The organism is Lysobacter sp. SCRH-1R (assembly GCF_057747855.1).
This window is the reverse complement of record NZ_CM173227.1, coordinates 2,380,741-2,437,830: the sequence shown is the minus strand read 5'-3', so window position 1 is coordinate 2,437,830 and position 57,090 is coordinate 2,380,741. Positions and strand designations below refer to the sequence as shown.

45 protein-coding genes, 4 tRNA genes and 3 pseudogenes (2 of these 52 cut by a window edge) are annotated in these 57,090 nt (G+C 68.5%); 36 read left to right on the top strand and 16 right to left on the bottom strand.

Going from position 1 to position 57,090, the window contains the following annotated elements:
- From lolD to AC3ANK_RS10910, 20 genes and pseudogenes are all read left to right on the top strand, one after another.
- Nucleotides 1-341, top strand: the 3' portion of a protein-coding gene (gene lolD, locus AC3ANK_RS11005; RefSeq protein WP_484171163.1) for a lipoprotein-releasing ABC transporter ATP-binding protein LolD. Its footprint begins 382 nt before the window's first position; the window shows 341 of its 723 coding nt (coding positions 383-723); the start codon falls outside the window, past its left edge; it ends in the stop codon at nucleotides 339-341.
- Between the two features lie 21 nt (nucleotides 342-362).
- Nucleotides 363-2,844: pseudogene (locus tag AC3ANK_RS11000) on the top strand (DNA internalization-related competence protein ComEC/Rec2); the annotation flags it as partial.
- On the top strand, nucleotides 2,738-3,373 hold the full coding sequence (locus tag AC3ANK_RS10995; protein WP_206860839.1) for a MotA/TolQ/ExbB proton channel family protein: 636 nt from the start codon (nucleotides 2,738-2,740) through the stop codon (nucleotides 3,371-3,373). The pseudogene AC3ANK_RS11000 and the gene AC3ANK_RS10995, both read left to right, overlap by 107 nt.
- A gap of 13 nt (nucleotides 3,374-3,386) precedes the next feature.
- Complete coding sequence (locus AC3ANK_RS10990) at nucleotides 3,387-3,830, top strand: ExbD/TolR family protein (RefSeq protein ID WP_206860838.1); 444 nt, start codon at nucleotides 3,387-3,389, stop codon at nucleotides 3,828-3,830.
- On the top strand, nucleotides 3,827-5,575 hold the full coding sequence (gene msbA, locus AC3ANK_RS10985; RefSeq protein WP_484171162.1) for a lipid A export permease/ATP-binding protein MsbA: 1,749 nt from the start codon (nucleotides 3,827-3,829) through the stop codon (nucleotides 5,573-5,575). Before AC3ANK_RS10990 ends, msbA begins: the two co-directional genes overlap by 4 nt.
- A gap of 52 nt (nucleotides 5,576-5,627) precedes the next feature.
- Complete coding sequence (gene lpxK / locus AC3ANK_RS10980) at nucleotides 5,628-6,665, top strand: tetraacyldisaccharide 4'-kinase (protein ID WP_484171161.1); 1,038 nt, start codon at nucleotides 5,628-5,630, stop codon at nucleotides 6,663-6,665.
- Nucleotides 6,662-7,435 carry a 3-deoxy-manno-octulosonate cytidylyltransferase gene (gene kdsB / locus AC3ANK_RS10975; protein WP_206860836.1) on the top strand — a complete coding sequence of 258 codons (774 nt, stop codon included), beginning with the start codon at nucleotides 6,662-6,664 and terminating at the stop codon, nucleotides 7,433-7,435. Before lpxK ends, kdsB begins: the two co-directional genes overlap by 4 nt.
- Entirely contained in the window at nucleotides 7,428-7,922 is a 495-nt protein-coding gene (locus AC3ANK_RS10970; RefSeq protein WP_206860835.1) for a low molecular weight protein-tyrosine-phosphatase, read from the top strand. Before kdsB ends, AC3ANK_RS10970 begins: the two co-directional genes overlap by 8 nt.
- Nucleotides 7,923-8,116: 194 nt before the next feature.
- Complete coding sequence (gene uvrC / locus AC3ANK_RS10965) at nucleotides 8,117-10,018, top strand: excinuclease ABC subunit UvrC (protein WP_484171160.1); 1,902 nt, start codon at nucleotides 8,117-8,119, stop codon at nucleotides 10,016-10,018.
- Nucleotides 10,015-10,581, top strand: a complete 567-nt coding sequence (gene pgsA, locus AC3ANK_RS10960) for a CDP-diacylglycerol--glycerol-3-phosphate 3-phosphatidyltransferase (protein WP_206860833.1) — start codon at nucleotides 10,015-10,017, stop codon at nucleotides 10,579-10,581. Before uvrC ends, pgsA begins: the two co-directional genes overlap by 4 nt.
- 153 nt (nucleotides 10,582-10,734) lie before the next feature.
- Nucleotides 10,735-10,810, top strand: a tRNA-Gly gene (locus AC3ANK_RS10955).
- Between the two features lie 101 nt (nucleotides 10,811-10,911).
- Nucleotides 10,912-10,985: transfer RNA gene (locus AC3ANK_RS10950), tRNA-Cys, on the top strand.
- Between the two features lie 93 nt (nucleotides 10,986-11,078).
- A tRNA-Leu gene (locus AC3ANK_RS10945) sits at nucleotides 11,079-11,165 on the top strand.
- A gap of 55 nt (nucleotides 11,166-11,220) precedes the next feature.
- Nucleotides 11,221-11,952, top strand: a complete 732-nt coding sequence (locus AC3ANK_RS10940; protein ID WP_484171159.1) for a hypothetical protein — start codon at nucleotides 11,221-11,223, stop codon at nucleotides 11,950-11,952.
- Nucleotides 11,953-12,049: 97 nt separating this feature from the next.
- Nucleotides 12,050-12,877 (top strand): tyrosine-protein phosphatase, encoded by an 828-nt coding sequence (locus tag AC3ANK_RS10935; RefSeq protein ID WP_484171158.1) that lies wholly within the window; start codon nucleotides 12,050-12,052, stop codon nucleotides 12,875-12,877.
- Nucleotides 12,878-12,984: 107 nt separating this feature from the next.
- Nucleotides 12,985-13,659 (top strand): polysaccharide biosynthesis/export family protein, encoded by a 675-nt coding sequence (locus tag AC3ANK_RS10930; RefSeq protein WP_484171157.1) that lies wholly within the window; start codon nucleotides 12,985-12,987, stop codon nucleotides 13,657-13,659.
- Nucleotides 13,641-15,032, top strand: a pseudogene (locus AC3ANK_RS10925) (GumC family protein); the annotation flags it as partial. The gene AC3ANK_RS10930 and the pseudogene AC3ANK_RS10925, both read left to right, overlap by 19 nt.
- Nucleotides 15,009-15,803, top strand: a complete 795-nt coding sequence (locus AC3ANK_RS10920; RefSeq protein WP_484172868.1) for a CpsD/CapB family tyrosine-protein kinase — start codon at nucleotides 15,009-15,011, stop codon at nucleotides 15,801-15,803. The pseudogene AC3ANK_RS10925 and the gene AC3ANK_RS10920, both read left to right, overlap by 24 nt.
- A 43-nt stretch (nucleotides 15,804-15,846) precedes the next feature.
- Nucleotides 15,847-16,992, top strand: coding sequence for a tetratricopeptide repeat protein (locus AC3ANK_RS10915; RefSeq protein ID WP_484171156.1), 1,146 nt, complete (start codon nucleotides 15,847-15,849; stop codon nucleotides 16,990-16,992).
- A gap of 305 nt (nucleotides 16,993-17,297) precedes the next feature.
- Nucleotides 17,298-18,572, top strand: a complete 1,275-nt coding sequence (locus tag AC3ANK_RS10910) for a nucleotide sugar dehydrogenase (protein ID WP_484171155.1) — start codon at nucleotides 17,298-17,300, stop codon at nucleotides 18,570-18,572.
- A 10-nt stretch (nucleotides 18,573-18,582) separates the two neighbouring features.
- On the opposite strand, the gene arsC is transcribed toward AC3ANK_RS10910, so the two are convergent.
- Both arsC and AC3ANK_RS10900 read right to left on the bottom strand, forming a co-directional pair.
- On the bottom strand, nucleotides 18,583-18,936 hold the full coding sequence (gene arsC / locus AC3ANK_RS10905) for an arsenate reductase (glutaredoxin) (protein WP_206860827.1): 354 nt from the start codon (nucleotides 18,934-18,936) through the stop codon (nucleotides 18,583-18,585).
- Nucleotides 18,937-19,015: 79 nt separating this feature from the next.
- Nucleotides 19,016-19,090 (bottom strand) — tRNA-Val (locus AC3ANK_RS10900).
- A gap of 128 nt (nucleotides 19,091-19,218) precedes the next feature.
- On the opposite strand from AC3ANK_RS10900, the gene AC3ANK_RS10895 reads away from it, so the two are divergent.
- Nucleotides 19,219-19,848: a response regulator gene (locus AC3ANK_RS10895; RefSeq protein WP_484171154.1), complete on the top strand. Its 630-nt coding sequence runs from the start codon at nucleotides 19,219-19,221 to the stop codon at nucleotides 19,846-19,848.
- Between the two features lie 15 nt (nucleotides 19,849-19,863).
- Here the strand turns inward: AC3ANK_RS10895 and AC3ANK_RS10890 are convergent, their stop codons facing one another.
- The 3 genes from AC3ANK_RS10890 to AC3ANK_RS10880 form a co-directional block, all read right to left on the bottom strand.
- Entirely contained in the window at nucleotides 19,864-20,718 is an 855-nt protein-coding gene (locus tag AC3ANK_RS10890; RefSeq protein WP_206860825.1) for a tetratricopeptide repeat protein, read from the bottom strand.
- Between the two features lie 122 nt (nucleotides 20,719-20,840).
- A complete protein-coding gene (locus AC3ANK_RS10885; protein WP_484171153.1) occupies nucleotides 20,841-21,467 on the bottom strand; it encodes a TetR/AcrR family transcriptional regulator in 627 nt (208 codons plus the stop codon).
- Between the two features lie 28 nt (nucleotides 21,468-21,495).
- Nucleotides 21,496-21,753: an acyl-CoA-binding protein gene (locus tag AC3ANK_RS10880; protein ID WP_206860823.1), complete on the bottom strand. Its 258-nt coding sequence runs from the start codon at nucleotides 21,751-21,753 to the stop codon at nucleotides 21,496-21,498.
- A 150-nt stretch (nucleotides 21,754-21,903) separates the two neighbouring features.
- On the opposite strand from AC3ANK_RS10880, the gene AC3ANK_RS10875 reads away from it, so the two are divergent.
- Entirely contained in the window at nucleotides 21,904-23,898 is a 1,995-nt protein-coding gene (locus tag AC3ANK_RS10875) for an SDR family oxidoreductase (protein ID WP_484171152.1), read from the top strand.
- 278 nt (nucleotides 23,899-24,176) lie between these two features.
- On the opposite strand, the gene AC3ANK_RS10870 is transcribed toward AC3ANK_RS10875, so the two are convergent.
- The 6 genes from AC3ANK_RS10870 to AC3ANK_RS10845 all read right to left on the bottom strand — a co-directional run bounded on the left by AC3ANK_RS10870 (nucleotide 24,177) and on the right by AC3ANK_RS10845 (nucleotide 31,661).
- Complete coding sequence (locus tag AC3ANK_RS10870) at nucleotides 24,177-25,142, bottom strand: restriction endonuclease (protein WP_484171151.1); 966 nt, start codon at nucleotides 25,140-25,142, stop codon at nucleotides 24,177-24,179.
- 203 nt (nucleotides 25,143-25,345) lie between these two features.
- The gene (locus AC3ANK_RS10865; protein ID WP_484171150.1) at nucleotides 25,346-25,942 is read right to left on the bottom strand and encodes a phasin family protein; all 597 of its coding nucleotides are present in this window, start codon (nucleotides 25,940-25,942) and stop codon (nucleotides 25,346-25,348) included.
- Between the two features lie 84 nt (nucleotides 25,943-26,026).
- Nucleotides 26,027-26,794, bottom strand: a complete 768-nt coding sequence (locus AC3ANK_RS10860) for a type 1 glutamine amidotransferase (protein ID WP_484171149.1) — start codon at nucleotides 26,792-26,794, stop codon at nucleotides 26,027-26,029.
- A gap of 50 nt (nucleotides 26,795-26,844) precedes the next feature.
- Entirely contained in the window at nucleotides 26,845-27,711 is an 867-nt protein-coding gene (locus tag AC3ANK_RS10855) for an EamA family transporter (RefSeq protein ID WP_484171148.1), read from the bottom strand.
- Nucleotides 27,712-27,977: 266 nt separating this feature from the next.
- Nucleotides 27,978-30,092, bottom strand: a complete 2,115-nt coding sequence (locus tag AC3ANK_RS10850) for a DEAD/DEAH box helicase (RefSeq protein WP_206860817.1) — start codon at nucleotides 30,090-30,092, stop codon at nucleotides 27,978-27,980.
- A 177-nt stretch (nucleotides 30,093-30,269) separates the two neighbouring features.
- Entirely contained in the window at nucleotides 30,270-31,661 is a 1,392-nt protein-coding gene (locus tag AC3ANK_RS10845; RefSeq protein WP_484171147.1) for a metal-dependent hydrolase family protein, read from the bottom strand.
- A gap of 190 nt (nucleotides 31,662-31,851) precedes the next feature.
- Between AC3ANK_RS10845 and AC3ANK_RS10840 the strand changes: the two genes are divergently transcribed.
- Together AC3ANK_RS10840 and AC3ANK_RS10835 are read left to right on the top strand one after the other, a co-directional pair.
- Nucleotides 31,852-33,417, top strand: a complete 1,566-nt coding sequence (locus tag AC3ANK_RS10840; RefSeq protein ID WP_425492528.1) for a protein adenylyltransferase SelO — start codon at nucleotides 31,852-31,854, stop codon at nucleotides 33,415-33,417.
- Nucleotides 33,418-33,472: 55 nt separating this feature from the next.
- Complete coding sequence (locus AC3ANK_RS10835; RefSeq protein ID WP_484171146.1) at nucleotides 33,473-34,087, top strand: hypothetical protein; 615 nt, start codon at nucleotides 33,473-33,475, stop codon at nucleotides 34,085-34,087.
- 1 nt (nucleotide 34,088) lies between these two features.
- Here AC3ANK_RS10835 and AC3ANK_RS10830 read toward each other — a convergent pair whose 3' ends face one another.
- Entirely contained in the window at nucleotides 34,089-34,997 is a 909-nt protein-coding gene (locus tag AC3ANK_RS10830; RefSeq protein WP_484171145.1) for an oxygenase MpaB family protein, read from the bottom strand.
- A 155-nt stretch (nucleotides 34,998-35,152) separates the two neighbouring features.
- Here AC3ANK_RS10830 and AC3ANK_RS10825 point away from each other — a divergent pair, with 155 nt between their 5' ends.
- Nucleotides 35,153-37,039, top strand: a complete 1,887-nt coding sequence (locus tag AC3ANK_RS10825; RefSeq protein WP_484171144.1) for an ATP-binding cassette domain-containing protein — start codon at nucleotides 35,153-35,155, stop codon at nucleotides 37,037-37,039.
- Nucleotides 37,040-37,230: 191 nt separating this feature from the next.
- Entirely contained in the window at nucleotides 37,231-37,863 is a 633-nt protein-coding gene (locus tag AC3ANK_RS10820) for an alpha-ketoglutarate-dependent dioxygenase AlkB family protein (protein WP_484171143.1), read from the top strand.
- Nucleotides 37,864-37,866: 3 nt separating this feature from the next.
- On the opposite strand, the gene AC3ANK_RS10815 is transcribed toward AC3ANK_RS10820, so the two are convergent.
- Entirely contained in the window at nucleotides 37,867-39,963 is a 2,097-nt protein-coding gene (locus AC3ANK_RS10815; RefSeq protein ID WP_484171142.1) for a gluconolaconase, read from the bottom strand.
- Nucleotides 39,964-40,081: 118 nt separating this feature from the next.
- On the opposite strand from AC3ANK_RS10815, the gene AC3ANK_RS10810 reads away from it, so the two are divergent.
- From AC3ANK_RS10810 to AC3ANK_RS10800, 3 genes are read left to right on the top strand one after another with little or no spacing between them, the layout of a single operon-like run.
- Complete coding sequence (locus tag AC3ANK_RS10810) at nucleotides 40,082-40,615, top strand: SRPBCC family protein (RefSeq protein ID WP_484171141.1); 534 nt, start codon at nucleotides 40,082-40,084, stop codon at nucleotides 40,613-40,615.
- 2 nt (nucleotides 40,616-40,617) lie between these two features.
- Nucleotides 40,618-41,190, top strand: coding sequence for an RNA 2',3'-cyclic phosphodiesterase (thpR, locus tag AC3ANK_RS10805; protein ID WP_484171140.1), 573 nt, complete (start codon nucleotides 40,618-40,620; stop codon nucleotides 41,188-41,190).
- Between the two features lie 42 nt (nucleotides 41,191-41,232).
- A complete protein-coding gene (locus tag AC3ANK_RS10800; protein WP_484171139.1) occupies nucleotides 41,233-41,832 on the top strand; it encodes a YdeI/OmpD-associated family protein in 600 nt (199 codons plus the stop codon).
- A gap of 83 nt (nucleotides 41,833-41,915) precedes the next feature.
- Here the strand turns inward: AC3ANK_RS10800 and AC3ANK_RS10795 are convergent, their stop codons facing one another.
- The 3 genes from AC3ANK_RS10795 to AC3ANK_RS10785 form a co-directional block, all read right to left on the bottom strand.
- A complete protein-coding gene (locus AC3ANK_RS10795) occupies nucleotides 41,916-42,296 on the bottom strand; it encodes a SpoIIAA family protein (RefSeq protein ID WP_206860806.1) in 381 nt (126 codons plus the stop codon).
- A gap of 109 nt (nucleotides 42,297-42,405) precedes the next feature.
- Nucleotides 42,406-43,449, bottom strand: coding sequence for a YbaY family lipoprotein (locus AC3ANK_RS10790; RefSeq protein ID WP_484171138.1), 1,044 nt, complete (start codon nucleotides 43,447-43,449; stop codon nucleotides 42,406-42,408).
- Nucleotides 43,450-43,502: 53 nt separating this feature from the next.
- Entirely contained in the window at nucleotides 43,503-45,272 is a 1,770-nt protein-coding gene (locus AC3ANK_RS10785) for a M14 family metallopeptidase (RefSeq protein WP_484171137.1), read from the bottom strand.
- A gap of 753 nt (nucleotides 45,273-46,025) precedes the next feature.
- On the opposite strand from AC3ANK_RS10785, the pseudogene AC3ANK_RS10780 reads away from it, so the two are divergent.
- The 7 genes and pseudogenes from AC3ANK_RS10780 to AC3ANK_RS10750 form a co-directional block, all read left to right on the top strand.
- A pseudogene (locus AC3ANK_RS10780) lies at nucleotides 46,026-46,670 on the top strand (contractile injection system protein, VgrG/Pvc8 family); the annotation flags it as partial.
- A gap of 127 nt (nucleotides 46,671-46,797) precedes the next feature.
- Complete coding sequence (locus AC3ANK_RS10775) at nucleotides 46,798-47,319, top strand: VRR-NUC domain-containing protein (protein WP_484171136.1); 522 nt, start codon at nucleotides 46,798-46,800, stop codon at nucleotides 47,317-47,319.
- Nucleotides 47,320-47,856: 537 nt separating this feature from the next.
- Nucleotides 47,857-49,170 carry a hypothetical protein gene (locus tag AC3ANK_RS10770; protein WP_484171135.1) on the top strand — a complete coding sequence of 438 codons (1,314 nt, stop codon included), beginning with the start codon at nucleotides 47,857-47,859 and terminating at the stop codon, nucleotides 49,168-49,170.
- A complete protein-coding gene (locus tag AC3ANK_RS10765; RefSeq protein ID WP_484171134.1) occupies nucleotides 49,170-50,162 on the top strand; it encodes a DUF6708 domain-containing protein in 993 nt (330 codons plus the stop codon). The genes AC3ANK_RS10770 and AC3ANK_RS10765 overlap by 1 nt, the downstream gene beginning before the upstream one ends.
- Nucleotides 50,159-50,953, top strand: coding sequence for a transposase (locus AC3ANK_RS10760; protein ID WP_484171133.1), 795 nt, complete (start codon nucleotides 50,159-50,161; stop codon nucleotides 50,951-50,953). Before AC3ANK_RS10765 ends, AC3ANK_RS10760 begins: the two co-directional genes overlap by 4 nt.
- 244 nt (nucleotides 50,954-51,197) lie before the next feature.
- Nucleotides 51,198-53,723, top strand: coding sequence for a winged helix-turn-helix domain-containing protein (locus AC3ANK_RS10755; RefSeq protein ID WP_484171132.1), 2,526 nt, complete (start codon nucleotides 51,198-51,200; stop codon nucleotides 53,721-53,723).
- Nucleotides 53,724-53,815: 92 nt separating this feature from the next.
- Nucleotides 53,816-57,090 carry the 5' portion of a YadA-like family protein gene (locus tag AC3ANK_RS10750; protein ID WP_484171131.1) on the top strand. The gene runs 817 nt beyond the window's last position, so 3,275 of the gene's 4,092 nt are visible here — the first part of the coding sequence; it begins with the start codon at nucleotides 53,816-53,818; the stop codon falls past the right edge of the window.

The window sequence follows — 57,090 nt, the reverse complement described above, 5'->3', positions numbered from 1 at the left end:
TTCCCGACGCGAACCGCCGGGCGAAGGCGCTGCTGGAGTCGGTCGGCCTCGGCCATCGTCTCGATCACAAGCCGGGTGAATTGTCGGGTGGCGAGCGCCAGCGCGCCGCGGTGGCGCGTGCGCTGGTCAACCGCCCCGCGTGCGTGCTCGGCGACGAGCCCACCGGTAACCTCGACGAGAAGACCGCCGAAACCGTGTTCGAACTGATGCTCGCGCTCAATCGCGAACAGCACACGGCGCTGGTGCTGGTGACGCATGATCGCCGCCTCGCGCGCCGCCTCGATCGCGTGCTCGAACTGCACGAAGGCAAGCTGCGCCAACTTGCACCGGACGAGGTCTAGTCCGTGGCGGCAGCGGCAGGGATGCCGCCTTTTGGAATCGCCGCCGCGCTCGGCCTGCTCGCCGGCGTATGCACCTGCCTGTGGTCGCCCTGGCTGTTGCCGTGGTGGGTGTCGGCGTTCCTGCTGGTGCTGGCCGCAGGGTGCTTGTGGCGTTCGATCAGGACGCCTTCGTCGCGCGCGTTGCTGTCCGGCTGGTGGCTGGCGGGCGTGGCGCTCGCCGGGTTGCACGCCGCACACGCGCTCTCGCTGCAACTTCCGTCCGAGCCCACGCGCCATGACGCGGTGGTCACCGGACGCATCCTTGACCTGCCCGAACACGAGCCGCGGCGCACGCGCTTCCTGTTCCGCGTCGACGATGACGTGAACGACGCACGCCTGCGCGGACGCGATCTGCGCCTGGCGTGGTACGAGGACGATCCCGCCCGACGCAGCACGCTGCGCGCCGGCCAGCACTGGCGTTTCGACGTGCGCCTGCGTGCGCCGCGTGGCCTGCGCAATCCCGGTGGCGCCGACGCGGAGAAGTACGCGATGGCGCAGCGGATCGCCGCCATGGGCTACGTGCGTTCGCCCGGAACCGCGAAGCTGCTCGCGCCGGCACACGGGATCGATGCGTGGCGCGATGGCATGTCCGAACGGATCGCGCACGGCGTGGATCGTCCATCGGCGCGCTTCATCCGCGCGCTCGCACTTGGAGATGTGCGTGGCCTGGACGACCCGGACTGGACGGTGCTGCGCGCGAATGGGTTGACGCACCTGATCGCGATTTCCGGCTTCCACGTCGGCCTCGTCGCGGGCTTCTTCGCGCTGCTTGTGCGGGCCGTCTGGTGGCTGTGGCCGACGTTGGCCCGGCGTGTGCCGGCGCCGATCGCCGCAGCGGCGGGCAGCGTCATCGGCGCCGGCCTGTACACCGCCGTCGCCGGCTTCGCGCTGCCGACGGTGCGGACCGCGCTGATGATCGCCATCGTCGCCGGTCTGCGCGGATTGCGACGGCGCATGTCGGGCGGCGAGTGCCTCGCGCTCGCGGCGTTCGCGATGTTGCTCATCGATTCACTGGCCGCACTGTCGGCGGGTTTCTGGCTGAGTTTCGCCGGCGTGGCGTGGCTGTTGTGGTGCCTGCCCGACAGCGGCGGACATGCCGTGCGCGATTTCCTGTCGGCGCAGGGCGTCGCGTCGGTCGGCCTGCTCCCGGTGGCCGCGATCCTGTTCGGCCAGGCTTCGCTCGCCGGCCCGCTGGCGAACCTCGTGGCGGTGCCGTGGTGGAGTCTCGCGGTCGTGCCGCTCGCGCTGTTCGGGCTGGGAATGGAGACGCTGCACGCCGGCGCGGGCGAATGGGCCTGGCAGCTCGCGGCGTGGTGTTTCGATCTCAGCTGGCCCCTGTTCGAATGGCTCGCCGCGAGCCCGCTGTCGGTGTGGTGGCTCCCCGAGCCGCGCTGGTTCGCCTTGCCGCTCGCGCTGCTCGGCGCGTTCTGGTTGCTGCTGCCGCGTGGCACGCCGGGGAAAGCGCTGGCCGCGCTGCTGTGGCTGCCCCTGTTGTGGCCGGACCGTCGCCTGCCCGCCACCGGCGAGGCCGAACTCGTGATGATCGACGTCGGGCAAGGCCAGTCGGTCCTGGTGCGCACGGCGCGCCATGCGCTGCTGGTGGACATGGGGCCGGCGGTGCCGGACGGCTTCGATGCCGGGGAGCGGGCGGTCGTTCCCGTGCTGCATGCGCTCGGGGTGTCGCGGCTGGATGCGGCCGTCGTGAGCCATGGCGACAACGACCACGCCGGCGGTTGGCCGGCCGTTTCGACGCTGTTTCCGGCCCAGGCGCTGTTCGCTCCCGAAGGCGTGCGCATCCCGGGGGGGCGCCCGTGCCTGGCCGGCGAGGGCTGGACCTGGGACGGCGTCCACTTCCGCTTCCTGCATCCACCGGCCGATTTCCCGGATCTGGGCAACGAGTCCAGCTGCGTGCTGCGGATCGAGGCCGGCGCGCGTTCGGCCCTGATCGCCGGCGACATCGGCGAGGTCATCGAACGACGGCTCGCGCGCGAGTCGCCCGCCGACGTCCGGGCCGACGTCGTGGTCGTCGCCCATCACGGCAGCGGTGGCTCGTCCGATCCCGCCTTCGTCGCCGCGACCGGCGCCTCGCAGGCGCTGGTATCGGCCGGGCACGGCAACCGGTTCGGCCATCCGCGGCCGTTCGTGGTCGAGCGTTGGCGCCATGCCGGGGCCGTCGTGCACGACACCGCGGGCGAGGGCGCCGTGCGCGTCCGGCTGCAGGAACGTGGCGTCGAGGTGGAAGCGCGACGGCAGGCACATCCGCGCCTGTGGGATGCCGCGCGGCGCGGGGACTCGCGTTCGGCTGGGCTATCCTATCGGGAAGATCGAGACGGCCGAGGGCCGGAGGGGTAGTTCGCGTGCTGGAACTGGTCAAGGCCGGCGGTTGGCCGATGATTCCGCTGTTGTTGCTGTCGGTACTGGCCCTGACGCTGATCGTCGAGCGCGCCTGGACGCTGCGCCGCAGCGCGGTCCTGCCGGCGAACCTTGGCAAGGAAGTCCGCACCTGGGCGGGCAGCGGCAAGCTGGACCCGGCCCATATCGAATCCCTGCGCCGCACCTCGCCGCTGGGCGAACTGTTGGCCGCCGCGCTCGACGTGCGCCTGCGCCCGCGCGACCAGATCCGCGAGCGCATCGAGGACGTCGGCCGCCATCTCGTCCACAAGATGGAGCGCTACCTGAACACGCTGGGCACCATCGCCGCCGCCGGCCCGCTGTTGGGTCTGTTCGGCACGGTGGTCGGCATGATCCAGATGTTCCTGGGCATCCTCGACCACGGCATCGGCGACGTGAACCAGCTGGCCGGCGGCATCGGCAAGGCGCTGGTGTGCACCGCGACCGGCATGATCGTCGCGATCCCGGCGCTGGCCGCGCATCGCTGGTTCCGCGGCCGGATCTCCGAATACATCGTCGCGATGGAGCACGAAGCCATCGCGCTGATGGACACGCTCGATACGCGCCCGGCCACCGCCGTGCGCGCGCCGCAGGCCGCCTGAGGCACGCCGTACGATGCGTATCCGCGACCACCGCGCCGACGACGAGCCGCACATCGATCTGGTGCCGCTCATCGACGTGATCCTGGTGCTGATCATCTTCTTCGTCGTCACCGCCACGTTCGACGCGCGATCGGTGCTCAAGCTCGAACTGCCGCGCGCGACCGGCGAAGCCGCCAACGACACGTCCAAGGCGTTGATCGTGCTGGTGAACGCCGACGGCCGCTATTTCGTCGACGATCGCGAAGTGCTGCGCAGCGATGTCGAATCGCTCAAGAGCACGATCGCGGAGGTCGCCGGGAGCGACCGTGATCGCCCTGTCATGCTGCGCGCCGACGCGCGCACGCCGTACCAGGCCGTCGTCACCGTGTACGACGCACTCGGCCAGCTCGGCTTCCGAAAGGTGATGAACGCAACCGCGCCGCAGACGCGCGAAGCCGCCGCGGAGGCTTCGAGGTGAGCGACGACGTGTCGCCATGGAAGACGTATCGCCGGCTGCTGCATTTCGTCACGCCGTACCGCGGCGTGCTCGTGATCGCGCTGTTCGGCATGCTGATTGAGGCGGCGGCCGCGGGCGCGTTCACCAAGCTGATGAACCCGATCGTCGACGAGACGTTCGTCACCCGCAATCCGAGCGTCAACCTCCTGCTGCCCCTGGCGATCGTCGGCATCTTCATCGCACGCGGCGTCGCGGGCTACCTCACCGACACGTTCATGGCGCGCGCCGGCCGCAGCATCGCGCGTGACCTGCGCGTGCAGGTCCTTGGCAAGTACCTGCGCCTGCCGGGCCTGCGCTTCGACACCGAGCCGGTGTCCTCGATGCTCACGCGCCTGGGCTCGGACAGCGACCAGGTCGCTCAGGCCGCGATCGACGCGGCCAAGGTGATGCTGCAGCAATCGCTGCAGGTGCTGGTGATGCTGGGCGTCATGCTCTACACGAGCTGGCGCGTGACGCTCGCGGTACTCCTGCTCGGTCCGTTGCTGGCGTGGACGATGGACAAGGTCGGTCGCCGTTACCGCCGCATCGGCCATCGCATCCAGGAGAGCGGTGCGCAACTGCTGCAATCGGCCGACCAGGCGCTGTCGAATCACCAGGAAGTAAAGGTCTACGGCGCGCAGGCCACCGAGCTGTCGCGTTACAGCGGCCAGGCGAACCACCACCTGCGCCTGAGCCTGAAGGTCGAATCCACGCGCAGCATCTCCTCGGCGATGGTGCAGCTGATGGGCGCCATCGGGCTGGCGATGCTGCTGTTCTTTGCCGGGCGCGAAGCCATGCAGGGCCGCCTGACCGCCGGCGAATTCGTGAGCCTCATGGTCGCGATGCTCGCCGTGATTCCCGCGCTGAAACAGCTCACCAACGTGCAGGGCATGCTGCAGCGTGGCGTCGCGTCGGCCGAGCGCCTGTTCGACGTGATCGACACGCCGGACGAGATCGACACCGGAACGCTCCCGCTCGAACGCGCACAGGGCCTGCTCGAATTCCGCCACGTCACCGCGCGCTATCCCGGCCAGGCCGAGCCCGCGTTGTCCGACATCACGTTCGAGGCGCGCCCCGGCACGGTCACCGCGATCGTCGGCCGTTCCGGCAGCGGCAAGTCGACGCTGATCAAGCTGATTCCGCGCTTCTACGACGTCGAGAGCGGGGAGATCCTGCTCGACGGCCATCCGCTGCAGGATTACCGGCTCGCCGACCTGCGCCGCCAGGTCGCACTCGTCGGACAGCAGGTGATGCTGTTCGACGGCACCATCGCGGCGAATGTCGCGTACGGCGAGATGCAGACGGCCGATGCCGCGACGCTCGAACGCGCGGTGCGCGGCGCCAATGCGATGGAGTTCGTCGAACGCCTTCCCGAAGGTTTGCAGACCGACATCGGCGCCAAGGGCGGCCGGCTGTCGGGCGGTCAGCGGCAGCGCCTGGCGATCGCGCGCGCGATGCTGAAGGACGCGCCGATCCTGATCCTCGACGAAGCCACCGCGGCGCTCGACACCGAATCCGAGCGCCTCGTGCAGGGCGCGCTCGAGACGCTGATGCCCAACCGCACCACGCTGGTGATCGCGCATCGGTTGTCGACGATCGAACATGCCGACCAGGTGCTGGTGCTGGACCAGGGCCGCATCGTCGAACGCGGGACGCACGCGCAGCTGCTCGCGATGGGCGGGCTCTACGCGCACCTGCATCGCATGCAGTTCCGGGAAGCCGAATGAACACGGGTTCGATGAAGACCGGCGCGGTGACGAATCAGAAGGGCAGGGCACGGTGAGCAAAGGCCCGGTGAATCCTCCGGCGTACTGGTACGGCGACCTGCCGGTGCCGGTCGGCGCGCGCCTGCTGTCGGGCGTGTACGCCGCGCTCAGCGGCTTGCGTCGCGGCGCGTATCGCAAGGGCTGGTTCAAGCGGCGCCATCCGGGCGTGCCGGTGCTGGTCGTCGGCAATCTCACCGCCGGTGGCGCGGGCAAGACGCCGCTGACGATCGCCCTGGTCGAACGCCTGCGCGCGGAAGGCTGGAACCCCGGCGTCGCCAGTCGTGGCTATGGCCGCAGCGATGCCGGGACCGCGCGATGGGTCGACACGCGCAGCGACGCCTCGGAGTCCGGCGACGAACCGGTGCTGATCGCGCAGCGCACCGGCGCACCCGTGCGCGTGGACAAGGACCGCGCCGCTGCCGCGAAGGCGCTGGCGGACGCGGGTTGCGACCTGGTCATCTGCGACGACGGCCTGCAGCACTACCGCCTCGCACGCGACATCGAGATCGAAGTCGTCGACGGCCGCCGCCGTTACGGCAACGGCCGCCTGCTACCCGCCGGCCCGTTGCGCGAACTCCCCGAGCGCGCGCAGGACTGCGATTTCCGCGTAGTGAACGTGGGCACCGGCGGCGCCGACACCGGCTTCGGCGAATGGTCGATGCGGCTGCTCGCCGACGCGGCCGATCCCATGCTGGGCGGACGCGCGCGCAAGCTTGGTTCGTTCTCCGGCCAGCGCGTGCATGCGGTCGCCGGCATCGGCGATCCGGAGCGCTTCTTCGCGACGCTGCGCGACTTCGGCATCGCCGTCGTGCCGCATGCATTTTCGGATCACCACCAGTACCAGGCCGAGGATGTCGAATTCGGCAGCCGCGAACTGCCGGTGCTCATGACCGAGAAGGACGCGGTCAAGTGCGCCGCCTTCGCCGACGATCGTTTTTTCAGCGTGCCGGTGCGCGCGGAGCTGCCGGAGGCCTTCTGGGTAAGCCTGCTCGACCGCGTCGCGGCGAAGGCATCGCACTACCGTGGCGCACCAGGAAACACGACCGCATGAACACGCCCGATTTCGTCGTCGCGATTCCGGCGCGCTACGCCGCCAGCCGCCTGCCGGGCAAGCCGCTGCGCGCACTGGCGGGCGAGCCGCTGGTTCTGCACGTCGCGCGGCGTGGGCTCGCGGCCGGTGCGCGCGAGGTGTGGATCGCCACCGACGACGACCGCATCGCCCGCGCGCTGGACGGCGCGGGGGTGCGTGTGGCGATGACCTCGCCCGATCATGCTTCCGGCACAGACCGCCTCGCCGAATGCGCCCGCCTCGCCGGCTGGAGCGACGAGACGATCGTGGTGAACCTGCAGGGCGACGAACCCTTCGCGCCGGCGGCCGGCATCCGCGCGGTCGCCGAGCTCATGCGCGCGGGCGATACCGAGATGGCGACGCTGGCCGCGCCAGTGAACGACGTCGAAACCCTGTTCGATCCGAACGCGGTCAAGCTCGTCCGCGGCGAGGACGGCCGCGCGCTGTATTTCAGCCGCGCGCCGATCCCGTGGCCGCGAGACGCCTTCGCGCGCGATCGCAGCCGCATGCCGGAAGGCGGGCCGTGGCTGCGCCATATCGGCATCTACGGCTATCGCGCCGGCTTCCTGCAGCGCTTCGCGGCGCTGCCGCCGGGGCGGCTGGAGGCGATCGAATCGCTGGAGCAACTGCGCGTGCTCGAGGCCGGCTTCCGCATCGCCGTGGGCATCACGCCCGCGCCATTCCCGCCCGGCGTCGACACGCCCGAAGACCTCGCCCGCGCCGAAGCCTGGATTTCCGCCGGCCATGGCTGAGCCCGTCCGACTTCTCGTCGTCTGCCTGGGCAACATCTGCCGCTCGCCGGTCGCCGAGGGCGTATTGCGCGCACGCATCGCCACCTCGACCCTGGCCGGGCGCGTGGAGCTGGATTCTGCCGGGACCGGCGACTGGCACGTCGGCGAGCCGCCGGACCGGCGGGCGATCGCGAATGCCGCCGGCCACGGCGTCGACATCGCCGGCCTGCGTGCGCGCCAGTTGTCCGCATCGGATTACCGCCGCTTCGACTGGCTGCTCTGCGCCGATCGCGCCAACCTGCGCGACGTGCGGGCGCGCGCGCCGGCCGATTCGCACGCGCGCATCGCGCTGCTGCTGGACTGGGCGGGCGTGGAGGACGAAGGCGAGATTCCCGACCCGTACACCGGCGGTGCGTCGCAGTTCGAGCATGTCTACCAGCTGTTGGATCGCGCCGCCGACGGGGTCATCGCGCGATTGCGCCATGAATACCCGTCGCGCCTGGGCTGAACGCGCGTTTCCAGTCGCCTGTGACCGACACGGACACGTCCGGAACGGCCTTTCGCCTTGCCCTGTCGCATAATCGGCCCCATTCCTGAGCCGATGTTCATGACCGCCATTCCCGCCATCGTCCCGTCCCACGCCGCCACCGCGCGACGCGTCCGGGCGTGCCCCGGCCCGGGCTGTGCAGGGCCCGCGCATTCATGAGTCGTGACGCCGCACCGGCCTTCGACGGCAAGGCCTTCGTCAAGCACCTGAGCACCGCGCCCGGCGTCTACCGGATGATCGCGGCGGACGACAGCGTGCTCTACGTCGGCAAGGCCGGCGCGCTGAAGAACCGCGTTTCCAGTTATTTCAACGCGACGCCGAAGTCGGCCCGCATCATGGCGATGCTGGCGCAGACCGCGCGCATGGAAGTCACGGTGACGCGCACCGAGGCCGAAGCGCTGATCCTGGAAAACCAGCTGATCAAGTCGCTCAAGCCGCGCTACAACGTGCTGCTGCGCGACGACAAGAGTTACCCCTACGTGCTGATGACGCAGGAAGCGTGGCCGCGCATCGCCATGCATCGTGGGCCGCGTGCGATTCCCGGCCGCTATTTCGGCCCGTACGCGAGCGTTGGCGCCGTGCGCGACACGCTCAACCTGATGCACAAACTGTTCAAGCTGCGCAGCTGCGAGGACAGCGTGTTCCGCAACCGTTCGCGGCCGTGCCTGCAGCACCAGATCGGACGCTGCAGCGCGCCGTGCGTCGGCCTCGTCGCCGCGCGCGATTACGCCGAAAGCGTGCGACGTTCCGGACTGTTCCTCGAAGGCCGCAGTGATGAGCTCAGCGAGGAACTCGTCAAGTCGATGGAAGCGGCGAGCGTGCGGCTCGACTTCGAGGAAGCCGCACGCCTGCGCGATCTGGTGCAGTCGATCCGCAGCCTTCAGGCGCGGCAATACGTCGACGGCCGCGCGGCCGACCTCGACGTGCTGGCGATCGCGACGCACGGCGTCACCGCGTGCGTGCTGCTGCTCGCGTTCCGCGACGGTCGCAATCTCGGCACGCGCGCGTTCTTCCCGAAGACCAACGGCAGCGAGAACGCCGAGGAAGTGCTGGCCGCATTCGTTTCGCAGTACTACGGCGAGCAGACGCCGCCGCGCGAGATCGTGCTCGATCGCGACATTCCCGATCGCGAACTGATCGAACATGCGTTGTCGAGCACGTCCGATCGCCGCGTGCAGATCAAATGCAACGTGCGCGCCGAACGCGCCGGTTACGTCGATCTGGCCCGTCGCAACGCGGAACTGGCGCTCGCCGCCGAACGCACCAGCCACGCCGCGCAGCACGCGCGCGCGGACGGACTGCGCGACCTGCTCGGCCTGCAGGCGCTGCCTTCGCGCATCGAATGCTTCGACATCAGCCACACCATGGGCGAGGCGACCGTGGCCTCGTGCGTGGTGTTCGACGCGCAGGGGCCGGTGCGCTCGCAGTACCGCCGTTTCAACATCGCCGGCATCGAACCGGGCGACGATTACGCCGCGATGCACCAGGCGATCGAGCGCCGCTTCCGCCGCGCGGTGGAGGAGGGCGGCGTGACGCCGGACATCCTGCTGATCGACGGCGGTGCCGGCCAGGTGGCACAGGCGAGGGCGGTGCTGGACGACCTGGGCGTGGAAGGCGTCGCGCTCGTCGGCGTGGCGAAGGGCCCCGAGCGCCGCCCGGGCGAGGAGGAACTCCTGCTTCCCGACGGACGGACCGTGCGTCCGGGCGCCGAGTCGCCCGCCCTCCAGCTGGTGCAGCAGGTCCGCGACGAAGCGCACCGTTTCGCCATCACCGGCCACCGTGGCCGCCGCCAGAAGGCGCGCAACACCAGCCGGCTGGAAGACATCGCCGGCATCGGCCCGCGCCGGCGCGCTAACCTGTTGCGGCATTTCGGCGGACTGGGCGGGCTGAAGGCGGCGGGAATCGAGGAAATCGCACGCGTGGACGGCATCAACGAAGCGCTCGCCGAGCGCATCTATGCGACCCTTCATGGCCTGGACTTGCCCGATAAACCTCTCGAACGGCCCACGCAACCGGAAGCACCCGAACCCACCAGCAACGCACGGAGCGAAGGATGAAGTTGACCGTACCCACCATGCTGACCTTGCTCCGGATCATGCTGATCCCGGTGCTCGTGCTGGTCTTTTACCTGCCCTACAAGTGGACGAGCTTCGCGGCCGCTTTCATCTTCGCGTTCGCGTCCATCACCGACTGGCTCGATGGCTGGATCGCGCGCCGCTACAACCAGTTCTCGGCGTTCGGCGCGTTCCTCGACCCGGTGGCCGACAAGCTGATGGTCGCCATCGCGCTGCTGCTCACCGTGCAGAAGCATCCGACCGTGTGGATGGCGTTGTGGGCGGCGGTGATCATCGGTCGCGAAATCGCGGTATCGGCGCTGCGCGAGTGGATGGCCGAACTCGGCCAGCGCGCCACCGTGAAGGTCGCGACGATCGGCAAGATCAAGACCATCGTGCAGATGGTGGCGCTGGTGTGCCTGCTGTACCAGGAACCGTTCCTCGGACTGAACATTTTCCTGATCGGTGAATGGTTGCTGGCTGCTGCGGCATTGCTGACGCTGTGGTCGGGATTTGCCTACCTTCGTGCAGCGTGGCCGGTATTGCGCGAAGACGCGCGTTCATAGAGAATATGCGCATCGCGAACGCCGACGCGTTCGATGATCCGACCGGGAGATGGCAGCCCGATCGGCGGTTCGGGAAGCCCGGTGACGGGGCCTCCCACGGAGTGAAAAAGGTGTTGACACTTTTCATTCCATGCCTAAAATGTCGCTTCCTCAGCGGGAATAGCTCAGTTGGTAGAGCACGACCTTGCCAAGGTCGGGGTCGCGAGTTCGAGTCTCGTTTCCCGCTCCAGTTTCTGACAAGGCCCCGTTCTCGGGGCCTTGTCGTTTCAGGCCCCCATGCGTGAACGGGGCTGGAATATGAAAGAATCCGGCCAGCGGATTCGAGTCACCGGCCTGGTGGCAGAGTGGTTATGCAGCGGACTGCAAATCCGCGTACGCCGGTTCAATTCCGACCCAGGCCTCCAGCAAGACGAGCCCGACCGAAAGGTCGGGCTTTTTCTTTGGCGTCGTCCATGCAGCCGACGCATCGCCGTCGCGTAAGCTACGCACGCGCTCCAGCCCGGATGGCGGAACAGGTAGACGCAGCGGACTTAAAATCCGCCGGCCTCGCGGCCGTCCCGGTTCGATCCCGGGTCCGGGCACCAGTCGAAAGAGGCGCATCAGGATTTTCCGACGCGGAATCGGACAATTCCCATGGCTGTGGCGAACGCCGCTTCCTACCATTTCGACATCGCGAGCGACTCCGCCTGCGTGTCCGTACCGCAGGAACTTCCCGGCGGGTTCCCATCGATCGTTCCCGGCGCTCCCATCCGGCGTGCCGAGCATGCATTGCCGATGCTCACACTCCTTCGTACACGACGCCTACGCGCGGAGCGCGAATCCGCGGCACGATACCTCGGCCCCATCCGACGGCAGATCCGCACGACACCGCTGGCGGCGCCGCCGTCTCCTTGGCGCGTGTCGGGCGTGTTCGCGGTGCCGCAATTGGATGCCATCGGGTTCGATCGCGACAGCGAACTGCTGCTGGTTCTTTCGCGTGACGGCCGGGGCGTGATCGATTGCGCCACGGGCGAAAAGATCGCACGCAAGAGCGGCACGCAGCACGATGCCAAGCCGACGCACCTGCTCCAGGCGAAGGGCATCGGTCCGCTCGAACACACCGATATCGTCATCGCAGGCCGAAAGGGCGGCGGTTTGCCGCGCGCCACGCACGATGGCTGGTCGCTGGAACTGGTCACGCTCGAATGGCCGACGCAGGAAGTGCTGCTGGTGCCGCCCGGGAGCGCGTTGTTCGTGTGCCATGAAGACGAAGACGCACGGTTCGTGCGCATCGAGAGCGACCCGGAAATCCACGCGTGCGGATTCTCATACTCCGGGGACAGTCTGGTGATCGCCGCCGGCGACGATCTGACGATCTACCACCGCGGTTGATCGGCGTCGCATCGCAGCTGGCTGATACTTTCTCGCGCACCGCCGATCGCATCGCGGATCCGTCGCTAGACTCCGGTTCAGCCACAGGATCCACGCGATGTACGACCTGCACTGCCATCTCCTTCCAGCGATAGACGACGGTCCGGTCGATCTCGACACCGCACTGGAAATGGCGCGGCTAGCCGTCGCCGACGGCATCACGACGATCGCGTGCACGCCGCACATCTACCCGGGCGTCTACGAGAACACGGCGGACGGGATCCGCAGCGCAATCGAACTGTTTCGGAGCGAGCTTGCCGGGAACGGCATCGCCCTGACCCTGGTGGAAGGCGCGGACGTTCATCTCGCGCCCGATCTTGCCGATGGCATTCGCAATGGACGCATTCCCACGCTCGCAGCCTCGCGCTATCTGCTGCTCGAGCCTCCCCATCATGTCGCTCCGCCTCGCTTCGAGGAAGCGGTCTTCCAGCTCATGTCGCAGGGCATCGTGCCCGTCGTTACCCATCCCGAGCGATTGAGCTGGGTGGATTCGCACTTCGACGTGTTCGCGCGGCTTGCCGAACGCGGTGCGTGGATGCAGATCACCGCGGGTGCGCTGACGGGGCGCTTCGGTTCGCGGCCGCGGACCGCCGCCGAGCGCTTCGTGGGCGAAGGGTTGTGCATGATCCTCGCCACCGACGCGCATCATCCGCGACGACGCCCGCCGTTCCTCATGGAAGCGCGCGAAGCGGCGACGCGTCTGGTCGGGCGGGAAGAGGCCGAGCACCTGGTGGTGACGCGGCCGGCGGGAATCGTGCAGAACCTTCCGCCTGGCGATCTCCCGCCCGCGCCGTCCATCAACCTTGCCACTGCGAGGCGCGCGAGTGGAGGCGGTTCGCAAGGTGGATTGATCTCGCGGATGCTCGGTCGCTGGTCGCGCGTCTAACGGGCACGCGTAGAAAGAGTCTCGGTCCCGGTACGGCGGTGCGTCAGGAGCGAACACGATAATAGCTGGCTGCCTTCAGTCAGTTCAGGTGTCGGGTGTCGAGCTCAATGTTCCGCGCAGGTGTCGTGTGCCTGCTTCTGTTGTTATCCGCATGCGCCGCGAACGGAACGCCCGGTGCGGCTTCATCGCTGCCCGAAGCCGACCCGGTCACCGAGGCCCTGGGCCACAGCGAGTACCGCATCGGGCCGAGCGATCTCCTCGCCGTGACGGTCTTCCAGGTGCAGGACCTCAATCGCGAAGTCCGCGTGAACAACGCCGGCCAGATTTCGCTGCCGCTGATCGGCGGCGTGGAAGTGGCCGGACGCACCGTTGGCGACGCGGAGCAGGAGATCGCGGGTCGCTATCGCGACCGCTATCTGCAGAACCCGCAGGTGAGCGTTTTCGTCAAGGAATTCTCCAGCCAGCGCGTGACCGTCAGCGGCGCGGTGAAGAAGCCGGGGATCTATCCGATGAGTTCGCGGTTGACGTTGCTGCAGTCGCTGGCGCTCGCCGAAGGTTTGAATGATGTCGGCAGCGAGCGAAACGTCCTGGTGTTCCGAACGGTCGATGGCGAACGTCAGTTCGCACGCTTCGACATCGCAGCGATCAGCCGCGGGGAGGATGCGGACCCGGCCGTCTACGGCGACGACCTGATCATCGTGGACACGTCGACGGGAAAGCAGACCTTGAAGACGCTGATCCAGTTGGCGCCCTTCGTGGCCGTGTGGAGGGCATACCAATGAGCACGATCGTCGAATACTCCACGCCTGCGGAGGGCCAGGAGGACCACATCGACCTCCTCGAATACTGGGGCATCCTGCGCCGGCGTTGGCGCCTGTTCGCCGGGACTGCGATCGCGACTGTGTTCCTGGCGCTGGTGTTCACTCTGCTAGCGACGCCGTCGTACCGCGCCGGAACGACGTTGCAGATCGAGCGCGACACGATGAAGGTGGTTTCGTTCGAGGCGATCGAGCCCACCGAATCACCGCTCGACCGCGACTTCTATCAGACGCAGTACGAATTGCTGAAGAGCGAGTCGTTGGCCAAGCGGGTCATCGAGGACCTCAGGATGGTCGCCGAACCGACGTACGAGAAGTACGTCGAGGCAGCAGACGAGGATGCGGAGGAGCGAGCCGACGGCAAACCCGTGAACAACAGTCTGCGCCGGCAGCTTCGTGAGGACGCCGTCGTGAAGCCCGTGCTAGAAGCGCTTTCCATCGAACCCATCCGGAACTCGCGTCTGGTGCGCGTGAACTTCGATTCGCCCGATCCGGGCTTGTCGGCCAAAGTCGCCAATGCGTACGCCACCGCATTCATCGCCAGCAACCTGGAGCGAAGATTCCAGGCGTCCTCGTATGCGAAGAAGTACCTGGAAGAGCGCCTCGCGCAGCTCAAGGACCGGCTGGAAGATTCAGAGCGGCAGGTCGTGGCGTTCTCCGCGCAGGAGCATATCGTCTCGGTCAGCGACGACAAGCCATCGCTCGATGCACAAAGCCTGAGCGACCTCAATGCGGCGCTCGCCACGGCCCAAGGCGCGCGGATGAAGGCGGAGGCACTCTGGCAACGGGCCAGCGAAGGCGACGGCATGGCGTTGCCGCAGGTGGTCGGTAACCTGCTGATCCAGAAGTTGCGCGAACAGAAGGCAGCGATGGAGGCGAACTACCAGAACTCGCTGGCGACGTTCAAACCCGACTATCCGAACATGAGGCAGCTGCAACAGCAGATCGCCGAGGCGAACCGGCAGATCGCGGCCGAGGTGTCGAATATCCGCCAGGCCGTGAGAATCGACTACGAAGCGGCGCTTGCGCAGGAGAACCTGCTCAAGTCGCGTATCGACGCGTTGAAGGGCGACGTGCTGGACCTGCAGGAGCGGTCGATCCAGTACAACATCCTCAAACGCGAGGCGGAGAAGAATCGTCAGCTCTACGACGCGCTATTGCAGCGGTACAAGGAAATCGGTGTCGCCGGCGGTATCGGTGCGAACAACATCTCCGTGATCGACGTGGCGACGCCTCCAACCAAGGCGAGCTCGCCGCGCAAGTTGTTGAACCTTGCGATCGGGCTGGTGCTCGGCGTGTTCCTTGGCGTTCTCGTGGTGTTCGTGGTGCATTACCTCGACAACACGGTGCGCGATCCGAAGGCACTGGAGGCGGCGAGCGATCTCGCGGTACTCGGCGCCATCCCTCGACTGGCCGACGGTGTGACGCCGCAGGAGGCCGCGTCCGACCTGCGGTCGGCGTTCTCGGAGTCCTATCGCTCCGTTCGCACCGCGTTGCAGTTCGCGACCGCCCACGGGCTTCCGGGCACGATGCTGATCACCTCGGCTGGTCCATCCGAAGGCAAGAGCACCACCGCGCTGGAACTCGCGCAGAACATCGCGCAGCTCGGCAAGCGCGTGTTGCTTATCGACGCGGATCTGCGTGGTGCATCCGTGCACAGGAGCACGGGGCTGTCGGCCGCAAGAGGCTTGTCCAGCCTGCTGTCCGGCGCCTGCGGACTGGATGAGGCCGTGCAGTCCTGGCGCAATGGTGCGCTCAGCGTGATCACCTCCGGCCCGCTGCCGCCGAATCCGCCCGAGCTGCTCGGCGGAGATGCACTTCCGAAGCTTCTGGCCGAATTGCGCGAACACTTCGACGTCATCGTCCTGGATGGCCCGCCGATCCTCGGCCTTGCCGATGCGCCGCTGCTGGCCAACCACGCGGAAGCGACGATGATCGTCGTCGCGGCCCAGGCCACGCGAATCGATGCGTTGCAGGCTTCCATCCGCCGCCTCCAGTTTGCACGCGCACGGGTCATTGGTGCGGTGCTCACGCGCTTCGACCTGGAGGCCGGCGAAGAGCATTACGGCTACGGGTACGGCAACCATGCCTCGCCGAAGGCGAGATAACGGCGCACGTGCAGGGGCGTCGCCGGGCCGGATTCTCCTTGGCTTGGCGGCGTCTGCTCTGCTGGCGTTCGGCGGTTGGTGCCTGCTCCGCGTCGATACGCAGTATGGACCGGCGCTCGGTCCGGATCGGATACTTGCCGATGCTGGCAACCTCCGGCCGACCATGATGGAGGCGCGTGCGCATGCGGCGCTTCGCGATCGTCCCGTCGACGGCACCGCCTTCCGCATGCTCGGCATTGCCGCCGCCCGACGCGGTGCAAGCGAACGCGCACAGGAGCTGTATCGCATCGCCGTCCGGCGGGATCCGCGCGATTGGCAGGCGCACGCGTTCCTGATGGACGAGGCTTTCAGGCGCGGTGCGGCGGGTGAGGGTATCGAGCATCTCGATGCCATCCTGCGCGTCGAACCCGGCCTGGGCGAAGCCCTGTTGCAGGCACTCGCGCCGGACCTTGACGACGTCTCACTCAGAACCGCTCTCGTCGACAGTCTTGTAGCCGATCCACCATGGACGGGACGCATGATGTCGATCCTGATGGCTCCTTCGACCGATCCGGCCATTGCGGCCGAGGTGATCGAGGATCTGTCCACACGTCGGCCGCTGGCCCCTCTCGAGCGTTCCGCGCTGATCGACACATTGGCGCGCGCTGGCCGGCCGAGCGCGGCACGCACCACCTGGCTGCAGAGCCTCGGGCCTCGCGAGCGTGCGCTGGCCGGAAACGTGTTCGACGGCGACTTCGAAGAGGCTGAGCCAATCGCGGGTGAGTTCGCGTGGAGCTGGGACGGCGGGCCCGGCGTCGACATCTCGTTGGAGCGTGGGAGTGCCGCATCGGGAAGACAATCGCTTCGCATTGATTTCAGCGGCCGCGCGGTTGTCCTGCACGCGCCTTCGCAGCGCCTGGCGCTGGTTCCGGGGCCGTACACGCTGAGCGCCGCGTTCGATGACGGGACGAATGCGCCAAGACCTTTCTCGCTTGTAGTGGGGTGCGCTTCGGGTGCCGAGCTCGTACGCGTCGATCTGTCGGGCGGTGCCAAAGACACGTGGAAGCGCGTCGATCAGTCGCTCGAAGTCCCCGCCGACTGCAAGCAGCAATGGATAGGGCTCTCGCTCCGGTCACGATCGTTGGCGGATACGCAGATCGCTGGAGTCCTGCGTTTGGATGGTATTGCAATCAGAAATTCTCTCCGCTGATCGTCCGCGTCTGTTAATCGCGGTCAGAGATACGGTGCCAGTCTGCTAGCGCTGTTCCGGTCCATGACGAGGGTCGCATTCTTCGCCCTGTGCATAGGCGTGTCCGTTCTGATCGAACTCGCGCAGGCTGGACTCCCGCATCGCACCCCATCAGCAGCGGATGCGCTTGCAGGTGTATTCGGCGCCTGCTTGGCATGGCTCTGGATGAGCCGGGACGAGTAGCTGCTGCCCGCCCTCTGCGACGGATATGATGGCTGGCGGCGGTCCCTTCCCAAGTGGGACTGCGATCTTGCGGAGGATGGTGGATGGGGCTCAACGAGTGTCGAATCGCGGTCATCGGCCTGGGGTACGTGGGCTTGCCCCTGGCCATCGAGTTCGGTCGATCCCACCCGACCATCGGCTTCGATATCGACCTGTCGCGCGTCATGGAACTGCGCGGCAAAATGGATATCAATGGTGAAGCCGATGCGGCCGAGATCGCGTCGGCAACCAGTCTGCAGTTCACCTCGGAGCTCGCACTTCTCCGCGACTGCAACGTCTTCATCGTCACAGTCCCCACCCCCGTAGACGAACACAAACGCCCCGACTTCCGCCCCCTGATCGAGGCCAGCCGCACCATCGGCACCGTGCTGAAGAAGGGCGATACGGTGATATACGAGTCCACCGTCTATCCGGGCGCGACCGAGGAGATCTGCGTGCCGGAACTCGAGCGCGCGTCGGGGCTGGTGTTCAACCAGGATTTCTTCGTCGGCTACAGCCCGGAGCGCATCAATCCGGGGGACAAGCAGCGCAAGCTGGTCGACATTCCGAAGGTGACGTCGGGGTCCACGCCGGAGACGGCTGCGTTCGTCGATGCGCTGTACCGCAGCATCATCAAGGCCGGGACGCACAAGGTGTCCAGCCTGCGCGTGGCAGAGGCGTCCAAGGTCATCGAGAATACTCAGCGCGACGCGAACATCGCGCTGGTCAACGAGTTCGCGCTGATCTTCCAGCGGCTCGGGATCGATACGACCGAGGTGCTGGAAGCGGCCGGGACCAAGTGGAACTTCCTGCCGTTCCGGCCCGGACTGGTGGGCGGGCACTGCATCGGCGTGGATCCGTATTACCTGATCCAGAAGGCGCAGGCCGCGGGGTATTACCCGGACATCCTGCTGGCCTGCCGGCGCATCAACGACGCGATGGGCGAGCATGTCGCGACCGATGTGGTGAAACTGATGATCCAGCGCGACATCGCCGTCGCGGGGGCGCGCATCCTCATCCTGGGTCTCACGTTCAAGGAGAACTGCGCCGACCTTCGCAACACGCGCGTGGTGGAGCTGGCGCAGAAGTTCGGCGAATACCGCGCGAAGGTGGACATCCACGATCCGTGGGCCGACGCGGGCGAGGCGCGCGCCGCCTATGGGATCGAGCTGGTCGCCGAGCCCGAGCGCGGCGTGTACGACGCCATCGTCCTGGCCGTCGCGCACGACGAATTCCGGAAGCTCGGCGCGACCGGCGCCCGTGCCTACGGTCGGCCGCAGGCGCTGCTTTACGACATCAAGAGCCTGTATCCGCGCGACGAGGTCGACGCCCGGCTCTGACCGGAGCGCGCTAGTCGAGCAGCTCCAGCACGCGTTCCGGCGGGCGGCCGATGATGGCGCGCCCGCCGTGCATGAAGATCGGACGTTCGATGAGGCGCGGATGGGTACTCATCGCCTCGATCAGCGCCGACTCCGGCAGGGATTCATCGGCGAGGCCGAGCGCCCGGTATTCGTCCTCGCCGGTGCGCAGCAGGGCGCGGGCGGGGACGCCCAGCATGTCGAGCAGGCTCCGCAACTCGGCCGGGGAGGGCGGGGTTTCCAGATAGGACACGATCCCGGGCTCGATGCCGCGTTCGCGCAGGAGTTCGAGTGCGCCGCGCGATTTCGAGCAGCGCGGATTGTGGTACAGGCGCGTTCCGTTCATCTGGGCCTCCGGTTCACATCGGGAGCGGGTCGGATCGGAAAAAGCAAAAGGCCGGCTTTCGCCGGCCTTTGCCTGAAACTGGTGGGCGGTACAAGTTTCGAACTTGTGACCCCTGCCGTGTGAAAGCAGTGCTCTACCGCTGAGCTAACCGCCCGTAAGGGCTGCGCAGTATAGCGCAAAGAGGCGGGAGGTTGGCAACACCCCTGTCCGATTGGGACTCTTCCTCATCACAATCAGAATATTCCGCTTACACCGGCCCTTGCGGTCAAGGAAACTCGCGGAATGATCCGCACACTCCTTGTGGACGACCACGCGATCGTCCGGGAAGGCTTCAAACGCCTTTTCCACAATACGGGCCGCTACGAAGTGGTCGCCGAAGCCGCCGACGCTGCGCAGGCGCTCGAGATCGTCCGCATCCGTCCCATCGACGTGGCGGTCATCGACCTCAGCCTGACGACCGCCGAAGGCGGCCTCGTCCTGCTGCGCACGCTCGGGAAGAAGTTGCCGCAGGTGCGTCGGGTCGTCGTCAGCATGCACAGCGATCCGGGCGTGGTGCTGCGGGCGCTGGACGAAGGCGCCCACGGGTACGTGACCAAGACCGCCGCGATCGCGGAACTCGTGACGGTGCTCGACCGTGTGATGAAGGGCGACGTGGCGCTGAGCAGCGACGTCGGGCAGGCGGTGGACCGCCCGCGCGATTTCGGCCTGACCCCGCGCGAACTGGAAACCCTGCGCGGCCTGCTGTCCGAGCTGCCGCCCAAGGCGATCGCCGCCGACCTCGGCATCAGCGTGAAGACCCTGTACCGCCACCGCACGAGCCTGATGGTGAAGCTGGGGGTGCGCACCTTGCCGGCGCTCGCCCGCGTGGCGCGGGAGCGGGGCTACCTCGGGATGCTGCATCCGGAGCTCTGACTCCCGGCACCCAGGCTATTCCAGCTGCGATGCCGCGTAGTCCGCATCCAGCGCTTCCATCGCGTCGAGCGGCTTGAGCCTGGCCGCTTTCTCGTATTCGGCGGCGGCTGCATCTTCCTTCTTGTCGCCGTGCAGCAGCATCAACACGTTGCCGTGTTCGATGTGGGCGATCGGCGAGTCGGGCGTGAGCTTGAGCGCCGTTGCGATGTGCTTCTCCGCTTCCCCGGCTTTCGCGCCGTAGGTCAGGCCGCCGATCATCGCGCCGACCTTGCCGATGATTTCGGCGTGGTAGAGCGCCATCGCGGTGTGCGCCTCGGCGTGCTTGGGGGAAAGATCCAGCGTGGCTTCCAGCGCCCCGCGGACCTTGCCCGCAATCCCGGCCTTCAGCGCCTTGGCGATGCTCAGTCCCTGGCTGTAACGGCCCAGCGCGAAGGCGTAGCGGTAATGGCTGTTCGCTTCATCGGGTAGCGCCTTGATGGCCGCTTCGGCCAGCTTCGCGCCCTGTTCGAACCGCCGCAGGCGCTCCTCGTCCGCGTGGACCAGGTACGTCGTATGGATGCCGAGTGCCTTCACCGCCACCGAGGCGCCGATCGGCCCTAGCGCCACCCCCGCGTCGTACGCGACCTGGAAATCGCCGCGATGGAAGGCCCGCCAGGCGTCCTGCAACGCCGCAGCAAGCGAATCGGCTTCCATGCCTTTTGGCGCCGCCTTGCCAGCGGCGGCCAGGAGGGTGGCCGCGCGTCGCGCGTCGGGGTAGGGCTCCGCGTCGCCGGCATGCAGCTTCGACCAGGCTTTTTTCAGGCCCTCGCCGGCGTAGGCGAAGCTCCTGGCATCGTGCGGAAAGGCGGCCCAACTGGACTTCGCGGCCATCGGCGGTGCCTCTGTGCGGGTCGAGCGCGCAGCATCCCGCCTGCGCCCGGGGGCTGGCAAGGGGGGCAAGGGGCGAGACGGGTGTTCCTGCGGGTGGAGTGGGCAGTGAGACGAGGTGCCTTTCAGTCCAGATACGCCCGCGTCAGCGTATTGAGATGCACCCGTTCCGCATCGCGAAGGAACGGCGCCAGCAGCATCATCACCTGCACGATGCCGTCGCGGATCGCCGCGTGTTCGTCCTTGTCGCCGCGTGCGGCGGCGTAGTTCAGCCAGAAGGTGGCGATGACCAGCACGTTCGTCGCCGTGGCGGCGAGTTCGTCCTTCGACGCACGCATGATTCCCGCCTGCACCAGCCCGCGCATCACCGTATGCGCCTGGTCGTTGGCGCGTCGCAGGATGCGCGCGAAGCGCAGCCGCAGGCGACGGTTGCGGCTGAGGATCTCCACCAGGTCGCGATGCAGGAAGCGGTAATCCCAGATGCATTCGAACACCAGGTGCAGCTGCAGCCAGATGTCCTCCAGTCCGGGGAGGCGGCCCTGCGGCGCGGCGAGCGCGGCGTCCATGCGCTCCTCGAAGCGCGCGAACAACTGCTCGATGATGTCGTCCTTGTTGCGGAAGTGGTAGTACAGGTTGCCCGGGCTGATCTCCAGCTCGTCGGCGATGTGGTTGGTGGTGACGTTCGGTTCGCCCAGGGCGTTGAACATCGTCAATGCGCTGTCGAGGATGCGCTGGCGTGTCTGCTTCGCCATCGGTCGTGTCGGGCGGCTGCGGCGCGTGTCAGGCGCGCAGCTTTTTCACCAGGTCGATGTACTTCTGCTTGGCATCGTCGCTGCACATGCCCTTGAGCTTCGCCCAGGCCTCGTACTTGGCGGTGCCGACGAAATCGAAGAACCCCGGCTTCGGCCCGGCGACGTCGCCTTCGGAGCCCTGCTTGTAGAGCGCGTACAGGCGCAGCAGGGTGTCGTTGTCGGGGCGCTCGGGCAGGCCCTGGACGTCCTTCGCGGCTTGTTCGAAAGCGGACTGCAGGTCGGCCATGGCGGCGGCCCTCCGGCGAGGCGGGATCGTGGCCGGAATTACCTCACGCACCGTCGGGGTGGTCAATACGGCGGGGAATTGTGACGGAGCGGGGCCTCTGGCAACGTAGGAGCCACGCCGCGCGGCGGACACAAGGTCGGGGAGAGGGCAATGAGCTACTTCGTCACCGGTGCCACGGGTTTCATCGGCCGCTTCCTGGTCGACCGGCTGCTCCGCCAGCGCAAGGGCACGGTCTACGTGCTGGTGCGGAAGGATTCGCGCAGGAAGCTCGACGCCGTCGCGAAGAAGATGGCCTGGGACATGAAGCGCGTGGTCCCGGTCGAAGGCGACATGACGCAGGAAACGTGCGGCGTCTCCGCCGCACAGGTGCGTGCGCTGAAGGGCAAGGTGAAGCACTTCTTCCACCTCGCGGCGATCTACGACCTCACCGCCAAGCCGGAGGCCCAGTACGCGGCCAACGTCGACGGCACTCGGCATGCGCTGGATCTCGCGGCGGCGCTGGAAGCCGGCGTGTTCCACCACACCAGTTCGATCGCCGCCGCCGGCCTGTATCCGGGTGTGTTCCGCGAGGACATGTTCGACGAAGCTGAGGGACTGGACGATCCCTACCTTCGCACCAAGCACGACTCCGAAGGGCTGGTCCGGCGGGAAACGCGCGTGAAATGGCGCATCTATCGTCCCGGCATGGTGGTCGGCCACTCGCGCACCGGCGAGATGGACAAGATCGACGGCCCGTATTTCTTCTTCACCTTCCTCAAGAAACTGCGCGAGATGCTGCCGCCGTGGATGCCGATGCTCGGCCTGGAAGGCGGTCGCATCAACATCGTGCCCGTGGATTACGTGGTCGACGCGATGGACCACATCGCACACAAGCCGCGCCTGGACGGCCACTGTTTCCACCTGACCGACCCCGAGCCGTTGCGCGTGGGCGAGGTGCTCAACACCTTCGCGCGCGCCGGGCATTCGCCGGAGATGGCCATGCGCATCGACGCGCGCATGTTCGCCTTCATCCCCGGCAGCGTGCGCGGTGCGGTGGCGAACCTGCCGCCGGTGCGGCGTTTCGTCGGCATGCTGCTGCGCGATTTCAAGATCCCCAAGCAGGTGTTGAAGTTCCTCGCCTACCCGACTCGCTTCGACAATCGCGAGGCCGAGCGTGCGCTCAAGGGAAGCGGCATCCACGTGCCGGCGCTGGACACCTACGCGTGGCGGCTGTGGGATTACTGGGAACGCCACCTCGACCCGGACCTGTTCGTCGACCGCAGCCTCAAGGGCAAGGTGCGCAACAAGGTCGTGGTGATCACCGGCGGTTCGTCGGGCATCGGCCTGGCGACCGCGCAGCGCGTGGCCGAAGCCGGCGCGATCACGATCATCGTCGCGCGTGGCGAGGAGGAACTGTTCAAGGCCCGCGACGACATGAACGCTGCCGGCGGCAAGGTGTTCGCCTACACCGCCGACCTGGCGGACATGGACGACTGCGACCGCCTGGTGAAAACCGTGCTGGAAGAGCACGGCCGTTGCGACGTGCTGGTGAACAACGCCGGACGCTCGATCCGTCGTTCGATCGAGCTCAGCTACGACCGCTTCCACGATTTCGAACGCACGATGCAGCTGAATTATTTCGGCAGCCTGCGCCTGATCATGGGTTTCCTGCCCGGCATGACGCAGCGCCGGAAGGGCCACATCATCAACATCAGCTCGATCGGCGTGCTCGCCAATTCGCCGCGTTTTTCGGCCTACGTGGCGTCGAAAGCCGCGCTGGACGCGTGGAGCCGATGCGCGCAGGGCGAACTGTCGGGCAAGGGCATCTGCTTCACCACGATCAACATGCCGCTGGTGAAGACGCCAATGATCGCTCCGACCCGGATGTACGACAGCGTGCCGACGCTGACGCCGGAAGAGGCGGCGGACCTGGTGATCAAGGGCATCATCGAACGCCCCAGCCGCATTGCGACGCGCCTGGGCATCTTCGCTTCGGTGGTGAACGCACTGGCCCCGAAGGCTTACGAAGTGATCATGAGCACCGCCTTCGAATTGTTCCCCGATTCCGCCGCCGCGCGCGGCGACAAGCAGGCGCTGAAGGGCGAAGTCGCGCCGAGCAGCGAGCAGATCGCGTTCGCGGCGCTGATGCGTGGGGTGCATTGGTAGCGCGGTCGATCGACGGACCAACTGACCATCGTCATCCCGGCGAAGGCCGGGATCCAGGCTGAGGGCACCTCAGCATCGTTGCCGGTCTTGTGGCTCTTGTAGCCTTTGTAGCTCTTGTAGCCCGGGTAAGCGAAGCGCACCCGGGTAGTGCGCGAAATCCCCGGGTGCGCTTCGCTTACCCGGGCTACAAAAGCCTTGTCACACCGGCGATCGGGTCGCATCCCCCACCGCCGACCCTCACCCCGACCGCTCTTCCGGAGGAGAGGGGCTTCAAGGCCTCAGTACGCCCGGCACTGCAGGAACCGCACCTTCCGCTCGCTCGCCGCCGGCGGCTGCAGCTGCAGGCGCGAGGCGCGCAGCGCGTCGTAACGCGCGAGGACGTTGCAGACCTCGTGCACGTCGTGCTGGTCCACGTCTTCGCGCTGCTGGATCACCAGCGTCGAACTGGTCGACCACATCACGCGTTCGACCCACGGCAGCGCGGCGATCGCGTGGATCACTTCGCCGCGTTCGAACTGCTCGCGGTTCGGGTCGGCGGGAGCGGCGAGCGACGGATCCGCAACGGGAACCTGTGGCCCAGTCGAAGCCGGTTGCGCCGGCGTGGGCGCGGCGGGTGCCTCGACCGGCGTCGCCGCCGCCGGGTCGTCCTGCATCAGCGCCGGCACGAACCCCGCCGCGACGCCCAGCACCAGTGCCCCGACCCACGCCAGCGCGGTCTCGCGCACGCTGCGCCGGCGTGCGTTGGCGGTGAGGTCGTCACGCAGCGAGGCCGGCAGCATCGGGCCGACCAGCGCCCACAGCGCGTTGCCGTCGAACAGTTCCAGGCCATCGGCTGCCTTGCGTGCGTCCGCGTCGATGCGCGCCGGCGTGGCGAGCAGGCCGCCGGCGGCTCCGTTGAAACGTACCGAGTCGGCCAGTTCGCGCACCGTCGCCACGCCCAGACGCGAACGCGCGGCGGCCAGCTTGCATGCCAGCAGCCAGGTGCGGCCATCGCGTCGCAGGCGCAGTTCGGCCTGCGGGCCGCGTTCGAGCGTCTGTTCGATCGATTCGGCTTCGAAGCCCCGCGCCTGCAAGGCTTCCACCACCAGTCGCGAGAACTCGCGCCAGCGCATGTCGGCCAACGCGCCGATGCCGGCGGCGGTCTCCTCCTGCCTTCGACGCACCAGCCACAGCCACGCCGTCGCGGCGGCGCCCAGCAGGACGGTGATGAGGAGCGCGATCGTCAGGGAAAAGCCAGCCAGCATGCACAGCCCGGAAATGTCGGAGGCTGGCGACTATACGACAGCGGCGTGGCGCCCCGTGTGGCGCGGATCACGTGCGCCGGTTGGCTGCGCGCAAGAGAAAGCCCGCCAGTCCGAAACCGTAAGGGGAGGGGAGCATACGGAAGACGCGGACTGGCGGGCTTGTCGGTGTCCGGCGAGAGGGCCGGGCCTTGAAGCGGTAGGGATCAGGTCGTCGCGCTGGATCGCGCGCGCGTCGCCTTGCGTGGCGACTTGCGCGCGGCCGGCGCCTGCGTCGCCTGCCGGCTGGCGGTGGCCTTCCGGGCCGGCGACTTGCCGGCGGGCGACTTGCGTGCAGCGGCGGTGCCGCCCTGGCGGCGCAGTTCGGTCGTGAGCGCATCGACGCGGCGACTGAGTTCGTTCAGATCGTCGCGACCGGGCACGCCCAGCTTCACCAGCGCACGCTGCACGCGATCCTCGAACACCTTTTCCAGGCGATCCCAGGTGTCCGCCGCGCGTTCGCGCGCCTGGCCCACCTTCGAGCCGACCGCGTCGCGCATCGCGTCGGCCTGGCCGCCGGCGAGGCGGCGTGCGGTCTGTTCCAGTGTCGTGCCTTCCTTGATCAGCGCATCGAACAGCTTCGTGCCTTCGGCCTGCGCGCGCGAGAACGCGCCCACGCCGGCCAGCCAGATCTGCTGCGCCGATTCGCTCAGGCTGCGCGAGAGCTGGTCGGCCTGCTGCTGTTCGGTCCGCGTGCCGGTCTTTTTGCGCGGGCGTGCGCCCTGTGCCGTGCTGGTGCCGGCCGCTTTCTTGAACTTCGCCATGCGGGGTCCCTCGATGGGAGTGGCTGGGGTCCGGTCACCTTCGCGCCCGGCTCTAGAGCTTTCACACCAAGCCCGCGCGGGAGTTCAGACCCACTCGCGCGAAGGCAGCGTGATCCGCCGCTGCGGCCGGCCGACCAGATCGAGGAAGCGGTTGAACACCTCGTCCGCCCGCGCCTGCATGCCGGCGATGTGCTCGTGCGTGTGGCGCCGGATCGCCTCGACATCGGCACGCGCCGGATCGAGCCCGCCCAGTTCCGCCAGTTCCTCGCGATACGCCGGATTGCGCAGCCAGCGTTCGATCAGCGCCTCGTCCATCTCCAGGTGGAACTGGAAGCCGTACGCGTTCTCGCCATGGCGGAAGGCCTGGTGCTCGCAGCCGGAGGTGCTGGCCAGGTGCGTGGCCTCGCGCGGCACCTCGAAGCTGTAGCGATGCCACTGGAACACCTGCGCCATGTCGCCCAGCGGCGAAAGCACCGGATCATCGCGGCCGGCGTCCGTCGTTCGCAGCGGATACCAGCCGATCTCGGGCGCCTCGTGCCGCCGCACCGGCGCGCCGAGCACGTGCGCGAGCAGCTGCGCGCCCAGGCAGATGCCGAGCACGGGCTTGCCCTGTTCGAGCATGCGTTCGATCGCGCGCAGTTCGGTCTTCAGGTGCGGTCGCCGCGCCTGGTCCTCGACGTTCATCGGCCCGCCGAGCACGATGAGGCCGCGATAACGGTCCACGTTCGGCTCGAAATCCGGCTGCCGCTCGAAATTGGCGAACCGGATGCGGTGCCCGCGCCGGCGGATCAGCGGATCGAGCGTGCCCAGCGGTTCGGCGGCGACGTGCTGGAAGACGAGCAGGCGGGGCATGGTGGAGCGGGGCGGCGGGGCGGCGTTCGACTATGCCAAATCCGCCGCCGCTACGCGCGCGGCGCCATCGCGATGAGCGCGATGGCGACCAGTGCCAGGACGATCGCCGCGCGGTTCCATCGGCTGGTCTTCTCGCCGAACGCGAACACGCCCACCAGCGTGCCCAGCACGACCACGCCGATGTTCATGGCCGCGAACACGACCGACGGGCTGTCCGGCAGCGCCTGGTGCGCGCGCACGTAGAAGACGATGTTGCCGAAATTCAGCAGTCCGAGCAGCAGCCCGCCGCCGAAGTTTCGCCATGACAACCGCGTGCGCCCGCGCAACTGGCGCACGAGTTGCGTGGCGAACATCAGCGCGAAGGCGATGGCGAACGCGGCCTGCAACGCCGCCATCGACGGCGTGCCCGCCAGGGCGATGCGCTTGAGCATCACGTCCACCAGCGCGAAGCCGATCCAGACGGTGAGCAGCAGGAGCCAGCTCCGTCGTTCCGCGCCGACAGGCGCGGGTTCGGGCCGCGCGACGATGCCGGCGACGGCCACCAGCCCCAGCGCGAGGCCGAGCAGCCGCAGCCCGTCGGCCCGTTCGCCGAACAGCGTGAACGCTGCCAGCAGCGACAGCAGCAACGACAGTCGCTGCGCCACGTCGGTTCGCACGATGCCCGCCGCGCGCACCGACGCGCCGAGCACGAGGAACAGCGACGGCAGCACCACCGCGAGCCCCAGCAGCGCGGCCCATGGCGTGTCGGGATGGGTGAGGCTGTGCAGCGGCGGCCGCAGCAGCCACGCGCACAGCGCGCCGGCGGCGAGATAGTTCCAGGTGACCAGTTGTCCGACATCGAGCCGCGCCCGCGGCGCGAGCTTGAGCAGCACCGAAACGAGGACGCTGCACAGGGCGCTGAGGAGGATCAGGTGCATCGGCGCTTCGGAGGTTCCGTGATCGACGGCGGGCGAAGGATGATGCCATCGAAGGAATGAGGGGCTGAGGGGTGTGCGGACATCGCCATCAGGGACGCGTCAGAAGCCGCCCGTCCCAGATGGACTCGTCCCCACATCGACCGTCATCCCGGGCTTCGCCGGGATGATGTGCGTGAGGGCGATGCAGCCCACCGGCGGACAAGCGCCCGCCAAACCCTGCGTCAGGACGGATCGCGCCGCCTACGCGCCACGCACCCGCAGGAACCTCAGCGCCGGAACCCACCCGGCTTCCGCGGCCCCGCCCCGTGCGGCGGACGCGGCCCGCGCGGCGGACGGCGCTCGCCGTCGAACTCGCGCGCATGACGGCCGTGCGGACGCTGGGCGCCATGGCCGCCGCCTTCGCCGGCGCGGCTGATGCGCAGCTGCTGGCCGGCCACGCGCACGCGCTTGAGGTGGTCCATGACCTCGCGCGGCATGCCTTCGGGCAGGTCGATCAGGCTGTGGTCGTCGCGGATGTCGATGCGGCCGATGTAGCGGCTTTCCAGTTCGGCCTCGTTGGCGATCGCGCCAACGATGTTGCCCGGCTTCACGCCATGCACGTGGCCGACCTCGATGCGGAAGGTTTCCATCCCGACCTCGGGCTCGCGCGATTCGCGCGGCTCGCGAGGTTCGCGGCGCGGTGCCGGCGCGTCGTCGTCGAACATCGATTCGCCCGCGTTGAACGAACGCTCGTTCTGCGGACGCTCGGAGCGGGGCTGTTCGAACTGCGGTCGTTCGATCGCCGGACGCTCGTAACGCTCCGCCGGAGCGCCCGCCGTTTCGCTGCGCTGCGGACGCTCGAACCGTTCGCCGCGATCATGGCGAGGTTCGTGGCGCGGCTCATGACGGGACTCCTGACGCGGCTCGCGCGCCGCGCGCGACCCGCCGTCGCGTTCGAAACGCGCATCCCGATCGCGGCCGAAGCGCGAATCGCGCCCCTGTTCGCGCGGGCCTCGCTGTTCGAAACCGACCTGCGCATGCGGTCGCAGCTTCTCCGCGGTGGCGTCGAGCAGCAGCGGCATGTCGCCCTGCACGAGCTTCGCCAGCGCCGCGGCGATCTCCACCGCAGGCACGTCCTGCTCGCGCTCGTAGCGCTCGACCAGGTCGCGGAACTGCGCCAGGTCGTCGCTGTCGAGCGCGCCGGTGATGCGGCCGAGGAAGCGGTTCACGCGCTGCTCGTTCACCGTTTCGATGGTGGGCAGCGCCATCGGCTCGATCGGCTGGCGCGTGGCGCGCTCGATCGCGCGCAGCATGCCGCGCTCGCGCGGCGTGACGAACAGGATCGCCTCGCCCTTGCGACCCGCGCGGCCGGTGCGGCCGATGCGGTGCACATAGCTTTCGGTGTCGTACGGAATGTCGAAGTTCAGCACGTGGCTGATGCGCTCAACGTCCAGGCCGCGCGCGGCCACGTCGGTGGCGACCAGCACGTCGATCTTGCCGTCCTTGAGGTTCTGGATGGTCTTCTCGCGCTGCGCCTGCTGCACGTCGCCGTTGATGGCGGCAGCGGCAATCCCGCGCGCGGCGAGCTTGTCGGCCAGCTCCTCGGTCGCCTGCTTGGTGCGCGCGAACACGATCATCGCGTCGAACGGCTCGGCTTCCAGGATGCGCGTGATCGCATCGAGCTTGTGCACGCCGCTCACCGCCCAGTAGCGCTGGCGGATGTTGGCGGCGGTGGTGGTCTTGGCCTTGATCGAGATCTCGACCGGGTCCTTCAGGTACGTCTGCGCGATGCGCTTGATCGGCGGCGGCATCGTCGCCGAGAACAGCGCGACCTGACGCGTTTCCGGCGTCTTCTTCAGCACCGCCTCGACGTCGTCGATGAAGCCCATGCGCAGCATTTCGTCGGCTTCGTCGAGCACCAGGCAGCGCAGTTCCGACAAGTCGAGAGAGCCGCGTTCCAGATGGTCGATCACGCGGCCGGGCGTGCCGACCACGACCTGCACGCCGCGCTTGAGCGCCTGCAACTGCGGGTAGTAGCTCTGGCCGCCGTAGATCGGCAGCACGTGGAAGCCGGGCAGGTGGTGGGCGTACTTCTGGAACGCCTCGGCGACCTGGATCGCCAGCTCGCGCGTCGGTGCCAGCACCAGCGCCTGCGGCTTGTGCTGGCCCGGCTCGATCCGCGCCAGGATCGGCAGCGCGAACGCGGCGGTCTTGCCGGTGCCGGTCTGCGCCTGGCCGAGCACGTCGCGGCCTTGCAGCAGCGGCGGGATCGTGGCGGCCTGGATGGGCGAGGGCGACTCGTAGCCGACGTCGGCCAGTGCCTTGAGCAGGGGCTCGGGCAGGTCGAGATCGGTGAATTTCAGGGACGGGGCATCGTTCGAGCTTTGCGACTCGGCGCTCATGGGGGAGGACTCGGCAGCGCCGGCGAACGCCGGTCGGAAGACTGAACAGTGTAACCGAGGGGCGTGGTGGGGCTGTGTAGCGATGCGCGAGTGCGGGGAAAAATGCGCCCGCGCGCGTGCAAACCGCTCTACAACGACGGGGTCACGTCGAGTGGACGCGCGATCGCGCCTGCCGGCTCAATCGGCCGCCCCGAGGCCCGAATCCTTCTCCACCCGCCCGTCCTTCATCACGAACGCCACGCGCTTGAGCACCGTCACGTCCGACAACGGATCGCTGCTCACCGCGATCAGGTCCGCGCGCTTGCCCGGCTCCAGCGTGCCCACCTGATCCGAAAGCCCCAGCAGGTCGGCCGCGTTCACCGTGGCCGCCTGGATCGCCGTCGCGGGCGTCATCCCGTGCGCGACCATCAGCTCGAACTCGTCCGCGTTGCGCCCGTGCAGGCTCACGCCCGCATCCGTGCCGAAGGCGATCTTCACGCCCGCCGGCACCGCGCGTTCCAGCGCCTTGCCGGTGATGCCGATGCGCCACTGGATCTTGGCCAGCACCTCGCCGGTGTAGGCGTCGGGATTCTTCGCAAGCCGCTCCTTGTAGCCGTTCACCGTGGAAAGCGTCGGCACGTAATACGCGCCGGTCTGGCGCAGCAGCTTGATGTCCGCCTCGTCCATCAGCGTGCCGTGTTCGATGGAATCCGCGCCGGCACGCAGTGCGAGCGCGATGCCGTCCGCGCCGTGCGCGTGCACGGCCACCTTCTTGTTGTACAGGTGCGCGGTTTCGACGATGGCCTTCGCCTCGTCGTCGAACATCTGCTGGCCCAGCCCCGCGCCGATGCGGCTGTTCACGCCGCCGGTGGTGGCGATCTTGATCACGTCCGCGCCGCGCGCGACCTGGCGGCGCACGGCCTTGCGGCAGGCTTCGGCGCCGTCGCAGGTGTTGCCGTGCACGTCGAGCGCGGCGTGCAGTTCGTCGCGGAAGCCCAGCGTCGGGTCCATGTGGCCGGCGGTGGCGGAAATCGCCATGCCCGCATCGACGATGCGCGGCCCCGGCAGCTTGCCCGCGGCCACCGCGTCGCGCAGCGCGAGCGTCACGCCGTCCTCGTCGCCGAGGTTGCGCACGGTGGTGAAACCCGCGTGCAGCGTCTTGCGCGCATTCACCGCGGCCTCGTACGCGTGGTCGGCCACGCCCTTGGAAATGCCTTCCAGCTGGCCTTCCACGCCCGCCTTGTCGGAGGTGAGGTGCACGTGGCTGTCGATCAGGCCCGGCAGCACGAAGCGCTGGCGCAGGTCGATCACGGCCGCGCCGGTGGCGTTCGGGAAGGCCGACGGCTCGACGAAGCCGTCGCGCACCGCTTCGATACGGCCGTTGCACACCAGCAGCGTGCTCGCGCCGCGCGCCGGATGGCCGGGGCGGTCGAGCAACTGGCCGGCCTGGACGAGCCGGCACGACGACGTCGCCGCGGGCGCCTGCGCGCCGGCGGGCACGGCCGACGCCAGCAGCATCGCGGCGGCGAGCATCGGCCCGGATGAACGAACCTGGTGGCGGGCGATGTGCTTGCGTGCTCGGTCGGTCATCCGGTCGTCTCCCCATTCGACGTGAACGGCCAGCATAGCCGCCCGGCCGCCCGGCCGCCCGCGGACTGCCAACCGCGTCGATGTGCCGCGCCTGCCGGCTCGACCGATGCCGCAGGTTCACCGCTTGTACCCGCACGGCGCGGCACCATCTCGGCAGGCGTCCCGCCGCGCCCGCCTGCTGAACGCGCCCATGTTGAGTCCGCATTTCGACAACACCTTCGTCCGCGATCTGCCGGGCGATCCCGACACCTCACCCGGCGTGCGCCAGGTGCACGGCGCGGCGTACTCGCGCGTGGAGCCCACGCCGGTGGCGCAGCCGCGCCTGCTGGCGGTGTCGGAAGACATGGCGCGGCGGCTCGGCTTCAGCGAGGCCGACATCTCCTCCGACGACTTCGCCCGCGTCTTCGGCGGCAACGCGCTGTTGCCGGGCATGCAGCCGTTCGCGGCGAACTACGGCGGCCACCAGTTCGGCCAGTGGGCCGGGCAGCTCGGCGACGGTCGCGCGATCACGCTGGGCGAGATGATCAACGCCGACGGCGAACGCTGGGAACTGCAGCTCAAGGGCGCCGGGCCGACGCCGTACTCGCGCAGCGCCGATGGCCGCGCGGTGCTGCGCTCGTCGATCCGGGAATTCCTGTGCAGCGAGGCGATGCACCACCTCGGCGTGCCGACCACGCGCGCGCTCAGCCTGGTCGGCACCGGCGAGCGTGTCGAACGCGACATGTTCTACGACGGCCATCCGCAGATGGAGCCCGGCGCGGTGGTGTGCCGCGTCGCGCCGTCGTTCATCCGCTTCGGCAATTTCGAACTGCCGGCCTCGCGCAACGACACCGAACTGCTGCGCCAGCTCGCGGATTTCTGCATCCGCCGCGATTTCCCCGAACTGCGCGGCCTCGGCCGCGGCCAGCCGGTGTACGCCGAATGGTTCGCACAGGTGTGCGAGCGCACCGCCGTGCTGATGGCGCACTGGATCCGCGTCGGTTTCGTGCACGGGGTGATGAACACCGACAACATGTCGATCCTCGGCCTCACCATCGATTACGGCCCCTACGGCTGGGTCGACAACTTCGACCCGGGCTGGACGCCGAACACCACCGACCGCTACCAGCGTCGTTATCGCTTCGGCCAGCAGCCGCAGGTCGCCTACTGGAACCTCGGGCGCCTCGCCGGTTCGCTGTCGCTGCTGTTCGACGACACAGAGCCATTGCAGGCGGGCCTGCGCCGTTTCGTCTCGACCTACCTCGACGCCGATCGCGAGAACACCGCGCGCAAGCTCGGCCTGGACGAATGCCGCGAGGAGGACACCGCGCTGATGCAGCAGTTGCAGGACCTGCTGACGGAAGGCGAGATCGACATGACGCTGTTCTTCCGCGGCCTCGCCGACCTCGACGTGGACGCGCCGGAACTGGCGCCGATGGAAGACGCGTTCTACGACCCGATGCGCCGCGAGGCCGTCGAGCCGGCGTTGCGCGAATGGCTGTCGCGCTACGTCGCGCGGCTCTCGCGCCAGTCGCTGCCGGCCGGCGAGCGCCGCGCGCGCATGAACGCCGCCAACCCGCGCTACGTGCTGCGCAATTACCTGGCGCAGCAGGCGATCGATCGCGCCACCGAGGGCGACATCGGAGGCGTCACGGAACTGCTCGAGGTGATGCGCCGCCCGTACGACGACCAGCCCGGCCACGAGGCCTACGCACGCCGCCGCCCCGACTGGGCGCGTGAGCGCGCGGGCTGCTCGATGCTGTCCTGCAGTTCCTGACGCGGCCTACACGCCGGCGGCGCATGATGCCGCCGGGCATCGTGGAGTCGCGGCCATGGGCAACGGAACGTTCGGGGACGTCGGCTGGATCCATCGCGCGCTGCTGGCGTGCGTCGCGTTCGGCATGGCGACGGCGGCCATCGCGCAGGTGCAGGGCCGCACGGTCGGCACGTTGCAACGGCACGATCCGGCGCAGCACCGGATCGTGCTCAGTCCCGACGCGCGCACCGGCAGCGAGCTGGGGCAGGGCGCTCCGATCAACCTCTATTATGACGAGGCGACGGCCGAGCGCGATCGCGCCACACGGCCGAAACTGCAACCGGGCGACCGCGTGATGCTCGATACGGTGAAGACCGGCAACCGCGTCGAAGCGACCTCGGTGCGCCTGCTGCCGGACACCACGCGCGGACAGGGCTGGGGCCAGTACCTGCACGGCACCGTGGCCGAATTCGTCCCGCGCACCAACGTGCTGATGGTCGACCAGGCTGAGACGCGCATCCGCAACCGCATCGCGATCGACGCGCAGACGCAGGTGTTCGCGCTGGACGGATCGCCGATGCGGCTCGACGAGCTCAAGCCCGGCGACGAGATCGACATGGCGTTCCACCTCGCCGGCCGCGTGCGCACGGCATCGAAGATCGTGCTGTTGCGCCCTGCGGGCGGCGGCTGACTCAGGGCCAGCGTTCGAGGATCGACGGATCGGCGCCCACGCGCCGGCACGCGCGCGGCGCCACGCCGTCGTTGAGCGCGACGCGGAACAGTGGCGCGATCGCGTGCAGCGTGCGCGAGGCGACGGCCGCACGCGCGCGTTCGAAGCGTCCCAGCGCGAGCATGCGCGCGGCCCAGTCCGGCAGCAGCGCCGTGCCCGCGCCGAGGAACAGATCGCGCGATAGCCCCGCCGCCGGCACCGGCAGGCGGATGCGGGCGAGCACGGACAGCACCTCGCGCGAACGCTCGTCCAGGCGCAGTTCGCCCTGCACGCGCGCGAAGTACGCGGCGATTTCGGCTTCGGACTTCGGTACGTCGCGCGCGCCGAGCGCCTCGGCGACGCGGCGCACTTCGTCGTAGTAGGCATCGGCGGCGCCGGCGGGCAACGAAAGCGGCGAATAGCGGCGGAACCCTTCGAGGAAGCCGAAACTCTCGGTGACGTGCACCCAGGTCAGCAGGTCGGGATCGTCGGCGCGATACGCGCGGCCGTCGGCGGTGGTCCCGCGCACCTGCTCGTGGATGCCGGCGACGCGGTCGATCAGCTTTCGCGCTTCCGGCTTCGATGCGTAGGTCGTGCCCGCGACGAAATTGGTCGTGCGACGCAGCCGGCCGACGAGGTCGGTGCGGAAGTTCGAGTGGTCCCATACGCCGGCGAGCGCGCGCGGATGCAGGGTCTGAAGCATGAGCGCGCACAGGCCCCCGGCGAGCATGCCGGGGAAGTCGGAATGCACGCGCCAGGTGACGCTGTCGGGGCCGAACAGGCCGGGATCGCCGGGCGGCTGGTCGTAGTCGATGCCGCTCTGGCCGCGCGGGAAGGCGGAGAGCACCCAGTGGCGGATGCGGGCGGCGGCGAGGGAGGTGGGGGAGGGCATGGCGTCATGATCCCATGCTGTTGCTCCTCCCCCTGCTTGCAGCGGGAGGATGGGAGGGGCGTGAGGCGCGCGGCGCCGAGCCGCATTCCGACGAATTCCATCGGGCTGGTCGGAGAGCACTAAGGCGCGGGCGGGCGAGTCGGTAGAATCCCCCCATGCCCCTGATCACCCTGAACAACGTCGACTACGGCGTCGGCGGCCCCTTGCTGCTTTCCGACGTCGTCCTGTCCATCGAACCCGGCGAGCGCATTGCGCTGATCGGCCGCAACGGCGCCGGCAAATCCACGCTGATGAAGCTCATCGCGGGCGATCTCCACGCCGACGACGGCGAGGTCCGTCGCGAGGACGGCGTCCGGGTCGCGCGCCTCGAACAGGAAGTCCCGCCCGGCGCCGATGGCGACGTGTGGGACGTGGTCGCCGGTGGCCTCGGCGAGCTCGGCAGCTGGCTCGCGCAGTTCCATCACCTCAGCCACGCCGAGCACGTCGACACCGACGCGCTGGCGAAGGTGCAGCAGAAGATCGAGGACGCCAACGGCTGGTCGCTCGACCAGCGCGTGACCGAGACCCTGCAGCGCCTGGAACTGGACGGCGACGCCGTGTTCGCGCGCCTGTCCGGCGGCATGAAGCGTCGCGTGCTGCTCGCCCGCGCGCTGGTGTCCTCGCCCGACGTGCTGCTGCTGGACGAGCCGACCAACCACCTCGACATGGAGGCCATCGACTGGCTCGAAGGCTTCCTGAAGGCCTGGCAAGGCGCGCTGGTGTTCATCACCCACGATCGCCGCTTCCTGCGCGCACTCGCCACGCGCATCGTCGAGATCGACCGCGGCCAGGTCACCAGCTGGCCCGGCGACTGGGACAATTACCTGCGCCGCCGCGAGGAGCGACTGAACGCCGAAGCGCAGGAAAACGCGCGTTTCGACAAGCTGCTGGCGCAGGAGGAAGTGTGGATCCGGCAGGGCATCAAGGCCCGCCGCACGCGCGACGAGGGCCGCGTCACGCGCCTGAAGCAGATGCGCGTGGAGCGATCGCAGCGGCGCGAGTTGCAGGGCAACGTGAAGATGGACTTCGCGCAGTCCGAGTCCTCCGGCAAGAAGGTCGTCGAAGCCAAGGACGTGACGTTCGCCTACGGCGACCGCGTGCTGGTCGATCGCCTGTCCACCACGATCTTCCGCGGCGACCGCATCGGCCTGATCGGCCCCAACGGCAGCGGCAAGACCACGCTGCTGAAGCTGCTGCTCGGTGAGCTGAAGCCGCAATCGGGCGAGGTGAAGCTCGGCAGCAACCTGCAGATCGCGTACTTCGACCAGTACCGCGCCACGCTGCGCGAGGACTGGAACGCGCTGGAGAACGTCGCCGAAGGGCGCGAGTTCGTCGAAGTGGGCGGCAAGTCCAAGCACGTCATCGGCTACCTGCAGGATTTCCTGTTCACGCCCGAACGCGCCCGCGCGCCGATCACCCGCCTGTCCGGCGGCGAACGCAACCGGTTGCTGCTCGCCAAGCTCTTCGCGCAACCGTCCAACCTGCTGGTGATGGACGAACCGACCAACGATCTGGACGTCGAAACGCTGGAGCTGCTGGAAGAACTGCTCGGCGACTATCCCGGCACGCTGCTGCTGGTCAGCCACGATCGCGATTTCCTCGACAACGTGGTGACCTCCACGCTGGTGATGGAAGGCGAGGGTGTCGTCGGCGAGTACGTCGGCGGCTACACCGACTGGCTGCGGCAGCGGCCGGTGAAGTCGGTGCCGGCCGCTTCGTCGGCGAAGGCCGCCGCTGCCGCCGCGCCGGCGGCTGCAGTTGCGACGCCGGCGCCCGCTCCGGCGAAGAAGAAGCTCAGCTACAAGGACGCGCGCGAGCTGGAGCAGTTGCCGCTGCGCATCGAAACGCTGGAATCCCGTGTCGTCGACCTCACCGCCCGGATGAACGAGGCCGCGTTCTACCAGCGCGACGCGGCGGCCATCACCGCGCATACCGACGAACTGGCGAAGACGCAGGCGGAACTGGACGCGGCGTATGAGCGGTGGAATGAGCTGGAAGGCTGAGACTCGCTGACGCCGGAGCCTCGCTTCCGACGGAGGGCGATGCCGTGAGCCCCTCTCCCATCGGGAGAGGGGTTGGGGTGAGGGGCGGCGGAGTATCAACGCGCGCACTCGCAACTGGGGAGAAGGGCTCAAAAGCGAGCGGGCCGAGCCCAGTCTCACCCCACGAGACGCCCACCCCCCACACTCGCGCGATGCCGCGCGCCACCGCCTCAACCCCCGACCTGTTCGCTTCCGACCTGTTCCCACCGGCACAGGCAAACACCCCGCGCACGCTCGTCGAAGACGCCCAGGGCGGCATCCGCTATTTCCCCGGCTTCCTCCCGGATGAGCTCGCCTCAGCCTGGTTCGACGAGCTGAAAACCGCCGTCGCCTGGGAAGCCCAGCGCCGCCCGATGTACGACCGCATCGTCGACGTCCCGCGCCTGGTCGCTTCCTACCGCTTCGAGGACGACGGCATCCCCGCGCCGCTGATCGACGGCGTGCAGCGCGTGCGCAGGCACCTGAACGAGCCCTTCAACGCCGTCGGCCTGAACTTCTACCGCGATGGCAACGACAGCGTGGCCCCGCACGGCGACAAGCTGCACATGCTCAAGGAAGGCCATCCGATCGCGCTGGTCTCGCTCGGTTCGCCGCGCCGCATGACCATCCGCGACAACGCCTCGCGCAAGGCGCTGCACATCGACCTGGAACCCGGCAGCCTGCTGGTGATGAGCCACGCCAGCCAGCTCACCCACGAACATGGCGTTCCGAAGACGAAGGCGCCGGTCGGCCCGCGCATCAGCCTCGCGTATCGCGTGCGCCCGCCGAAACAGGGCGCGCGCTGAGGTTCACTCCAGCCGCACCGGCAGGTCGCGTCCGACGCCGGCCACGTTGCCGCTGTAATCGCGCGCGGTGATGCGCAGCACGTAGTCGCCCGCGGGCAGTTCGGCCGGTCGCCACAGGCCCGACTCCAGCACGCCGTCGCGCACCGTGTTCGTCACCAGGTACTGGAAGCGGGTGATCGCGCTCCCGTGCACGGTGATGCCGCTCGCCGGGCCGTAGGCGACCTTCACCGCGTCCGGATCGGCCGGCATGCGGTTGAACTCGATCGTCATGCGCGGCTGTTCGAAGCCCGGCAGCGGCATGCCCGCCGCATCGAGCCACTGATAACCCAGCGCGTGCAGCCCGAGCCGCCGCCGCGGCAGGTTGCGGTCCACCTGGTCCCATGCGTCCACCGCGATCTGCACGCCCGGCGTCGCGCGCGAAAGCACGAGCCGCCCGTCACGCCGCACCGTCAGAGGCTGGTCCTGCGCGTCGAGCAGTTCGATGCGGTCGATGCGCGGCGCATGACGGTCGGCGTAATTCGCGAAGCCCAGCGCGACTGCGTTGCGCTCGTAGCCGCTGGAACCGACGCTCAGGTGCACGTGCGCCATGCCGTTGATCGTGCCCAGCACGTCGCCTGCGGCAAAGCGCGTGCCGCGACGCACGCGGATGCGTTCGGGCTTGCCGTCCTCGTCGTCCACCCGGATGAAACGCGACGGATCGATCGCCTCGCCGCGCGGCGTGCGGCCCACGCGCATGTGGATGTAGCCGAGCGTGTCGATCGCCATGCCTTCGCCCAGCTCGCCGAAGCCCCACGCCGCGTGCGGGCTGCTCACCTTGCCGTCGGCGATCGCGAGCACCTCCTGGCCGACGTCGCCGCGGATGTCGAAGCCGCTGTGCAGATGGTCGCGGTTCTCGTGCTGGTAATTGCCGCGCACCTCGCCGAGCGTCCCGACCACTTCATGCCAGCCGTCCTGCGGACGCAGTGGCCAGCGTCCGGCGGTGGCGGGCAGCGGGTTGGCCGGCGAAGGGCCGACGATCTGCGGCGCGTCCGGCGCTTCGCTGGCCGGACGGATGCGGTGCACGCGATACGCGCCGGCATCGGCGACGCGCAGCGTGCCGTCGTCCGCCACCGCGAGTCCCGCCGCGCGCGACAACCGTTGCGCCTGCGTCTGTCCGGTGATCTGGTGCGCGCTGCCGTCGCGGGCGATCTGCACGATGCCGCGGTACATCTCGCCGACATAGAGCACGCCGTCGTGCGCGATCGCCAGGGCAAGCGGGCGATGCACCGGCGGATGTTCGTCGCCGCGCACCGCGCGGACGAGCGTGGAGACCTCGCCGCCCGGCGTGACGCGGCGGATCGCGTTGTTGCGCAGGTCGGCCACGTACACGCGGTTCATCGCATCGACCGCCACTGCGGTGGGTGTATCGAAACGCGCCAGCGTGCCCGGCCCATCGACGTCGCCCGGCCGTTCGCCGCCGGCGAGCGTGCCGACGGTGCCGTCGGCGGCGATGATGCGGATGCGGTCGTTGTAGGTATCGGCGACGTACACGCGGCCGTCGGCGCCGACCGCGATGCCGGTCGGCCCGTCGAAACGCGCCTGCGCGCCCGGCCCATCGGCGAACCCCGGCGTGCCGTCGCCGGCAAGCGTGCTCACCATGCCCTGCGGCGTGATCCGGCGGATGGCGTGGTTGCCCGTGTCGGCGACGTAGAGATTGCCCTCGCGGTCGAAGGCGAGGCCCGACGGCGTGTCGAACGCCGCCGCCGCGCCGAGGCCATCGGCGAACCCTTCGACGGAGCCCGCGAACGTGGTGACCGTTCCGTCCGGCGCGATCCGGCGGATGCGGTTGTTGTCGCCCGCATCGCTCACGAACACCGCGCCGTCCTTCGCCACCGCCACGCCGTAGGGATCGGCGAATCGCGCCTGCATCGCACCGCCGTCGCGCAGGCCCGCCACGCCGTCGCCGGCGACCAGGTCGATGCGGCCCGCCCAGCCGATCGCGGTCGGCACGGGACCAAGCACCGCGCGTGTGGCCGGCGGACGGCGCTCGTAAACGTAGGTCGCGGCGAGCGCCGCCCCGGTCGCGATCACCACCAGCACCAGCCAGACATTGCGGGACATGCGCATCCTTTCGTATGGGGGAACCGCGATTATTGCCCGCGTCGCCCATCGCGTGCGCGCTTGCATGGCCGCCGTCGCGCGCGCCTAATCTCGGCTGTTTCGGACAGGAGCGCGTGCGATGCGTTGGATTCCATTGGCGGGCGCGATGGCGCTGGCATCGATGTACCACCCGGCGGACGCGGCGGTGAAGGATGCGACCGCGAGCGGATTCACCGTGGAGAACACCGAACTCGTGCAGGTGGATGCAGACGCGGCGTGGAAGGCGCTGGTGCACGACGTCGACCGCTGGTGGCCGAAGGACCACAGCTGGTGGGGCACGGAATCGATGCTGTCCATCGATGCGCGCGCCGGCGGTTGTTTCTGCGAGATCGCCGGTGCGCGCCAGGCGCGGCACATGGCGGTGGTGTTCGTCGATCCCGGCAGGACGCTGCGCATGACCGGCGGTCTCGGTCCGTTGCAGGGCATGGGCCTGGACGGCGCGCTGGAATTCCGCCTCGCGCCCGCCGACGGCGGCGGCACGCGCATCACGATGTCCTATCGCGCCGGCGGCTATACGCCGGACGATCTCTCGAAGCTCGCACCGGTCGTGGACAAGGTCCAGGCGCAGCAGCTGCGCGGGCTCGCGGATTTCCTGCGCAAGCCGGTGAAGTGACGATGCAGATGGGACTGGGATTCGGCGAGGCCCCGGATGAACGCATGCACCGGCTGTTCTTCGCGCTGTGGCCGGACGATGCGCTGCGTGCGCGCATCGCCGCGACGGCGGCGTCGGTGGTGGCCGAACATGCGCCGGGTGGGCGTTCGCTCAAACCGGCGCGCTATCACGTGACGATGCAGTTCCTCGGCGATTTCCGGCCGCTGCCGCCGTCGCTGCTGGACGATGCGCGCGCCGCCGCCGCGTCGGTGCGTTCGCCGGCGTTCGAGCTTTCGCTGGACGAAGTCGGCAGCTTCCGCGGTGCCAACGTGTGGTGGCTGGGTTCGCATCACGTGCCCGATGCGTTGCGTGCGCTGCACGACGCGCTGGGGCGATCGCTGTTGCGGCATCGGGTTCCGGTGAAGCCGGCGCCGCCTTTCGTCCCGCACCTGACCGTGCAGCGCGACGTGCGCCGGCACATCGCGCCGGCGCCGGTGCCGCCGCTGGCGTGGCCGGTGCGCGAGTTCGTGCTGATCGACAGCGATCCCGGGCGCGGCACGCCGTACGAGGTGGTCGGGCGCTGGGCGCTGGATTAGCGTTCGAAACGTCCTTGCCTTCTTCGTCGACCGGAGCCGCGCATGCCCACCACCGATCCGCGTGTGGACGCCTACATCGCCAAATCGGCCGACTTCGCCCGGCCGCTGCTCGCGCAGGTGCGCGAGGTGGTGCACGCCGCCTGTCCGGACGTCGAGGAAACGCTGAAGTGGGGCATGCCCAGTTTCACCTGGCGCGGGAAGATCCTGTGCGGCATGGCGGCATTCAAGCAGCACATGACGCTGTGGTTCTGGGAAGGCCGTGCGATTGTCGACAGCGACAAGGGCGACGAGGCGATGGGACAGTTCGGCCGCATCACCCGGAAGGCCGATCTTCCCGGCAAGCGCGAACTGGCCGGCTACGTGAAGCAGGCGATGGCGCGCGTCGCGAACGCGGCGATCCAGCCGCCGAAGAAGAAGCCCGCGCCGAAGGCGGAGCTGCCGGTGCCGGAGGACCTCACCGCGGCGCTGCGCCGCAACGCGAAGGCGCGCGCGACGTTCGAGGCCTTCGCGCCGGGATACCGACGCGATTACGTCGCATGGATCGTCGAGGCCAAACGCGAGGACACGCGGCAGCGGCGCATCGCGCAGGCGGTGGAGTGGCTTGCGGCGGGGAAGTCGCGGAACTGGAAGTACATGAAGTAGGGCGTCGATGCCGAACTGCGATGCTCTTGGCAATTCGGCGCCTCCCCGGGTGCGCTGCGCTTACCCGGACTACAAACGCCCGCCTATGCCAGCGGTTCGATCTGCGACGCCCACGCCAGCGCCGCGTCGTGGTCCTCCGGCTCGAACGCGCGGATTTCCGTGTTCGGGAAGAAGCGGCCGGCGAACTCGGAAATGCCGGCCAGCCAGCGCTTGTCGGTCACGATCGCGCCACGCGCGAAGCGGCGGTACTGGCCGAACTTGTCGAGCGCGTAACGCAGGTCCTTCGCCAGCGCTTCGGGCGTGAGGCCGGTGAAACCGGTCATGTCGCAATACAGTCCGACGCGTTCGTGCAGGCGCAGGCGGGCTTCGATGTCGGCGATGCAGCGGTCGTAGTCCGCGCCGTCCAGCGTGCCGCTGAAACGGTAGGCGCCGACGTGCGAGGGCGAGGGCAGGATGTCGATCATGGATCGTCCACGGTGCAGGCTCGCCGGCCAGCGTGCAGCGTGCCGGGTTCAGGACGCGTCAAGGCCAGGAAGGAGTGTCGGGGAACGAGGAACGAGTGGGCCCGCTCGTTTACCCGCCTTCCGGTTCCAGGAACGCGCCGCAGCCCGAATACGTCTTGTCGCCGGCACGCAGTTGCGCGGTGATGTCGAACGTCGCGCCGGCGGGGTCCTGGCAGGGCTTGCGCTGCGTGGTGAGTTCCACCTGCATGCCGTTCGCGGTCCTGCCGGTCCAGCCGGTGCCGTCCGCGCGCGGCTGCACCTGCGCGACGTCGAGCTTGCGCGAGCCGAAATCCAGCTGCGCATGCAGCGAAGGCGCCTCGCCACGGCCGACCTCGACCAGCCATCCCGGCTCGTTGCCCACCGCACGGAACGCGACGCCACGCGCGCGTGCCTCGTCCCACGGCGAGGCGAGGTTCGTGCGCGTGCATTCGTGCTTCTCGCCGTCGAGCGTCAACGTCCCGCTGTCGCCCTTGGTCCAGAACTCGTTGCCGGCATCATCCGCATAACGCGCGCCCGACGCCGACACCGCCAGCGGCAGCGATCGGCTGCGACCGCTGTATGTCAGCGTCACGCGCCGGGCGACGTTGTCGAATGCCGCACCCACGCGCAGGTCGCCGCATTGCCAGTGCGTCGGCTCGGGCGCGTCGGCGCTCGCGGACGCGCCGCCCACGCGCACCATCGCGATCTCCACCGGCACGTTCGCCGACGGATCCACCGGCACGCGCGTGTCGCTGACGAACCATGGCGCGCCGTCCGGACCGGCGAGCGTGGCGTGCAGGCCGTATTGGCCGTTGGGGCGCAGCTTCGTCGGATCGAACGGCAGGGTGAAGGCGATCGGCGATGCGGCGGCGTCCTTCACCGTGGTCTGCGCGATGACCGCCTTGGGCGTGTCGGCCAGCAGGTTGTCGAGCAACTGCACGCGCAGGCTCGAACCGGGCGGGGGGACGATCCGCTCCCGATACGTCGCCGTGCCGGTGACGGCGTGCGCGCCCTGCGTCATCGGCGGCAGCGGCGCGCTCTCCTGCGGCTTGCAGGCGGCGATCAGCACCGCCACCGCGAGCGCCACGAGAACCGGCGTAGCGGCGCGGTACGGGGAGTTCCGGAACACGGTCATGGCGCGTCCTCCTGGAGTGGCGGCAGCCTAGCGGGCCGTTCGTTGCGACGGCGTCAGCGCGGCGCGCGGTTCACGCGCACCACCGGGTAGCGGCGGTACTGGTCGTCCCAGGACGAATGCCGGCGCGCGAAGAACTCCAGCCGCTGCTGCGGGCTGTCGGCGAAGGCCTGGTCGTCCTTCAGGCGCTGCTCGAAGGCGGCCTTCACCTTCGGATTCTTCAGCATCTCGCGCGCGACTTCCTCGGCGACGTAGTCCTCCATGTACTCCTTGCGCTCGAAATAATTGTTGAATTCGCCCCACGCGACGAGCGCATCCGGCGCCTGCGGTTCCAGCAGCGCCATCACCAGGCGCGCCTTGGGCTGGGCGATCGGCACGAACAGCGCGCCGGCGCCGATGTCCTGTTTTTCGTCGTTCCACTCGCCTTCCAGCGTGGCGCGCTGGTGGCCTTCGACCGATTGCGCGGCAAGCGTCGCCTTGTCGGCGCGGAACGCCTGCACTGCGGTCTTGCCGATCGGTTTGTCGAGGAGGCGATACGTCACGCCGTGCTGGTCGAGCTTCGCGCCGACCCATGCCGCATGCGCGGCCGGAACGATGTAGCCGGCCTTCGGCGCAGCGACGACGTGCGCCGGCACCAGTTCGTCGCGCATCGGCAACTGCCACACCTGCGGCCTGGTTTCGTCGTAGCGCGTCATGAGCGCGCCGGACACCTCCGACGGCGTGCGCGTGTATTCGTAGCCGCGGAAGTCGATCGTGCGGACCTTGTCGGTGGCCTTGTAATCCAGCGCCACCGGCTTGCCGCCCAGCAGCTGCGCGCGCACGTCGGCGGCCAGCGCGTCCTGGCGCCACTGCGCGCCGTGCTGCGCGACCAGGTCCAGCAACGACACGATCGTGTCGTGCGTGACCTTCACCCGGTGCGGGTAATCGCGCCAGGAATGCGTTTCCACCAGCATGGCCAGACGGTTGCGCAGCTGGAAATAGCCGTGCGAGAAGCGCGGCGTGGCGACGCCGTCCTCGAAGCCGGACGACGGGTCGTCGTTCACCACGAACGAGGGATAGAACGGCAGCGGCAGCGAACCCTGCTCGGCGAGATAGGCGATCACGCCGTCGCGCAGCGCGGTGCCGGCCTTGCGCAGGTTGTCGTCGCCGCTGTGCACGGGCTCGACCTGGATGGAGACATCGTGCTCGAACTTCGCGCCGTCGGTGACGTGCAGGTCGACGTAGGCCAGCGGGTCCCACGCGTTGACCAGGCGCAGCATCGCCTGCATTTCCGGCGTGTCGGCCTTCACGTAGTCGCGGTTGAGGTTGTAGTTCTGCGCGGTGGTGCGCCAGCCCATTTCCTCCGGGCCGCGCTGGTTCGGGCGATTCCATGCGGCGAAGCGCTCATGGCCGTCCACGTTGAACACCGGCACGAAGAGCAGCACCTGTTTTTCGAGCGCGCCGACCGCGGTCTCGCCATCGAGCGCCTGACGCAGCGCGAGGAAGCCCGCGTCCTTGCCGTCGATCTCGCCGGCATGGATGCCGCCCTGGATCAGCATCACCGGCAGGCCCTTCGCGCTGGCCTCCTCGGGCGTGAATGCGCCGGCCTTCGAAACGACCAGCACCTTCATCGGACGGCCTTCCGGCGTGGTGCCGAAGTCCTGGCAGCGAACGGCGTCGGGATAACGCGCGGCGAAGGCGTCGCACAGCGCGATCACTTCGTCGTAGCGGCCGGTTTTCACGAAGCCGCTGCGTTCGGAGACGGTGGTCAGCGTGGTGTCCGACGGTGCGGCGAAGGCGGGCAGGGCGGTGAGCAGGGCAGCGAGGAGCAGCGGGGTGCGGGTCATCGAGCAGCGTTCCGGATGCGAGGACGTCGCATGGTAACGAGCGGCCGGCGGCGATCGCCATGCCGATGGGCACATTGCTGCCAGTGGGTGTCAGCAGATAGGGATGCCGCCGGTCAGAGGGCGATGGCGCTCCAACTCCCTCCCCTGCGAATGCAGGAGAGGGTTGGGGCGGGGAAGTGCGGGCGACAACGTCGGATTGTCGCGTGACGGGCCCCGGGTGCGCTTCGCTTACCCGGGCTACAAAGGCCGGCACCGCGTCACATCTCGCCGCCCGCCTCGACACCGAACTGCGCCGCGCCTGTTTCGAAATGCGCGGAGAACGCGACCGCGCACACCAGTACGAGCACGGCCATAAGAACGTGTTTCATCCGAGATCCAGGGGCGATGGGGCTGAGGAAGGCTTTGCGGCGATCCATGCCTGGTGACGCACCGCCTGGCTGTCGATTCCCGTGAGCGCACGCCCGGGGGCGTGTCGTTCATTGAGATGTTTCCAAGTCGTGGACGGCCGGCATCATGGGTGCCCCATGCGATGGGACTGCGGTTGGCTTCCGTGTGAAAACTTTGCGCAGGAGCGAAGGTGCTTGCTCGATGTGTCTGGGGCGGTGCGTGTCGCGATCGCGGCAGCCCCGCCCATGAGGGCGGTCGAGCGCACGGTTCGAACGAGGACTCGTGAACCCCGGCTTCGCGAATAACTCTCATGGACACCGAATGTCAACTTCGCCACGTTGGCCAGCCCATGCAATGGACTGAGCCATGGCCCATCGTTCTGACGTGAGATTCAAGTTCGAAGCCGCGGGTCGCGCCTTCGATGTCGTTCGCTTCGAGCTGTCGGAGGGCATCTCGCAGCCGTTCCGCCTGGAACTGGATTTGTCCGGTTTCGACGATACGGTCGATGCCGCTGCGCTGCTGGACACTCAGGCGCGCTTTACCATCGAGCGGGATGGTGTGGTGCACCGGGCGGTGTTCGGGCTTGTGTGTGCGTTCGAGCAGGGCGGGACCGGATTCCATAGAACCCGCTATCGCGCTGTCGTGGAATCCCCGCTTGCACGCCTGGGATTGCGCCACAACAGCCGCATCTTCCAGCGGATCGCTGCGCCGGGAATCCTGGAGACGCTCCTCAAGGAGCATCGCCTCGTTGCGCGTAGCGTGTATGGAGGCAATCACGAACTGCGTGAGTACTGCACCCAGTACCGGCAATCCGACGCCACGTTCTTCCATCAGCTCGCCACCGAGGAAGGCATCGTCCATTGGCTGCAACCGGATGGCGATCGCACGACGCTGGTGCTGAGCGATCGGGTGGAACGCGCACCCTTTCTCGATGGCAGCGTGTTGTACCAGCCCAGGCCAGCGGGCGACGCGCCCGGTCTCGAAGGAAATCGAGACGAAGAGTTCGACGTTCGCGCTGGTCGACAGGGGCGGAAACAGCACGGTTTCGCGCCAAGGCGCGGAGGGCGCGACGTGGAAGGAATACATCGAGCGCAAGGTGCCATTCCGGCCCGCGATCAGCGTGGTGTGCGAAGGGGCGTTGAAGGCGCCGATCAAGGTGCCACGCCGCGTACGCAGGAAGATCCCGGGCGAAGTGGTGGAAACCACGATCGAGGTGGCGCTGAAGCAGACCACGGCCTCGCTAATCTTCGAGACCATCGACAACATGCTGGACTGGAAGAGCCCGCTGAAGGCCGAGCCGAATTATTACAAGGGAAACGGCAAGCCTGCGCTAGACAGCAACATCAACACAAAGCCCTACCGCGTCAGCGAGATCTTTCCGTTCTGGCCGCGACCGCGCGGCTGCATCGCACCGGATCTGGTGATCGTGGAATACCGGCAGCGGCCGTTCGCTGTGGAGAACGTGTTCGCGGCGGTGGAAATCAAGTTTCCGGGGGATTGGGTGAGGGGTCAGCAAATGCGAGATTACGACGCCATCATGGGAGGAAAACACCAGAAGAAGGTTGCGCTGTTGCGCGTTCCGGAGGATTGCACCGGCACAACTCCCGACGCTACCAAGGAAGATGATTCTAGAAAGCCTGGACGAAGGAAGAGCAAATGAGCACCACGCAACGACTCATGAGCGACGAAGATATCGATGGTATGGTGGGAGATCTGAAGAAATGACCGAATGTCGCTCATGACAATGGCGATTTTGAGCTTGCGATAAGCCCGTTCCTGACGTTCTATTTCGATTTTGAGCCGGAGCGATATCTGGAAGCCTCACTCGCATTGATCGATGTACACGAGGACTTCGAGACGCTGGCCGGAAGGCCGTACATAATCGCAACACATCCGAGGTCGGAACGGCCTCATCCCTACGGCTCAACACGCCTTGGAGATCGCCGGGCCTGGGCCCGGAAAGCGAAGTTCGATGAGTCCTTTGTCTTCAAGGCTACCGACGAGGAGAATCATCGTAGCTCTCCAACCACGGCCGCATACTATTGGAGATCTTCCGGAATATTCTTCGAGCGCGACAAGGAACTGTATTACTCCTGCGCGCAGTTCTACTATCGCTGGCAATGGTGGCTGGACAACCGTGACGCATGGCGCCGCTTCGTGCATGCGACCATCGAACGGCTGAAGCCAGAGCAGGTCTATGGTGCAGGCGTGCAACGTCTACGACCGCACCGACATGCGCAACGGCATCGCGTTCGAAGGCCAGATGGGCAAGGCGCTGATCGGCATGGACAGCGCGGCGGCGGGCCGCAAGCTGCTGGACGACTGGTCGGATGAGTCCGTGCCCACGCTGGAGAACCTGTTCTGGCGCTGTGTCGCGGCGAACCAGCAGGACGCCGAGGACGAGATCGGGAAGATCCTGGCGCAGCGGGACCTCGTCACGGACATGACCGAGGACCGGACCCGTGAAATGACCAAGGCGCTTAGCGACATCTTCGACAAGGCGCACGCGCTGGTGGATGAAGTCGCGAACAGCGTGCATATCGGCGTGGCTCCGGTTCGGGTCGGCGAGAGCGCATTGCTCATCAACGTGCTCGGCAACCGACTCCTGCGTACGCGGGCTGCCGCGCTGACGGACACGCTGGCGAACCGGACTCTGGCGGCGATCCTGGCTGCGCGCCTCGGCCGTCTGGCGCAGCAGTTCCGGCTTGAAGAGCGGGGGAGCGCGCTCGGCGGGGGCGCCGCCGCGCGCATCAATCGCGCCGCGGCGCGGAGCTTCACCGACGCACTGAGGGCCGGCCTGCGCGGCCCGATGGCGGAAGTGCGCCTGGGTGCGTTGCTCACGGCGCTGGAAGCCTGGAACACGAAGATCAAGTCCGAGAAGCTGGACAAGGGCAGCCGCGAATGGTGGGAACTGGGCGCAGCAATGATGGGACTGGGCGCGGCGGGGCTCGAACTGGGTGGCATTGCCGCCGGCTTCGCCGAGGGAAGCAGAAACGCCGCTGTGCGGCAAGCCGCTGGAGTGTTCAAGGGCGGGTTGCGGTTGACTGCGGGGGCGATGGCGGGGGCTGCGGCATTTGCCGGAGCTGCATTCGACTTCAAGGACTCGTGGACCGCGAGAAGCTCCGGTAGCTACGGATTGGCCGGGGCCTACTTCCTACGTGCTTCAGCGCAAATTGGAGCGGGGGCTCTCGCCTTCGGTATTGGTCTAGCGTACGCAGGTCCGTTTATCGAGCATCTGATGAAGAAGTACGGGAGTGGCGCATTTCTGCGTGCCTTCAGTGCGCTCTCGACCCGCGTTGCCGCCCATCTGGTATGGATGCTGCGTTGGGGCTTCCGCCTGAACGTGACGATGCTGGTTCTGTCAGTGGCCATCTATTACTTGGCGGATGATCCGCTGCAGACGTATCTGGAGCACAGTACTTGGCGGAAGGAAAGCGGCAACGGTACGGCGAAGACACTGGAGGAAGAAGCGCAGATTCTGGCAAAAGCAGCAGACGAGGTGCTGACCTAATGTATCTGTTCGAATGGATGTTGCATGAAGGCATGCGCGAGACGACGTATGCAGAACTGAAGGAGTGGGAGCGTGAGCAGAAGGCGAAGCCCGAGAACAGGTTGCACGTTCTGCCTCCACGCGTTAACAACTCGATGTCGGCGAAGGTAAGTGACAATGACTCTGTATATGCAATCAGCGACACGTGCATCGACGTGCGTACGCCGAATGACGAGAAGCGTGGTTTGATTTCGCTGGCAAGCCTTGGGGCCGGAGGGATTCTCACCGTTGGTGGCGGTAGTGGTGCCATTGCCATGCTGACTGAGATGTTTACCGGTAAGACCCTTGCTGGTGCTCCGCTGGCTCTTGAGGGATACGTCGCAGGGATAGTTATTGTTGCGACATTCTCAATCAGTATGTGGGCATTTGGTAAGTACGTTGTTCCTTGTATGCGCTTGGAAATCTTTACTGCTCGCCGCATCATCGTGCGCTTCAATCGCGTGACTCGACGTGTATACCTCTTGCGTCCTAAGAACTGCGGCGGAATCGTAAGTCTCGACTGGGATCAGACGGAGGTTGCCGTAGACAAGAAGATGCGCGGCGTGGAGGGCATGGGCGGCTTTCTATACATGGGCTGGGTGGGCGAGAACGTCGGCGTTGACGCGAACGGCAATGCCATCCAGTACGAAGTGTCGATGGTCGGAAAGACCACGCGCAACGCCGAAGAACTGCTGGCCTTCTGGGAATACATCCGCCGCTACATGGAAGAGGGCCCGCAGGCCGTTCCAGCGCCCAAGCGCCTGATCCAGAAGTTTCCGTGGCCGTGGAACTCCTTCAAGGCGGTGTGGGGCTTGGATACCAGCTTCTTTGGTGACTCACGTCTGTGGATCTTCGTCCTGCTGCGGCTGATGGTGCTGCCAGCGGTGATCCTGCAAGGACTTGGTCACTGGGTCAGCCTGTTGCTCTGCTACGAGCCGAAGTTTCCGAACGACATCGAGAACGCGGGCCGATGAGCGTCGGGGCTGATCATCGAAACGCCGATGCTGTTCGTGGCGCGGAAGATGCTTCGTATTTCCTCATAACAAGGGAAGTCTTCGAGGACGTCCTCCCGTTGCTGTTGAACGTCCTCCCACCGCGCGCGCGATCCGCCTATCGTGATCTGTATCCGATCTTCTGCGCGGTGCTCTATCGGCTGAAGACCCAATGCTCCTTCGTGGGACTGCCTGATGCATTCCCACCCTGGTACACGGTGCGCGCGTGCTGCGCCCGCTGGGCAAAACAGGACGGAAGCGGCACGTCGGCGCTGCGCAGAGCGCTGGATCAGATCCGGTGGAACGGCCCTTATGAGCACGTCAACAAGGCACGCTGGGATGAACGCGACCTCCAGCGACTGCACCGCAAGGCGATCGAACCAGGCGGCGTGTGTCTCACCAACGAATTCCTGCGGAGAAAGAGCGACTATCGCTTCCGCTGCTGCGAGGGGCACGAGTGGAATGGGATCGCCCACAACGCCCTCACCTGGGGATGCTGGTGTCCGGTTTGCAGCCTCGAGAACCGACGGCATGGCATCGGTGCCATGCGGGAGCTGGCCGCATCGCGAGGCGGGCGCTGCCTGTCGGACGTCTACCTGCGCGAGCACGACAAGCTGACATGGCAGTGCGGGCGAGGGCACGTATGGCGGACGACGGCGATCGGCGTGCTGAGCGGCTCATGGTGCCCGAGCTGCGCGATACTGGACCGCACGTTCGATCCGAAGCGTCGCCGGCGCTACGAGGCTCCCCGCTCGTGTGAACGCAGCGACTGAGCGCTGAGGCGGACGGCATCCCTTTGCCGTCGCTGATTTGTCGCCCGCTTGTGCGCGCGGCGCCCGATGGCGGGGTGCTTCCGCCGCGCCGCTGCTGTCCGCGTTGGAGCCGGTAGTCCGTCTTTGGGCGTTGGCCGGTTCCGGCCTTCATCTCCAAGTCGTGACGCCGATCCGGAAAAGGCACGTGCGCGGGCGGCGAAGTTGGCCAGAATGCAAGCCACGTGCCGGCGCTTCCGCGGAGGTCATGAACGTCCTTTACCGCTTCGACGACTGCGTCCTCGACATCGCCAGACGGGAACTGCGGCGCAACGACGAAGTCGTGGCGCTGCCGGGCAAGGTGTTCGAGTGCCTGCGTCACCTCATCGAGCATCGCGACCGCGCCGTCGGCCGCGACGAGCTGGGACACGCCGCGTTCGGCCGCATCGACGTCACCGACGCGCATCTGGGGCAGGTCATCCTCCGCGCGCGGCGCGCCGTCGGCGACGACGGCCACGAGCAGCGCCTGATCCGCACGATCCCGCGTTACGGCTTCCGCTGGACCGCGCCGACCGAAGTGCGCAGCGCGCCGCTGCTTGGCGACGATGCCGCGCCGGTCGGCAGCCCGCACGCCGAGCCGGCGCATGTCGAACGCGACGCCGCCAACGATCCGCCTGATCCTACGGCGCACGCGTTGCCGGCAGCGCCTGCCATCGCGTCGATCGCCGATTCGATGTGCGCCGGCGCGGACACGATCGCGATGTCCGCCCCCCCGGCGAACACACCACGCCGCGCCTTCCGCACGCGTCCACGGCTGTGGTGGGCCGTGCCGCTGTCGGCGGCGCTCGCCATCGGCGGCGCGGGCATGGTGGTCACGCGCGGCACGGCGCCGGCAACCGCGTCCGCCCTGTCGCGCGCGCCGTCCTCGGCGCTGGTGATGCCGGTGGACGTGCGCGGACCGGAAGACGCGGCCTGGGCGCGACTCGGGTTGATGGCCTTCGTCGCCGAACGCCTGCGTCGCGGCGGCCTCACCGTGGTGCCGAACGAAAGCACGCTCGGCCTGCTCGGCCGCGCGGGCCCCGCGCCGCCGGACGCGCACTGGCTGCGGCAGGCCGCGAACGTGGACCTCGTGGTGGACGGCCACATCGTGCGCGATGGCGGCAACTGGCGGTTGTCGGTCGGCGCCGTCGACGGCCACGGCATCCGTCGCCACGGCGAGGCGCGCGACGCCGATCTGCTGCGCGCCTCGCGCATCGCCAGCGACCGCCTGCTCGCCGCGCTGGGCCGCCACGCGCCGGTCACCGGCGAGGCCGACCTCGACCTCGCCGAACGCACGCAGCGCGCCGAGGCCGCGCGTCTGGCCAACGAACTCGCCACCGCGCGCGACATCCTGCTGTCGGCGCCGCCCGCGCAGCGCGAAAGCCCGCGCCTGCGCTACGAGTTGGCGCAGGTCTACACGCGCGCGGGCGACTTCGCCGGCGCGATGGCGCTGCTCACGCCGCTGCTCGCCGACGCATCGGTGGACGCCGATCCGGCCTTCGTCGCCCGCGTGCTTGTCGCCCGCGGGCAGGTGCGCATGCGGCAGGCGCAGATCGGCGAGGCGATGCGCGACTTCGACGCCGCCGTGCACCTGCTCGATCCGGATCGCCACCACGCCGAACTCGGCCGCGCGCTGACCTATCGTGGCGTCACCCGCAGCGGCCTGCGCGAGTTCGACGCGGCGCTCGCCGACCTCGGCCAGGCGCGCATCCACCTGCTGCGCGCGCACGACGCGCTCGCCGTCGCCCGCGTGGACGCGAACCTGGGCGTGCTCGAACTCAACCGCGGCCGGCCCGCGTACGCCATCGACTACCTGCGCAAGGCGGCGGCGGTGTTCGAGTCCTACGGGGCGGTGCAGGAATTGCTGATCACCCGCTCGCACGTGCTGCAGGTGCACCTGATGCAACTGCAGTACGACCAGGCATGGGCCGCGAGCGAGCGCGACTGGGCGATGCGCGACCGCGTGCGCGATCCGGGCCAGCGGCTGTCGCTCGCGCTGGACCGCGCCGAGATCCTCATCCGCCAGGGGCAGTTCCAGCGAGCGCGGATGCTGCTGGACGATCCCGCGCTCGCCGACGCCGGCGCGCTCGTCAACGAACGCCGCCGCGCGTGGGTGAACATCGAACTGGCCTGGCGCCGGGGCGACGCCCGAGATGCCTTGCGGCGGGCCGACGCGATCCTCCAGGGCTGGTCCGAGGAAAGCTGGGACAACACGCGCGCCTGGGTGCTGCTCCGACGCCAGCAGGCCGCGCTGGCGCTGGGCGCCACGCCGCTGGCGATGCCGCCGACGACCCTCGATGCCACCGCCGAGGCCGGCATCGACCGCGGCAGCGCGGTGCCCGAATGGCTCGCCCGGGCGATCGCACTGCGTGCCGCCGGCGACGTGGGCGGTGCCGACGCGCTCTACGCGCGGGCGCTGTCGCTGGCCGAGCGGCGCGGCATTCCGTCGGAAATCGCCGACGCTGTGTCGGCCTACACGCCGTGGCTGATCGCGCGCGGCCGTCTGGCGGTGGCCGGATCGCTGGTCGGGCGCGTCGGCCTGTGGGCCGATCGCGACTACGAATGCGCGCTTCTGCAGGCGCAGCTGTACCACGCGCTCGGCCATCGCGACCTGTGGCTGTCGGCGCTGGAGACCGCCCGGCGCATGGCCGGCGAGCGTTCGATCCCCGCCGCACTGACCGCGATCCCGCGCCCGCGGGTGGTCGAAATGCCGGACGACCTGGCCGTAACCCACGGAAACACAAGGCGAAAATAAAACTGTAACGAAACGGTTGCGCGGTTGGAGTGCGGCCCGGCGAGGGGCGTGTGAAGGATCTGGCGATCCATCCACCCCTGGAGTTGGTACGCATGAAGAGAGTGCAGTTGACCGTCGCCGTGCTCGCCGTCCTGGCCTGCGCCGGCGTCGCGCAGGCGGCGTCGCCCGGGAAGGCAGAGGCCGCCGAGCAGCGTCGTGGGGTCGGGATCGGGAACCCGGGACCCGGGACCGGTGAACAAGGCCAGACCGAAGCCGATGTCTGGGCGACCACGCGGGTCCCCGGTCCCTGGTCACCGGTCCCGGCGTCAGGCCTCCGTTCCATCCTCGACGACATCGCCGGCACGCTGAGCTACTTCCGCGCCACCGGCGACGGCAGCGACAGCGCGCAGGCCACCGGCGGACGCTCCGTCGCCGCCGGTTCGGGCAGCCGCGCCGAAGGCCAGCTCTCGTCCGCGTACGGCGCGGGCAGCCGGGCGGCCGCTTATGGAAGCCTCGCCGCGGGCGCGAACGCGCGCTCCATCGGCGAATACGCCACCGCCGTCGGCAACGACGCGCAGGCGCAGCGGCTGGGCTCGACCGCGGTCGGCGCCGGCGCGCGGGCCGACGGCGATTCGTCCGTGGCGATCGGCGGCCAGTACAACTCCTTCCTCGGCTGGATCCGCACCACCGCGGCCGGCACGCATGCGGTCGCCCTGGGCGCCGGCGCGCGGGCCGATGCCGATTTCTCCGCGGCGCTGGGTCCCAACGCCGTCGCGAGCGGCGAGTTCGCTGCCGCCGTCGGCCCGGGCAGCCATGCCGCCGGCGCGCAGAGCAACGCGATCGGCCTCAACAGCGAGGCGCTCGCCGAAGGCGCGCTGGCGGCCGGCGCGAACAGCGTCGCGAGCGGCGTCATCGGCACCGCGCTCGGCTTCAACGCCGGCAGCGACGGCGAAGGCGCCCTCGCCGCCGGCGCGTACGCCGACGCTTCGGGAGTCGGCGCCGCTGCGATGGGTGCCGGCAGCGACGCGCAGGGCGCGTTCGCCACCGCTGCGGGTGCGAACAGCGTTGCCGGGGGCGAGCGCACGACCGCGCTCGGCGGCACCGCCCGCGCGGACGCCATCGACGCGACCGCCGCCGGCTACGCCAGCCACGCCGGCGGCGACGGCAGCGCGGCGTTCGGTGCGCGCAGCCTCGCGACGGGTTCCTCCAGCCTCGCGCTGGGTGCCGACGCCTCGGCCGAAGGCGCGTACGCCAGCGCCGTGGGTTCGTCGGCGATGGCGCGCGAGATCGCCAGCACCGCGATCGGCAGCGGCGCGTTCGCCCTGGCGCAGTACACGACGGCGAGCGGCTTCAACGCGACCGCCAGCGGCGAGTACGCCACCGCGTACGGCGCCGGCAGCGAAGCGGCGGGCGTCGGTTCCACCGCGATCGGCGGCTACGCCTACATCTTCAACGGCCACACCGGCGAGCGCGAACTGCTGCCGACGCTCGCCGCCGGGCCGGAAAGCGCGGCCTTCGGCGCCGGCGCGCAGGCATTGCAGTACGGCGCCATCGCGGTTGGCTCGACCGCCTATGCCGGCGGCGAGATGGCCGTGTCGGTGGGCGGCAGCGCGGTGGGCGACAGCGCCGTCGCGGTCGGTCGCAACGCGTATGCGCAGTTCTACGGAACCGCCGTGGGCAAGGGCGCGGCGGCGGCGGACCAGTCGGTCGCGCTGGGCGCGGGCTCGGTCGCCAGCGGCGTCAATGCGATCTCCATCGGCGGCGGCTTCGCGGAGGGCCGCGACAGCATGGCGCTGGGCACCCTGTCCTCGGCGCAGGGCGCGAACAGCATCGCGATCGGCGACGGCGCCATGGCGCTGGCCGACGACAGCATCGTGCTGGGCATGAACTCCGACACCACGCGCGCCGGCGTGCTGTCGGTGGGCTCGGAAATGCTCGGCACGCAGCGCCAGATCGTCAACGTCGCCGCCGGCACGCAGGCGCACGACGCGGTGAACCTCGCGCAACTCGAGGCGGTCGCCGAGGAATCCACCCGTTACTTCAAGGCCAACGGCGCACGCGACGACAGCGACGACGCGCTCGCCGACGGCGATTACGCCACCGCCGTCGGTTCGGCCGCGAGCGCGTTCGCCCTCGGTGCCACCGCGCTGGGCAGCGGGGCGATGGCGCTCGGCGAACAGGCCACCGCCGGCGGCTACGGCAGCACCGCGTCGGGTCTCTGGAGCACCGCCTACGGCACCGGCAGCCAGGCGCTGGGCGACAGCGCCACCGCCATCGGCGGGCAGATGGAAGTGGTGAACGGCACCACGTGGGAACACGAGATCTGGTCCACCGTCGCCTCGGGCAAGGAAAGCACCGCCGTCGGCGTCGCCGCGCGCGCGACCGAATACGCCGCGACCGCCATCGGCATGACCTCCGAAGCCGCCGCCGACGGCGCCGTCGCGGTCGGTGCGGCGAGCACCGCGCGCGGCGATCGCAGCATCGCCATCGGCAGCCAGGCGCGCGCGTACGAAACGCTGGGCGTGACGATCGGCGCGAGCGCGAAGACGATGGGCGAACGCAGCGTCGCGATCGGCGCGAACGCCACCGCGTACGACGAAGCCAACACCGCCGTCGGCCAGTTCGCCGGCACCGCGGGCCTGGACAGCAGCGCGTTCGGGCGCTGGTCGAAGGCGCGCGAGCGTGCGAGCACCGCGCTGGGCGCGATGAGCGATGCGACGGCCGAAGGCAGCGTCGCCCTTGGTGCGTACTCGCATGCCGATCGTGCGAACACCGTCTCGGTGGGCAGCGCGGTGGAGATGCTCGACAGCGATTTCCAGACCATCGCGCCGTTCCAGCGGCAGATCGTCAACGTCGCCGCCGGCACCGGGGACTACGACGCCGTCAACGTCGCCCAATTGCGCGACGCCACGGAGGAGGCGCAGCAGACCGCACGCCACTTCCGCGCCAACGGACTGGAGGAAGGCGACGAGGCGCAGGCCAGCGGCGCGCTCGCCACCGCGAGCGGCAGCAGCAGCGTCGCCAGCGGCCTGTACGCGACGGCGAACGGCGCCGGCAGCACCGCCAGCGGCGACAACGCCACCGCGCTGGGCGCCCACGCCAGCGCCGAAGCCGCGTACGCCACCGCCGCGGGCGAATCCAGCCGCGCGGCGGGCGAGGGCAGCAGCGCGCTGGGTTCGGGCAGCGTCGCGCAGGGCGCGAACAGCGTGGCCGCGGGGCATTACGCGCGTTCGAACGGCGCCAATGCCATCGCGCTCGGCAGCGAGGCGTCCGCCAACGGCAACGGCGCGGCGGCGATCGGCCAACGCGCGAACGCCATCGCCGGCAACAGCGTCGCGCTCGGCAGCCAGTCGATCGCCGATCGCGCCAACACCGTGTCGGTCGGACG

Bases quoted from the DNA above. Each gene is read 5' to 3' on its own strand.
- AC3ANK_RS10990 (WP_206860838.1), top strand. From the start codon at position 3,387: ATGCGTATCCGCGACCACCGCGCCGACGACGAGCCGCACATCGATCTG.
- kdsB (WP_206860836.1), top strand. From the start codon at position 6,662: ATGAACACGCCCGATTTCGTCGTCGCGATTCCGGCGCGCTACGCCGCC.
- AC3ANK_RS10970 (WP_206860835.1), top strand. From the start codon at position 7,428: ATGGCTGAGCCCGTCCGACTTCTCGTCGTCTGCCTGGGCAACATCTGC.
- uvrC (WP_484171160.1), top strand. From the start codon at position 8,117: ATGAGTCGTGACGCCGCACCGGCCTTCGACGGCAAGGCCTTCGTCAAG.
- pgsA (WP_206860833.1), top strand. From the start codon at position 10,015: ATGAAGTTGACCGTACCCACCATGCTGACCTTGCTCCGGATCATGCTG.
- AC3ANK_RS10935 (WP_484171158.1), top strand. From the start codon at position 12,050: ATGTACGACCTGCACTGCCATCTCCTTCCAGCGATAGACGACGGTCCG.
- AC3ANK_RS10930 (WP_484171157.1), top strand. From the start codon at position 12,985: ATGTTCCGCGCAGGTGTCGTGTGCCTGCTTCTGTTGTTATCCGCATGC.
- AC3ANK_RS10910 (WP_484171155.1), top strand. From the start codon at position 17,298: ATGGGGCTCAACGAGTGTCGAATCGCGGTCATCGGCCTGGGGTACGTG.
- arsC (WP_206860827.1), bottom strand. From the start codon at position 18,936: ATGAACGGAACGCGCCTGTACCACAATCCGCGCTGCTCGAAATCGCGC.
- AC3ANK_RS10895 (WP_484171154.1), top strand. From the start codon at position 19,219: ATGATCCGCACACTCCTTGTGGACGACCACGCGATCGTCCGGGAAGGC.
- AC3ANK_RS10890 (WP_206860825.1), bottom strand. From the start codon at position 20,718: ATGGCCGCGAAGTCCAGTTGGGCCGCCTTTCCGCACGATGCCAGGAGC.
- AC3ANK_RS10885 (WP_484171153.1), bottom strand. From the start codon at position 21,467: ATGGCGAAGCAGACACGCCAGCGCATCCTCGACAGCGCATTGACGATG.
- AC3ANK_RS10880 (WP_206860823.1), bottom strand. From the start codon at position 21,753: ATGGCCGACCTGCAGTCCGCTTTCGAACAAGCCGCGAAGGACGTCCAG.
- AC3ANK_RS10875 (WP_484171152.1), top strand. From the start codon at position 21,904: ATGAGCTACTTCGTCACCGGTGCCACGGGTTTCATCGGCCGCTTCCTG.
- AC3ANK_RS10870 (WP_484171151.1), bottom strand. From the start codon at position 25,142: ATGCTGGCTGGCTTTTCCCTGACGATCGCGCTCCTCATCACCGTCCTG.
- AC3ANK_RS10865 (WP_484171150.1), bottom strand. From the start codon at position 25,942: ATGGCGAAGTTCAAGAAAGCGGCCGGCACCAGCACGGCACAGGGCGCA.
- AC3ANK_RS10860 (WP_484171149.1), bottom strand. From the start codon at position 26,794: ATGCCCCGCCTGCTCGTCTTCCAGCACGTCGCCGCCGAACCGCTGGGC.
- AC3ANK_RS10855 (WP_484171148.1), bottom strand. From the start codon at position 27,711: ATGCACCTGATCCTCCTCAGCGCCCTGTGCAGCGTCCTCGTTTCGGTG.
- AC3ANK_RS10850 (WP_206860817.1), bottom strand. From the start codon at position 30,092: ATGAGCGCCGAGTCGCAAAGCTCGAACGATGCCCCGTCCCTGAAATTC.
- AC3ANK_RS10845 (WP_484171147.1), bottom strand. From the start codon at position 31,661: ATGACCGACCGAGCACGCAAGCACATCGCCCGCCACCAGGTTCGTTCA.
- AC3ANK_RS10840 (WP_425492528.1), top strand. From the start codon at position 31,852: ATGTTGAGTCCGCATTTCGACAACACCTTCGTCCGCGATCTGCCGGGC.
- AC3ANK_RS10835 (WP_484171146.1), top strand. From the start codon at position 33,473: ATGGGCAACGGAACGTTCGGGGACGTCGGCTGGATCCATCGCGCGCTG.
- AC3ANK_RS10830 (WP_484171145.1), bottom strand. From the start codon at position 34,997: ATGCCCTCCCCCACCTCCCTCGCCGCCGCCCGCATCCGCCACTGGGTG.
- AC3ANK_RS10825 (WP_484171144.1), top strand. From the start codon at position 35,153: ATGCCCCTGATCACCCTGAACAACGTCGACTACGGCGTCGGCGGCCCC.
- AC3ANK_RS10820 (WP_484171143.1), top strand. From the start codon at position 37,231: ATGCCGCGCGCCACCGCCTCAACCCCCGACCTGTTCGCTTCCGACCTG.
- AC3ANK_RS10815 (WP_484171142.1), bottom strand. From the start codon at position 39,963: ATGTCCCGCAATGTCTGGCTGGTGCTGGTGGTGATCGCGACCGGGGCG.
- AC3ANK_RS10810 (WP_484171141.1), top strand. From the start codon at position 40,082: ATGCGTTGGATTCCATTGGCGGGCGCGATGGCGCTGGCATCGATGTAC.
- thpR (WP_484171140.1), top strand. From the start codon at position 40,618: ATGCAGATGGGACTGGGATTCGGCGAGGCCCCGGATGAACGCATGCAC.
- AC3ANK_RS10800 (WP_484171139.1), top strand. From the start codon at position 41,233: ATGCCCACCACCGATCCGCGTGTGGACGCCTACATCGCCAAATCGGCC.
- AC3ANK_RS10795 (WP_206860806.1), bottom strand. From the start codon at position 42,296: ATGATCGACATCCTGCCCTCGCCCTCGCACGTCGGCGCCTACCGTTTC.
- AC3ANK_RS10790 (WP_484171138.1), bottom strand. From the start codon at position 43,449: ATGACCGTGTTCCGGAACTCCCCGTACCGCGCCGCTACGCCGGTTCTC.
- AC3ANK_RS10785 (WP_484171137.1), bottom strand. From the start codon at position 45,272: ATGACCCGCACCCCGCTGCTCCTCGCTGCCCTGCTCACCGCCCTGCCC.
- AC3ANK_RS10770 (WP_484171135.1), top strand. From the start codon at position 47,857: ATGGTGCAGGCGTGCAACGTCTACGACCGCACCGACATGCGCAACGGC.
- AC3ANK_RS10765 (WP_484171134.1), top strand. From the start codon at position 49,170: ATGTATCTGTTCGAATGGATGTTGCATGAAGGCATGCGCGAGACGACG.
- AC3ANK_RS10760 (WP_484171133.1), top strand. From the start codon at position 50,159: ATGAGCGTCGGGGCTGATCATCGAAACGCCGATGCTGTTCGTGGCGCG.
- AC3ANK_RS10755 (WP_484171132.1), top strand. From the start codon at position 51,198: ATGAACGTCCTTTACCGCTTCGACGACTGCGTCCTCGACATCGCCAGA.